A 55,988-nucleotide genomic window follows, 5' to 3' on the forward strand; every position below is an offset into this window, starting at 1 on the left:
ACCTGCACCCGTTCACGGCGGGAGCGGTCTACCGCCCCGCCAGCGCCCCCGCCGCACTGGGCGGGGACTGGTACGACGCCATGCTGCTGCCCGACGGCGCCTGCGCGGCGCTGATCGGGGATGTGGTCGGGCACGACCTGCAGGCCGCGGCCAACATGTCGCAGATCCGCAGCATGCTGCGGGCCCTGTGCTACGACGGGCGCACCCCGCCCAACACCGTCCTCACCCAGCTCGACCGCATCATGGACGCCTGGGACGAGGCCCCCATCACCACCGCCCTGGTAGCCCGCCTGGAGCCCGCCGACGGCGGCTGGCGGCTGCACTGGACCAGCGCCGGACACCTGCCGCCGCTGTTGTTGCTACCCGACGGCCGCGTGCGCTACCTGGACACCGATCCCGGGGTCCCCCTCGGGGTTGCGGCCGAGCTGCCCCGTCCCGATCACTGCCAGGTGCTGCCGGTCGACAGCACCGTCATCCTCTACACCGACGGCCTGGTGGAATTCCCCGGCCAGCCGCTCGACCAGGGCCTGGACGCGCTCGCGGTCACCGCCTCCCAGCACGCAGGCCTGCCCCCGGAGGAGCTGTGCCGGGCACTGGCCGACCACCACCCCAGCGACGGCCACGACGACATAGCGGTTATCGCCCTGCGCACCCCACCCCTCACGGGCTACGCCCGCTCCTGACACCTCAAGACTCGGGGTAACGCCGTCCGGGAGGGGCCAATTCTCCTGCGCCCCTGGTCTCAGTGGTGGCGCCCGATCAAGGGCAGGCCGATCACAGTGCAGCGCGGTATGCCTCCAGACGGTCGGCCAACTCCTTCGGGTGGCCGAGCATGGGGCAGTGATCGCCTGGCATCTCGTCCGGCTGGAAGCCAAGGCGTTCGGCGACCGTCCTCCGCATGAACTCGGGAGGGAAGAAGCGGTCGTCGGACGACATGAGGAACCTGGTCGGCACCTTCGGCCACGTGTCCAGCGGCCACGGCTCTCCGAACGGAGTCGGCGCCTGGTTCCGCTGGTGCTCCGCCATGAACTCGGCGGCCAGATCGGCCGGAGTGTCCTGCAGCACGAGGGAGAGCGCGCCTTCGTCCGTGTCCTCTGCCACGCCCCTGCGCCGGTCGGCCTCCTGCCGTGCCGGGCCATAGCCGGTGTTGTCCCACCACTGCCCCGGTGACTCGCCCGGCACCGGTACCTGAGCCTGGAGCATCACCAGCAGATCCACTGACACCCGGTCGCACACCAGCGGACCGGTGAAACCGCCGAACGAGTGGGCGACGACGACGAGACCGGTGCGTTCGCTGATCGCCTCGACCACCGTGTCCGTGTACTCCGTGAGCCCGGCTGACTCGTCATCGCACGGCAGGTCCGGTGCGACTACCTCGTGGCCCCGGTCGCGCAGTTCGGCAGCCAGCGGCCCCCAGTACCACGAATCGACAGCCGCGGCATGGATCAAAACGTACGTCGTCATGAACGGGCCCCTCCACCACCAGTAGCTCACTGCGCTGCGGGCGAGTCTACGTACCGCTTCCCTTCCCGGTGGCGAAGTGCGCATGTGAGGAGACCTCGGTGCGGTGAGCGAGAGCTGACGACGGCGCCAATGACAATGGCCGGCGTGGCCCGCGCATGTCACCCACGCCGAGTACGGCGGCACCCGCAGCAGCACCCGCAACGCCTGATCCACCCCGGCCGCATCCCTAACGACCCCCGGCCCGGTCACCCGAGCACCCCGGCACCGGTCGAAGAAAGTCGTCATCATGCGCGGAGCCGTCATCCACGCTCCCGGGACATGCGCTTCGGGGAGCGCGCAGACCCGAAGATCGTCAACCCCAGCGACGTGAAGAACATCAAGCCCGGCCCGTTCGTCGTCGGCAAGCTGGACAGCCTGGCCGCCGCCATGCTCACGATGGGCCAACTGCTGCCAGCCGGCGCCTGACCACCCCGCATTCCGCACCGCTTTGCGCTCGTCGAGCTCCATCACTCCCCGGGGCGCGCATCATCAAAGGAGGAGAGACCATCGACGAGGAGTGGCGATGAGGTTGTCGTTCCTTGATCCCCTCTACGCGGAGCCGGGCCCGTTCGCCTCCGTGTACCTGGACACCTCCCGAGACGTCGAGCATCCCGAGCGGGCGATCGCGCTGCGCTGGCGGCGGCTGCGCGAGAGTCTGTCCCGTCAGGGCACGGACCGGGCGCTGCTGAACGTACTGGAGGAGGTGGTCGGCGCGGACACAGAGGTGCCGGGGTTGCACGGTCAGGCCATCTTCGCCGCCCACGGCACACTCGTCCTGGACGGGGAGCTGCCCAGGCCGCCCGAGCACGACTCCGCGCGCTACAGCACCCTGCCGGACGCGATGCCCCTGGTCACCCAGCACGTTCCGGAGATCCCCTACTTGGCCGTGGTCGTCCACTACGGCGGCCTTCCGACCGCCGAGACCCACGGCTGGGTAACTCTGGAGGCGGAGACCGGTATCTGGCCCGCGTCCACCGTCGCCCCGGGTGAGCGGCTGCACCGCAGGGTCGCGGTGGCGACCTGGCACCGCACCTCCCTCCGGCTCGGCCACCGGCTGGACGAACGGGCGCGGCGCGCCCATGCCGACGCCGTCGTCGTGGGCGGCGACGAGTGGGCGTGCAACGTACTGATCCGCCGCCTGCCACACACCCTGCGGGACAAGGTCGTACGCGTGGGCGGCCGGACCCCCACCGACACCGGACGCGCCCTGTTGGAGCCGCAGCTCGACGGCGTCTTCCGCGGCCGCATGGCCGCGCACGACCGGGAACTCGTGGACATCTTCATCGGCCGGCGTGCCCTGGACGGACCCATGACGCAAGGGCTGGCCACCACCGTCGCCGCCCTCCAGCGCGGCCAGGTCGCGGCACTGCTGCTGAACCGGCCGCCAGGGTCTTCGCTGCGGCTCTGGGCGGGCTCCCAGCCCACTCAGCTCGCCCTCACCGAGGCGGAGCTGATGTCCTTCGGCGTGCGGGCACCCCGCGAGGAACGCGCCGACGAGGCCCTCGTCCGGGCCCTCGTCGGCACCGGTGCCGAGCTGGTCGTCGTACCGGAGAGCGAGCTGAGGCTGCGCGACGGCGTGGGCGCCCTGCTGCGGTATACCGACCCGGGGACCCGGTCCTGACGCCGGCGCACTGCGTCTCCCGGATCACGGGTCGCCCCTTGCGCCCGACCGCCCCGAATCGCGCCGCGCGCGCAACGTGCCGACACTGGGCTGGAGTGGCAGCGCGGCGGATGAGTGGTGGATGGGGCGCATGGACAGGAGCAGGAGCGGCGCGGTGGAGAGGGACGTCTCGATCACCCCGCCCGGACCGGAACGCACCACGACCGGGGCCGCCGGCGCCACCGCCACGACCCCGCGGTCCGATGGCGCATGAAGGGACCCCCGAGGACCTGGTCCGCGCGGCCCACGCCGTGGGCGTGACCGACGACCGTCTCCTGGCGGCCGTACGGAGCATCCCCCGGGCGGAATTCGTCCCCGCGGACGAGGTGGCATCCGCGTACCGGGACACGCCCGTTCCGCTTCCCCACGGGCAGGTGACCACCCAGCCCTCACTGATCGCCATGATGGTCTCCGCTCTCGGCCTCACCGGAGACGAACAGGTCCTGGAGGTCGGGACCGGATACGGCTGGCAGACCGCGCTGCTGGCCCGCTTGGCCGCGCACGTCGTCAGCATCGAGCGCTGGCCCGACCTGGTCGACGAGGCCCGCCTGCGGCTGGCCGGGCAGGGCGTCGGCAATGCCGACGTCGTACTGGGCGACGGGACCCTCGGGATGCCGACCCGTGCCCCGTACGACGCCGTCATCGTCTGCGCGGCCTTTCCGCGAGTGCCTGAGCCGCTCGTGGATCAGCTCTGCACCGGTGGCCGGCTCGTCCAGCCGATCGGGCAGGGCGGGCGGGAGCGCGTCGAGCTGTACGAGCGGCGGGCACGCGGCCTGGTGCGACGCCGGACGGTCACCGCGGCCCGGTTCGTCCGGCTGTACGGCGCCCATGGCTACGACCAGCGGTGACGCGCTCAGCGCTGATAGGTCCCGACCAGGGTGCCGGAGGCCAGCTCCCTGCCCTTCAGTGCACGGTGCACGTCCTCGGCACCCGGGTGGTCGTGCAGCGGCAGCGGCTCGGACAGGGCGTACAGGCGGAAGAAATAGCGGTGCGGCCCGTGCCCCGGTGGAGGCATCGGCCCTCCCCAGCCCACGCGGCCGAAGCCGTTGGGCCACGGCAGGCCCCCCAGGGGCTTCTGGCCCTCCGGCGCCCCGGTGGTCCCCGGATCGATGCCGGTCACCAGCCAGTGCAGGAAGGTCGTCCCCGGCGCGTCCGGGTCCTCGCACAGGAGCACCAATTCCGTGGCCTCGTGGGGTACCCCCGACCAGGTCAGGGGCGGTGAGATGTTCTCACCCTCCCCGCTGTACCGACGGGGGATCACTGTTTTGTCGTCGAACGCGGTGCTGCTGAGTTCAATTCCGCTCATGTGCGCCGCCATACCCGCAACGGCGGCACCGGCACCGGTCCGCACCCCAAAACCCCCGTTCGGCCGAGCCCAGCCGGGCCGCCGCCGGAAGCGGGGGTGAAGATGGCCGTGTGCCGACAAGGATCCTGCTCGAGAGCCGCCCTGGCGCGGGCAAGACGACCGCCCTCCGTCGACTGGCCGCGCTGCTGCCCACCCACGCGGCCACCGGCTTCACCACCGAGGAGATCCGGCAATCCGGCGCCCGCGTCGGATTCGCCCTGGAGACTCTGGCAGGCCGGCGGGCGGTACTCGCCCATGTCGACCTGCCCGGTCCGCCACGGGTAGGGAAGTACGGCGTCGACCTGGGCGTCATGGAACGGCTGGCGCTGCCGTCGCTTCGGCCGGCAGCAACCGAGGAGGCCACCGGGCGGCTGGTGCTCATCGACGAGCTGGGGCGGATGGAACTGGCGTGCACGGCGTTTCGGCACGCGGTCGACGCGCTGTTCGTAGCAGAGGTCGACGTCGTCGCCACGGTCCACACGCACCGCGATCCGTTCACCGATGCCCTCAAGCGGCGCGCCGACATCGAGGTCGTCCAGCTCACTCCGGCAAACCGGGACGTCCTGCCGGGGGAGCTCGCGGCCCGGCTGCAGCAGCCCCGGACGCACGGAAGGCCCCTCTCTCACGAATGAGAGACCGGCCCAGCACCTGATGCAGGCTGCCGTGGAGGCCGAGATGGCTGTGTCCGGCCGGCGAGGCCGGCCGGTGGCCGAGCGAGGGTGCCGCTCGGGCACGGCAAGGAAAGAGGCCGACGTCCGGTGCCGCCCGGGTCAGCCCGACTTCGGCGGCTTCTGCGCGTCGAAGGCGAAGAGGGTGTTCTTGGCCGCGGCCACGATCACCGCACGCCCCGCAACGGTCACGCGCGGGCTTGCGCCCTGCTCGCCCGTCAAACCATCGGCCTGCGGGTCTGTTGTCCACAGGGGTTTGCCGTCGTACGGCGACAGCGCGACCACCCGGCCGGTGGCCGAGCTGAAATACAGCGCCTCGGCTCCCGCAACGGGACCCGACGCACCCTCCACGCTGGTCTGCCGCGACCACTTCTTCCGGCCGGTCGCGGGGTCGAGCGCTGTGACGAGACCGGTCTGCCCGCTCACGTAGACGGTGCCATCCGCCATGCCGGGCGTCCCCGCGTATGTCTTGGCCAGTGGGGAGTACGTGACCTTCCGCGAGGCCGGGTCGACCCGCGCCACCCCGTCGTAGCCGGCCGGCGCCGTCCCCTCCATGTGTACCTGAAGGAGTACGAGCCTGCCGTTGGTGACGCCCATCGGCACGGCGGGGCCGTTGACCGCGATGGGCCTGCCCAGTTTCCCCGAGGCGCGATCGACCGCGTACAGGGTGGGGTGGCGCACCTCCAAGGCATCCACCTCCGTATCCGTCGCGCACATCGCGAAGAGCTGTGGGCCCACCGGGACGGGAGCGCACTGCGTACCCGCGGGGAACGACGTCGTCCAGGTGACCTCACCGCTGTGCGCGTCCCGGTTCTCGAAGCGGGAGTTGGAAGCGTCGACGGTCACGACGGCGGAGCCGACCACAAGGGCGTCCTGAGTCCGGCCCGTGACGGCCTTCGACTGGGCGCCGGACGGCACGGACCACAGCTCCCGGCCGTTGCCGGCGTCGATGGCCACCACCTCGCTGGGAGGGTCCTGCGGGGCGTCCTGGGCGGCGAAGCGGTAGCCGAGCACCGTGTCGTCGGTGGCGCCCACCAGGTGCATGCCCTGGACGGGGATGCCCGGGCTCTTCGCCGTCCACACCCGCGAGCCGTCCAGGGCCCTGATACGGGTCGCGACAACACCGCCGCCCCCGCAGAACAGCGCGTCGCCCCGCGCGACGCAACGCAGCTCGTCGGGGGTGTCCTCGCGACCGCCCAGCACGGTCTTGTGCCACGGCTCGAAACCGTCCGGGAGTACGGCACCCGGCGCCGCAACACTGTTGCCCTTGTCGCCACCGCTGTTCCCCCCGGAGCCGCCCGCGTTCAGTGCGGCGACTCCCCCACCGATCGCTGCCACCGCGACCGCGGCCGCGAGCGCAGGCCGCCATCGGCGACGCAGACGGCGGCCGTTGGGGGTGCCGGTGCTCCCTGTATCGGGACCGGCCGGGGTGGTGGTCGGGGCAGTCGGCGCCGGGGTGGCCCGCGTCGCGAAGTGATGCTGGGTGATCATGTCGCGGGTGCGGCCCGCGCCAACCCCGTTCGCGTCGGTCCCGCCGAGGTCGGCCGGCAGGTCCCGCAGCAGCACGAGGAGTTCGTCCGCAGAGGGGCGCCCCTTGGGCTCCTTGTCCAGGCACGACTCGACCACCGCGCGCAAAGCCACCGGCACGGCACCCAGCGACGGCTCCTCGTGCACCACCTGATACGCCGTCATGTACGGGCTGTCCGCGTCGAAGGGTCCGTGGCCCGTCGCTGCGTACACCAGCAGCGTTCCCAGCGAGAAGACATCGGACCGCGACCCCACACCACGCGGCGCCTGCAACTGCTCCGGCGACATGAAGGGCGGCGTACCGATGACCCGCCCTGTCATCGTCAGCGTCTGCTGGTCCACGGCGCGCGAAATGCCGAAGTCGATGACGCGCGGTCCCTCGGGCGAGAGCACGACGTTCGAGGGCTTCAGGTCACGGTGGACGACCCCCACCCGGTGGATGTCGCGCAGCGCCTCCGCCAGCCCGATGGCGAGCCTCCTCAGCTCCGCTCCGTTCAGCGGGCCCTTCGTGGCGATGCGCTGGGCGAGCGTGTGCCCCTCGATATAGGTCGTCGCCATCCATGGCTGCTCGGCCTCAGGGGCAGCGTCGACCACGGCGGCGGTGAACGCGCCGCTCACCCGCCTCGCCGCCGCCACCTCCTGCCGGAAACGGATGCGGAATTCGTCGTCCCCCGCGAACTGCTGGTGGATCAGTTTGATCGCGACAGGTCGCCCCGAACTCGTACGGGCCAGAAAGACCGTGCCCATGCCCCCCGAACCGAGCCGCGCCTCAAGCGCATAGCCGCCGATCTCGACTGGATCGCCTCCGCGCAGCGACACTCTTCCCGACCTCCCGTCCCCCGTGCACCTCTGTCACCACGGGCCTGCGTACCTGTCCTGCACACAAACTAGCCGCAGGGCAGTACGGCAGAGCAAAGCGGGTGACGAACAGGGAGCCCGGGGCTGCTCCCTAAGAGGAGCTCACAAAATGGGAGTCCGATCAACTCGCGCCGTCTGGTGCGTGCGATCGCAAGGCGCCGGAAGGTCCTCGGATGGGGTCTCCCCTGCTCTTCAAGAGCTTGGGGAAGGAGCTACCAGGGCATTTCGGCAACGCAGCGAGCGTGCGTGCCAGGCGTCGCGAGCCGGGCGCCCATTTTGCGAGCTCCTCTGAGGGCCGCACGGTGCGGGGCCCATCGCCACACGCATAACCCCGTCGGCACGAGCCGACGGGGTTCGTGACAGACAAAAGACCTGCTGGCCGCCTTCGCTCACCATGCAGCAGCAACGCGCACTGCTCGTTCGGTGCGGCTCGTTCGGTGCGGCCGGACTTCCCCTCCACAGCCCCACCGAAGCGATCGACTGACCAACGAAGCTCAGACGCACCTGACGGTCCGCATTATCGACGTTCGTGGCCACCAACCTCCGTTAGGGCAACCGTCACGGTATCTCGCGAGGTGCGAGCTGCGTTGGGGCGTAGCCATGAAGGTCAAGTACAAGGCGAGGCCCGCAGCGCCCAGCACCTGCATCTCTCCCCCCGACCCGCACGACTTCGTCGCCCACGACATCAGCGGGATCGTCGTCCGGCCCAGGCGGGTGGGCGTCGCTCCGCCTGTCCTTGGAAGAACGTCCTGGCCGGCTCCCGGTCATGTGCCGGCGCTGAACACGACCGCGCTTCCGTCCAGACGTTGTCGCCGGGCGGGAGCGCGGTCGGGTGGGTGGGTCAGGACCTCTGCGCCTTGTCGGTTACCCGCTCGCCGAGGTCCGGATTCCCGTCCGCGGGCGGCCCCGCGTCGGCATCGGCGGTGTCGGTGCCCGCGACCCGCTGTGGCAGCTTCGCCGCGATCGCGATCGTCACCACGGCGAGAGCGGCCGCGACGCCGAAACCCAGTTTCATCCCGCTCACCTGGGCGGGCACGGCGGCGACACCATCGGCGATCTGGCTGGTGGTGCGCGATGACATCACGGTCACCATCAGCGCGGTGCCGAACGCCGCGGCGACCTGCTGCAGCGTTCCCAGAATCGAGCTGCCATGGGAGTACAAGTGCGGTGGCAGCGCGCCCATGCCGAGGGCGAAGACCGGAGTGAACGTCGCCGCCAGGCTCACCATCAGCAGCACGTGCAGACCCAGAATCTGCCAGTACGGCGTCGCCATCGCGATCTGCGTATATCCGGCGAGGGCGAGCGCGATGCCGATCGAGCCGGGCAGCACCAGCGTCCGGCTGCCGAACCGGTCGAATGCCTTTCCGACGGTCGGTCCCAGCACGCCCATGGCCAGACCACCCGGCATGACCAGCAGACCGGTTTCGAGCGGGCTGAGGCCGCGCACGTTCTGCAGATACAGCGGCAGCAGCATCATCGAGCCGAGCATCGTCAGGAAGCCGATGGCCATCAGGGCCAGGGACAGGGTGAAGGTGCCGTACCGGAGGGTGCGCAGGTCCATCAGCGGCGTACCATCACGCTGCAGCCTGAGCTGGCGGAGCGCGAAGACCGCGATGGCCGCGATGCCGGCGGCGGCGATGCCGATGCCGAACGTCCTGCGGTCACTCTCACCGACCAGGCTCAGGCCGTACACCAGGCCGCCGAAGCCGAGCGCCGCGACGCAGACACTGAACCAGTCGATGGAACTCGCCTGCTGCTCACCGATGTTCTCCAGCTTGCGCAGCCCGAAGAGGGTCACCCCGGCCGCGATGGGCAGCACGACCACGAACAGCAGCCGCCAGGAGCCGGCCTGCAGGATGACCCCGGACACGGCGGGCCCTAGCGCGGGCGCCACCGACATCGCCAGGGTGACGTTGCCCATCACCTTGCCACGGTTCTGCTCGGGCACCACAGTCATCAACGTGGTCATCAGCAGCGGCATCATCACGGCCGTGCCCGCGGCCTGCACGATACGGCCCGCCAGCAGCACCTCGAAGGCCTGGGCGACGGCCGACACGACGGTACCCACGAGGAAGGTGCCCATCGCGAGCGCGTAGGCCTGGCGGGTGGTGACCCGCTGCAGGAGCCATCCGGTGACCGGAATCACCGCGGCCATGGCGAGCATGAACGCGGTGGACACCCACTGCGCCGACTGCTCGGTGATGTGCAAGGACTCCATCAGCCGCGGGATCGCGTTGATCATGACGGTCTCGTTGAGGATCACCACGAACGTGGCCAGCACCAGCAGCCGCACCACAATAGGTGTGCCGCCGCTTGCCTCCGCGGCGGTCGGTCGTTCCGGTGTCGCAGCTGACATGACAGCACCTCACTGGGGTTCCTGGTCGCAGTCGTCCCGTAGCCGAGGGTCGCCGGACTGGATGGTCGGTCATTGCACCGATACAGACCGGCGGGCACGCCAGAACTCATCGGCCGCCTGAGTGTGCCTCATCGCCGAGAGGATCGCCCCCGAATAGGCGTGGTGCACATCGTGTCCTGGGAGGGTGGTCCGTGATTGTTTGAGTGGTTCTGTGGCCGCCTGATGACCGCTGTGGCCGACCAGCAGGGCGATGGTCTCCAGCGGGATGCCGTGGTCGCAAACTGCTACCAGTGGCGGCACGGCGCGGCCGTCTCCGTGGGAATGGTCTTCGCCGCCGAGCTGGGGCGGCTCGCCGGACGGCTGGACGACGCGATCGCCGCGGACCTGGTGCCCGACCGATTGCACGGCACACCGCGGGGTTGGCACGGCGAGCAGCCGCCAGTCGTGGCGCACGTCAACATCCGCGGTATAGCGAGCATCGAGGCCGCTGCCCATCCCGGCCTGGAGGCGCTGTCCATGTGGTACGGCGGAACATCGCCCTACAGTCGCGGCAACCTCGGATCTACCCCCGAGGAACGACAACCGCACCTGACGGTTGTGATTCGAGATGTTGGTATCAACCTCCGTTAAGAGGTCGCGCGGATAGGCCCGGTTGGGGAGGTCGGCAACAGAACGGGCACAGGTCCCGGTGATCATGGAGTTGCGACGCTCTGTGATCACTGGGGAGACCTGTGCCCGCGCTTCCATCTTGGCTGACCGAACCGCTCTGGGACCAATTCGCGGTCCTCCTGCCCGAGCGGCCGGAGTACCACCCGGACCATCCACTGGGCTGCCACCGCCGACGTATCAGCGATCGGATCATCTTCGACAAGATGCTGCAACTGCTGCGCTTCGGCTGTTCTTACGAGGCGATCGCCGACACAACCTGCTCGGCCACCACGATCCGCAGCCGCCGCGACGAATGGATACGACAGGGCGTCTTCGCTCGGGTCAAGCAGATCGCGCTCGACTCCTACGACCGGATCGTCGGTCTCGTCCTGGACCAGATCGCCGTAGACGGCTCCATCACCAAGGCTCCCGGAGGCGGCGAGGTGGCCGGGCGTTCCCCGGTCGACCGCGGCAAACAGGGACTGAAACGCTCGGGCATGACGGACGGATACGGCATTCCACTGGGTCGTGTCCTGGCCGGCGCCAACCGCCACGACTCCCCGCTGCTCGCCCCGACCCTGGACCGTCTGAACGACCTGGGTCCGTTGCCCGACGACGTCACCGTGCACCTGGACGCCGGCTACGACTCGGACAAGACCCGCACTTGCTCAACGAACGCGGCCTCCACGGCCGCATCGCGCACAAAGGCGAGAAAGCGCCCATCCAGGCCAGTCAGCGCTGGCACGTCGAACGCACCCACGCCTGGCAGAACGCCTTCCACCGACTCACCCGCCGCTACGAGCGGCGCGCCACCGTCATCGACGCATTCTTCGACCTCACCGACACGATCATCACCATGCGCAGCCTGATCCGGCGGGCATGGATGACTCACCGCTGGGACGAACGCCCGAACCGCCGACCACGACCGCCCCTTATCCGCGCCACCTCTCATGACGACGGTACGGCGACCGGGCGACGGCGGGACAGGTCAGCGCGGCCCCGTACGTGCTCAGGTACTACGGCGACCCGGCCCGCGCCGCCCATGAGCCGCTCGGTCGTCCCGTGCGACGGACCGCAAGAGGGCGCCGTCTGCACGGACTTGCCCGTATTGTCGTGAGCGCGATCGCTGTCCTCCGTTCCATGAATGTTCAAGTCGCCGTTCAGGCCTGTGTCATATGCCGTCCCTACGGTCCTTGAGGCTTTCGAAAGTAGGGACTCATGGACGCACTACTCGCGATCCGGGCTCGCGGGATCACCAAATGTTTCGGCGATGTCGTCGCACTCGACGGCATCGATCTGGATGTGACGCAGGGACAGATCCACGGCCTGGTCGGACCGAACGGCGCCGGCAAGACGACACTGCTCGGTCTCCTGCTGGGCCTGGCCGTCGCCGACGGCGGCTCCCTCGAGATCCTGGGTACGCCGGTCGGGCGGGGGCTCGCCGCTCCCGGCGGGGTCGCCGGCTTCGTGGACGGGCCCGGTCTCTACCCCTCGCTCACCGCCAGGCAGAACCTCGCCGCGCTGGCGGCTCTGCGCGGCCTCGACGCGCGGACCACGGGGATCGACGACGTGCTCGAGCAGGTCGGGCTCACCGACGTCGCCGACGACCGGGCCCGCGGCTTCTCCCTCGGGATGCGTCAACGGCTCGGGCTCGCCGCCGCATTGCTCACCAAGCCTCGGCTGCTCGTGCTCGACGAACCTTCCAACGGCCTCGACCCGGTCGGCAAAAGACACGTACACGGTGTCCTCACCCGGCTCGCGGCGGACGGAACCAGCGTCGTGCTCTCCAGCCACCGCATGGACGACCTCGAAGCACTGTGCTCCGACGTCGCCATCCTTGCCACCGGACGGGTCGTCTTCTCCGGCCCGCTGAGCAAGCTGGCCGCCGAGGACCGTGAACTCGACTACCGGCTGCGCACCTCCGAACCGCAGGCCGCCCGCCAACTGGCTGCCGACACGGCCGGGGTCCAGGTGGTCGACGACGCCGGCGCACGCCACGACGCCGAAGTGCTCGTCGTACGCGCGCTGGTGCCCGCCCTGGACGAACTGGTGGTGCGGCTCGTGGACACGGGCATCGCGTTGCGTGAGCTCGCCCCCGTGGTGTCGCCGCTCGAAGCCGCGTTCCTCGCCCTCACCGAGCAGCAGGAGGCCGGCCGATGAACGCGACCATCGCCGACAACAACGTTGCCAGTGCCCACCGCGTGCCGGTTCCGCGCGTCTACCGCTTCGAGTTGGTCAAGTTGGTCTCGCAATGGCGGATCCGTCTGCTGGTCCTTGCCTGCTGGATCGCGCCAGGGCTCTTTGTCGCCGGGGTGAGTCTGCAGAGCACGCTCCCCTCCGACACTCTCTTTGGGCGTTGGATGCTCGCCACGGGGTGGGCCGGGCCGCTGGTGGTGCTCGGTTTCGCGGGCATCTGGGCGCTGCCGCTGTTGGTCTCGGTGGTTGCCGGTGATGTGTTCGCCTGCGAGGACCGGCTCGGCACCTGGCGTCACCTGCTCGTGGCGGTCCGGTCGCCCAGGCGGATCTTCGCGGCGAAGGCACTGGCCGGCCTCACCGTCATCGGGCTGCTTGTGGCCGGGCTGGCCTGTTCCAGCGCGGTCGGCGGGGCCGTGGCGGTCGGCAACCAGCCGCTGGTCGGCCTCGACGGCCACCTGCTGACGCCGTCAGACGCCGCCGTCAAGGTCCTGCTCGCCTGGGTCTGCGTACTCGCCCCGACCCTGGCCCTCGCCGCGATCGGACTACTCGGGTCGGTCGCGTTGGGGCGGTCCCCGATGGGACTGCTGCTGCCCGCGCTCGTCGCGCTCGCGATGCAGCTCGCCCAGATGCTGCCGCTGCCCGTGGCCGTACGCCTCGCGCTGCCCGGCTACGCCTTCATCGCCTGGAACGGCCTGTTCACCAGCCCGGCGCAGCTCGGCCCGCTCCTGATCGGCATCGTGGTCAGCCTGGTCTGGGCGGTGGTCGCGACGGCCCTGGCGTACCGGCTCTTCCTGCGGCGCGACTTCACCAACCCGGCCTACGACGGCTCCGGGCGCCGCGCGATCACCACCGGACTCCTGCCGCTGGCCGCACTGACCGCCCTCACGGTCGGGGTCGTCGCCGTGGCGACACCGTCGACGGGCTCCGGGATCGAGCAGGACAAGGTGCAGCGGTCGGTCGCCACAGCATTCGCGCACCTCTACCGCATGCAGACCCAGCAGCTCCACCGCCCGGACGTCACCGAGGCGCAGCTGCGGGTCACGGCGGCGTGCAACAAGGGCGGCGGCAAGGTCGCCGCACAGGGGGCGGGCAACGACTGGCGTTGCGTCGTCTCCTGGCATCTCCCCGGCGTCGAGGCCACAGGGACGGCCATCTACCAGCTCGACGTCACCGCAGATGGGCGGTTCGTGGCCGATGGCGACGGACCGAAGGAAGTGAACGGCTACTTCCTGGTGCGGACCCCGACCGGGGACGCACCGAACCCGCTCTGGCAGTTCGACGGCAATGTCGAACTGCTCAACACCACCCCGAAGGGATAGTTCCATGCAGGTCACACGGCAGCGTCGGATTGACGAGAAGAAGCAGATCAGCCTTTTCGGTAGACGCGTCGGCCGCCAGACCTTGCTGGTAACGGCGGGCATCACTGTCGCCCTCGCCGTCACGGGCACCGCTGTTGCCCAGACACACCAGTTCGGCACCGACCAGGTCGGCCAGGTCACCGCCAAGGGCCAGGTCGTCTCCGACAACCAGTACATCGCCCCAATCGGCGAGCGCCTGGTCATCAACAACGGCAAGATCATGTCGTCCTCGGTCAGCCCGGACGGCACTCACGTCGCGGCCTCGCTCGCCGACGGTGGAATGGCGCTTGCCATCGTGGACCTGAAGACCTGGAAGGTGCAGCAGCGCGTCGGCAACAACGCGTCGGCGGATCTGCGCATCAGCGGCAACGACGTGGGCCAGGAAGGCCCCACGTACTCGCCCGATGGCAAGCAGCTGTGGCTGGGCCAGGTCGGAGGCTACACCAGGTTCACCGTGAACCCGGACGGCACCCTCGCCAACCCGACGTCCGTCAAGATCCCGGCGGACGGGTCCAAGCAAGCACTGGCGAGTGCGGCGGTGTTCTCGGCCGATGGCTCCACCGTGTACTCCGCGGTCAACGGCCAGAACCGCGTGGTCGCCATCAACGCGGCGACCGGGGCCATCGAGCAGAGCTGGGCCGTGGGCAACGCCCCGCGCGGCATGGTCCAGGTCGACAGCAAGCTCTACGTCAGCAACGAGGGCGGCCGCCCGGCCAAGCCCATGCCCGGCAGCCTGCTCGACCAGGTCAGCACGGTCACCGCGAGCGGTGAGAACCCGCCGAACGAAGTCGCTGTGAACCTCAAGGACCACGATCCGTCGACCAAGTGGCTGGCGAGGAACCCGACCGGCTGGGTGACCTATCAGCTGGCCAAGCCCAAGGCGGTGGTGCAGTACTCGCTCACCTCGGCAAACGACTATCCGGGACGCGACCCCAAGGACTTCACCCTGCAGGGGTCGAACGACGGCAGCACCTGGACCGATCTGGACAAGCACACAGGGCAGCGCTTCAACTCGCGGTACCTCACCAAGAGCTACACCTTCACCAATACCACCGCGTACAGCTACTACCGGCTGAACGTCACCGCGAACTATGGCGACCCCCTCCTGCAGCTCAGCGGCTGGGACATCAGCGACTCGACCGCCCCGGCTGAGCCCACGCAGGATTCCTACGGCACCGCGGTGCCGGCCGATCCGAACGCGGGCACCACTACCGGCACGGTCAGCGTGATCGACCTGGCGAACCCGACCGCCGCTCCCTCGAGCATCGACGTCGGTCTGCACCCGACCGCCATGTACGCCAAGAAGGGGGCGGTGTTCGTCACCAACACCGCCACCAACGACGTGTCGGTCATCGACGCCGCCAAGGACAAGGTCGTGCAGACCATCGCGACGCAGCCGTGGCCTGAGGCGTCGGTGGGCTACCACCCCAACGCGGTGACGCTCACCGACGACGGTCACCTGCTGGTGACGCTCGGCGGCGCCAACGCGGTCGCTGTCTACCGGTACACGTCCCCGCAGGAGCCGGTCAGCTATGTCGGCCTGCTCCCGACGGACTACTTCCCCGCGGAGATCGCCACCGTGGGCAACGACGTGGTGGTCTCCAACACCCGCGGTATCGACGCCCGCCGCCCCAACAACCCCGCCGGACACAACTCCCACGACACCACCTCGAGCCTGCAGCGGTTCACGCTGCCGGACGACAGCGTCATCAAGTCCGAGACCGACAAGGTCTTCAGCCAGAACGGCTGGAACGGCAGCTCGGTCAAACAGGGCACGGGCGACGCGAAGCCGGTGCCGGTCCCGGTGAAGCTCGGCGACCCCTCGACGATCAAGCACGTCTTCCTGCTCATCAAGGAGAACCGGACCTACGACCAGGTCTTCGGTGACATGCCCCAGGGCAACGGCGACCCGAAGCTGGCGCAGTTCGGCGAGAACGTGACGCCGAACCAGCACGCGTTGGCCGAGCAGTTCGGGCTGTACGACAACACGTACGACATCGGCACGAACTCCGCCGAGGGTCACAACTGGATGATGCAGGCCGACGACCCGGAGTACACCGAGTCCATGGCCGGTGAGTACGTTCGCAGCTACGACACCTTCAACGACGCTCTCGGCCACCAGAAGTCCGGCTTCATCTTTACCGGTGCACAGGCGGCGGGCAAGACCGTCAAGAACTTCGGTGAATACACGCTGCAGTCCAACAACAAGCCGTCCGGCGCGAGCTGGCAGAACTTGTACTGCGACACCAAGAACATGGAGGCGAACCCCGAGCAGGACACCGCCTACCCCATGCACTCGAACGTGGCGATCCCGTCGCTCGACAAGGTCACAGTGCACAGCTTCCCGGGGGGCGACCTCAATATCCCGGAAATCTACCGGTACGAGATCTGGAAGCGTGACTTCGAGAAGAACGGGCCGGCGAACCTGAACATGTTCTCGCTCCCCAACAACCACACCGGTGGCGCGCCGAGCGGAGCCGCTCAGGTCGCGGACAACGACCTCGCGGTCGGCAAGATGGTCGACACGATCTCGCACAGCAAGTACTGGAAGGACTCGGCGATCTTCGTTGTCGAGGACGACACCCAGGCCGGCATCGACCACGTCGACGGCCACCGTGGCCCGATCCAGATCATCAGCCCCTGGGCGCAGCACGGCAAGGTCGACAGCCACTACTACACGCAGATCACGATGATCCGGACCATCGAGCAGATCCTCGGGATCCAGCCGATGAACCAGAAGGACAGCGCGGCCAGCCCGATGCGTGGGGCGTTCACCCAGAACCCGGACTTCACGCCGTTCACCGCGCTGCCCAACCGGGTCCCGCTGACCGATGGCCTGAAGACCCCGCCGTCCTGCGGCCTGGACACCCCGGCGGCGCAGAACCCCAAGGCAGAGGTCGTGCCGGCGGCGACGGTGCCGGCGGACAAGCAGGAGCTCGCGGCGAAGTGGGAGAACTGGAAGTCGAAGCAGCGGCTGACCGGGCCCAAGGCCAAGGTCGACTCCGTGAACCCCGCGCAGATGAACCACTTCACGTGGTACGAGACGCACAACTGGAAGACGCCGTACCCCGGCGAGAAGAAGATCTTCGCGCCGCAGGACGTGCCGGGCGCCTACATCCCGGCGCCGGAGTCCGACGGCTGACGCAGGCGGATCGCGTCAAGAGCCCCTGACCGGCATGGCGCTTCCAGGGGGCGTTGCAACACGTGGTCGTGTTGATCAGGCCGCGAGCAGTTCAGGCAGGCGCTCGGCTGGGGATTCCCAGCCGAGCGTCAGGCTGCGCATGGTGATGATCGTGTCGGTGAGGTCGAAGAATGCGTCGACGACGGTGGCGCGCCGCTCGTAGCAGCGGGTGAGCCGGTGGAAGGCGTTCTGCCAGGCGTGGGTGCGTTCGACGTGCCAGCGCTGACTGGCCTGGATGGGCGCTTTCTCGCCTTTGTGCGCGATGCGGCCGTGGAGGCCGCGTTCGTTGAGCAGAGTGCGGGTCTTGTCCGAGTCGTAGCCGGCGTCCAGGTGCACGGTGACGTCGTCGGGCAACGGACCCAGGTCGTTCAGACGGTCCAGGGTCGGGGCGAGCAGCGGGGAGTCGTGGCGGTTGGCGCCGGCCAGGACACGACCCAGTGGAATGCCGTATCCGTCCGTCATGCCCGAGCGTTTCAGTCCCTGTTTGCCGCGGTCGACCGGGGAACGCCCGGCCACCTCGCCGCCTCCGGGAGCCTTGGTGATGGAGCCGTCTACGGCGATCTGGTCCAGGACGAGACCGACGATCCGGTCGTAGGAGTCGAGCGCGACCATCCGCTCGGACGTGAGGGGCAGTTTCGCCTTGCCCCCGGCCATCGTGTCGCCGGGGGTGACGGTGAGCAGGTTGGTGCCGAGCGCAGCGAGGGTGCGGTCGAGGTCGGCGCGGGAGGAGGTGGAGATGCCGACGACAGCGACCATGGCGGCGATGCCGATGGCGATACCGAGCGCGGAGAGGAAGGCGCGCAGCGGTCGGGTGCGCAGGCCGACGGCGCCGACCTTGATCACGTCGGCGGGCCACATGCGGGCCGGGTGCAGGGTGTCGGTGGCCATCAGCGCGCTCCCGTCATCGCGGTGGCATCACGGGAGGTGTCGGCGACGATGCGGCCGTCGCGCATGCTGACCTGGCGGGGCAGCTGCCCGGCGAGGTCCCGCTCGTGGGTGATGATGACGACGGTGGTGCCGGCAGTGTGCAACTCGCGCAGCAACTGCAGCACCCCGGCGCCGGAAACGGAGTCCAGGGCGCCGGTCGGCTCGTCGGCGAGCAGCAGTGCGGGCGCGCCGGCGACGGCGCGGGCGATGGCGACGCGCTGGCGTTCGCCGCCGGACAGTTCGTGCGGCTCGTGGTCCAGGCGGTGACCGAGGCCGACGCGGTGCAGCACGGCGGTGGCACGGCGACGGCGCTCTGGTGCCCTCAGGCCGGTGTAAAGCAGGCCGTCGGCGAGGTTGTCCACCGCCGGGGTGCCGGCGGCGAGGTGGAAGTGCTGGAAGACGAAGCCGATGCGGGTGGCGCGCAGCGCGGACAGCTTGGCGTCGGACAGGGCGCCGACGTCGTGGCCGTCGATGTGCACCTGGCCGGCGGTGGGGCGGTCCAGGGTGCCGAGGATGTTGAGCATGGTGGACTTTCCGGAGCCGGAGGGGCCGACGATGGCGACGAGTTCCCCTTGGCGGATGGTCAGCGAAACTCCAGCGAGGGCGGTGACGCCGCCGGGATAGGACTTGGTGACGTCCGTGAGGGTGATCACTTGGGCATCCCCACTTCGGTGCCCTCGGTGATGCCGGCGCCGGATATCTCTACGCGGCCGCCGGCGAACAGGCCCGTGTCGACCGGCACGTACTTCGTACGGGAGCCGCCTACGACCTCGATGCCATAGCCGCCCTCGGCCAGGGCGAGGAGCGAGGCCACCGGCACGGTCAGGACGTTCTTGCGTTCGCCGGCGGTGAAGTCGACGTGCACGCCGGCCTGGTCGTATCCGGCGGCCGCCTTGCGAGCCTTGGCGTCGGCCGGGGAGACGACGACCTTGAGTTTCGTCTGGGCGTTCTTGCCCTGCTCGGCGGGCTTGAGGAAGCTGGTGACTGAGCTGACGGTGCCATCCACCCTGGTGCCGTCGGGCAGCCGGATGCCGACCTTGCGGCCCTTCTTGGCCAACTGCTGGTCGCCGCTGTCGAGCTCGACGGTGACGGCCTTGGCGGTGCCGGTGTAGGCCAGCACCTTCTGCCCGGGGGCGGCCTGATCGCCCTTGTCGGCGTTGGTGCTGTCGATGCGTACGGAGCCGGGGGCGAAGGCGAGTCGGCCAAGTTCGACCGTGCCGGTCTTCTTCAGCCCCAGGTCCTCCTGCCACTGCTTGACCGCCTTCGCGGTCAAGTCGCTGTACTCCTCGTCGACGTTGAAGCCGGTGTGACCGAGCGCGGCGAGGTTGGCCTCCAGCTGCTTCACGTCCGGTCCCTCGGCGCCCTTCATCAGCATGCGGTAGGCGGGCAGCGCGCCGTACATCAGCACCACCGGCTGGTTGTCGAACCGCGTACAGCACCTGGCCGCGGGAGATCCTCGCCCCGGCAGCGGGGATCTTGGTGATGGTGCCGGGCAGCCGGCCGGACAGAGTCTTGGTCGGGCCGTAGCCGAGTTCGCCGTCCTCGCTCTGAGTGTCCTTCAGCGTCTGCCGCAGCACCTTGGCCGTGCTCGGCGGCAGCTCGCTCGCGGTAGCGCCGCCGTCACCGTCGTCGCCACCCAGGCCGAGCGTGGCGACGGTGACCGCGCCTACGGTGGCCAGTACGAACACGGTGGCGGTGATCTTCGCGGCGCGCCGCTTGCGCCGCCCTGCGGGCGGCGCTTGGTCTTCCTGGGCATCCAGGAAGTGCTGCCCAGTCACTGGCCAACCCTCTTACTGTTCGTGTCCCCGACGCCGCCGCACTTTTCTCGGCCTTCTTGTAGTCCGGGTCCTCGCCCTGCTGGGGGCCGATGTCAATGCCCTCGCCAGGCTTGGGGTCCTTGAAGCTCTCCACCCCGTTCTTGCGCATGCAGCGGGCGAACTCCAGCATCTCCTTGCGCTCCTTGGCGTTGTCCTCATCGGACGGCGCCGGCGGCGCGTACCTGCGGCAGGCCTCCATGGCCTTGTCCGCCTTCGCCTTGTTGTCGCCGTCGACGGACAGCGCCAGGCCCTCGCCGGGTTTGGGGTCCTCGACGTCCAGCCCGTGCTGGCGCAAGCACCGGGCGAACTTGAGGTTCATCTCGTTGATCTCATCCCGGCTCAGACTCGGCGCGTCACTCGGGTTGTTGTCCTTCTTGCCGCCGCTGACCGATGCCACCCCGTCGCCGCCGCCGTCCGATCCGCAGGCGGTCAACGCCAGGGTGAACATCACGCACCCGCTCCACCGCCGCGCCGGTGCTGCGCCGCTCCGGCATCACCCTCGACCCCACCAGCCGGGAGGTAACCCGCGACGACCGGGCCGTCGCGCTGACGAACAAGGAATTCGCGGTGCTGGCCGAACTGCTGGCCGCCGACGGCGCCACCGTCTCCGCCGAGCACCTGCTGGAGAAGGCCTGGGACGAAAACATCGACCCCTTCACCGGCGTCGTCCGCGTCACCATCCTCAAGCTGCGCCGCAAGCTCGGTCACCCGCCCGTCATCGACACCGTCACCGTCACCGTCACCGTCACCGTCACCGTCACCGGAGTGGGGTATCGGATCCCATGACTTCCGCCATGCCCCGCGGTCTGCGCGGCGCCCTGGGGCGCCTGCGGCCGCGCCGCCTCACCCTGCGCGCCCGGCTCAGCCTGGTCTACGGCGGCCTGTTCCTGGCCGCCGGCATGGTGTTCCTCGGCGCCGCCTACGTACTGTTCAACCAGCAGCTGACCAACGGCAGCTCCGGCCTCAGCATCCACAGCGAGGGCATCGAGACCCCACCCCCGGACGTTAGCCCCGGGCCCACCGACTCGTCCTGGGTAGACATGGAACAGCAGCGACTCAACGACGCAGCCGTCACCTCACTGATCACCCAGGGCGGCATCGCCTTGGCCGTCGTCGGCGCCGCCGCCGGCGGCCTCGGCTGGCTCATCGCCGGCCGTGTCCTGGCCCCCTGCTCGGCGATCCGATGCTCCTGGAACGCATCGTGCAGAACCTGCTGGACAACGCCGTCCGACACAACACCGACGCCGACGGCAGCTGGGCCCGCATCGTCAGCCGCACCCGCGCCGACCACACCGTCGAAATCGAGGTGAGCAACACCGGCCCCGACGTACCCGCGTATGAGATCCCCAGGCTCTTCGAGCCCTTCCGCCGCCTGGACACCGAACGCCTCGCCACCGCCAAGGGCAGCGGCCTCGGCCTGTCCATCGTCCGCGCCCACCACGGCGACGTCACCGCCCACCGCAACAAGACCGGCCGCCTGACCGTCACCGTCACCCTGCCTCATCACCCCGGCCGAGCACCGAGGCAGCCAGGACAGCAGTCAGGAACCAGGTCAGACGTCGAGCTGTGAGCCGCAGTTCCACAGCTTCTCGGGCGTGCTCGGGCGCCGCGCCGATCCACGAACCTGCGGGCCGGCCGCCTGTGGAGACGGCGACGGCGAGAACGGAGGCGATGCCGTGCTGGGCAGCCATCCCTGGCTCCTCGTCCAAGTCGACCTGGACGACGTCCAGGTTGCCGGACTGTTCGGCGGCCAACTGCTCCACGATGGGGGTGACCATCCGGCACGGGTGGCACCAGGTGGCCCAGAACTGAACCAGTGACGCTGCTGTGAGAAAGCGAGGTACGCCTCGCCAGCACCCTGTCGCTTGACGTCCACGATCTCGCCCTGAAGCTCCTCGCGCCCCGCACCGGATGCGGGCTCTCTTGATACTCGCGGGCGCAGCCCGGGAGAGCACAACCACGCACCACGGGAACCCAGCGGGACGCACGGCAGGATAGGGCCCGGCGTACCGGCGCTGCTGCCGTTCGTGAACATCCCGTCTCCGGGCGGTGCCACCACTTGCCCGCCGAGGGCCCCTGCGTCGCCCCGCACCCAGTCATTTGGTACGGCCGAACATCGGCCCTACAGTCGTGGCTGCCTCGGTTCTACCCGAGGAACGACAACCGCACCTGACGGTTGGGATTATCCCTGTTTGTATCGACCAGGCATACCGACTGCCACGTCCCCAGTTCCAGCCGGCCGCCGATCACCGGCAGCGTGGCGTGCGGTGGGACGAGGGCGGGGAGTACGTGGTCGCGGCCGTGGCCGGGGCTGCCGTGGCGGTGCTGCCAGCGGTCGTCGGCGGGGAGCAGGGTGTGGAGGGCGGCCAGGAGGTCGTCGTCGCTGCCCGCGCCGGTTTCGAGGACGGCGATGCCGGCGGTCGCGTGCGGTACGAAGATGTTGAGCAGGCCGTCGCCGGTGGGGGCCGTCCGGGCGAGGAATTGTTCGCAGTCGTGCGTCAGGTCGGTGACGGTCTCCGTCGCTCCGGTGGTGATGCGCAGGATGCTGGTGGTGAAGGCACGGGGCATGGACCCATCCTCTCGTGCGTGCCGAGAGATCGCGCGTCCACCTGCCGAGACACCATTGACCGTTTCAGTTCTGGATCGCTACGTCAGCGCCATGTTCCGCCCAGCTCTGCTCACTTCGCGCGGTCACATCGACTTGCTGCGCATGGCTTCCGCCGCATGCTGCCGCGGCTGCTGACGCCCGCTCAGCGCATCTGCCGACGGTGACCGGGTGATCCGGTCGGCCGTTCCCGCTGCCGCACATGCCTGTCGGCGTGTGCCTCGGCACACCCACCTCGTCGACCGCGTGTCGTAGCCCGTGCCGCAATGACGGCAGCTGTTCGCGTGCCCGTGCCTCCGAGGTGCACCTCCCGCTGTTCGGGATCGGCGACGCGCCGAAAGTGGCGCTCATCGCGCTCCGCTGACTCGCCCCCTCGACGGCAGGGCCGTCGGCGACGGGCTCGATCTCACCCTGAACGCCGGGGAGTTCACCGCACTCCACTGGCCGGCCCGCGTCCGCGCCGGCCGGGGCTCCGCTGCTCGTCACAGGCGGCCGCTGACGCCTGTGCGCGAGCATCACGGCCGGTCGCGGGAAGATCCTCACCCTCGAGGAAGTTAGTAGAAGTGTGAACAACTTTGGGGTGGTGGGCGCCGCGCACACGGTCGATGTCGTCGTGGTAGGCGCCGGACAGGCGGGACTGTCCGGCGCCTACCATCTGCGGCGCGCCGGTCTGGAGCCCGACCGTGACTTCGTCGTGCTCGACCACGCCCCTGGCCCCGGCGGCGCCTGGCAGTTCCGTTGGCCCTCGCTGACATACGGCAAGGTGCACGGCATGCACGCGCTGCCCGGCATGGAACTCACCGGAGCCGACGACAGCCGGCCCTCCTCCGAGGTGATCGGTGCGTACTTCGACACGTACGAGCGCACCTTCGACCTCCGGGTTCACCGGCCGGTCGAGGTGAATGCCGTGCGCGAGGGCGATGGCGGACGGCTGTTCGTCGAAACATCCGAGGGCACGTACGCCACCCGCGCCCTGATCAACGCCACCGGCACCTGGGACAGGCCGTTCTGGCCGCGCTACCCGGGTCAGGAGAGTTTCCGGGGGCGGCAACTGCACACCGCGAACTACCCGGGACCGGCGGAGTTCGCCGGGCAGCGCGTGGTGGTGGTCGGTGGCGGTGCCTCCGGTACGCAGCATCTGATGGAGATCGCCGAGGTGGCGGCCGAGACGTACTGGGTGACCCGTCGGCCGCCGGTCTTCCGGGAGGGCCCGTTCGATGCGGACCGGGGGCGGGCCGCCGTGGCGATGGTGGAGGAGCGGGTACGGCGCGGGCTGCCGCCACAAAGCGTGGTGAGCGTGACGGGTCTGCCGCTCACCGACGCGGTCCGGCTCGCCCGCGAAGAAGGGGTGCTCGACCGGCTACCGATGTTCGAGCGGATCACGCCGACCGGGGTCGCCTGGGACGACGGCCGGACGGTCGAGGCGGACGTCATCCTCTGGGCGACCGGATTCCGAGCCGCCATCGATCATCTCGCCCCACTGAAACTGCGCGAGCCCGGCGGCGGCATCCGCGTCGACGGCACCCGGGCCGTACGGGACGGACGCATCCATCTCGTCGGGTACGGGCCGTCCGCGAGCACGATCGGCGCCAACCGGGCCGGGCGGACCGCAGTGCGTGCGATCACACGACTGCTGCACGAGACCGGGAGGTGTGCAGGGTGCGGCGATTCAGCGAGTAGTTGAGCGTGGGGTCCATCTGGAGCGGCATGCCCCGGTCGAGCCGGTTGTAGATGGCTCGGGCGACCTTGCCCATGTCGCGCTCGGTGTCCGCATCGGCCTGCACGACGCTCGCGGAGGACGAAGCCGATGAGCAGCACCAGGCGACCGCGCCGGGTCGGGCGAAGAATGCGGCGGGGCGAGGTGTCCGGGGGCTGGGCCACCATGCGGGGCACGCTGTCCCGCTGTCCGGAACACCCACCCGGACGACGCGGCCCCACACCCACGAGCAGAACACACGAACAGGGGATCGGATGTTCGCTGGAACGCGTGATCGTTTCGCCATTCGTTGCTCAACTCCCCCGCGGCGGCTGATGATTACAGGGCGCAAGCGACGGGCTGCAGACCGCGACTGCGCTGTCCCGCAGATGCACCATGTACAAGGAGAAACACCGAATGAACCTCATCACCAACCTGCTCGCCGGCATCGTCCACTTCGTGGGTTGGCTCATCTGACCATCGCTTCGCCCGGCGCCGTCGCTCCCCGTCCCACGGGAGCGGCGGCGTCGCCGCGTGTACGGCCTCGGCGGGCACGCCCGAAACCGCCGATCAGCCTGTCGCGGGCGCCAGTTGGGTGTCCCGCCGTACCAGGGCGGCGTAGCGCCCGTCCTGGTGGAGGAGTTCGTCATGACTGCCGCGCTCCGTGGTTCGGCCGCTGTCCAGGACGACGATCTGGTCGGCGTCGCGGACGGTGGAGAGACGGTGCGCGATGGTGATGGTGGTGCGTCCTGCGGAGAGCGCGTCGATCGCTTCCTGCACGGCGAATTCCGTACGGGTGTCGAGGGCGCTCGTCGCTTCGTCGAGCACGAGGACGGGCGGGTCCCGCAGGATCGTACGGGCGATGGCCAGGCGCTGTTTCTCGCCGCCCGAGAAGCGGTAGCCGCGTTCACCGACCAGGGTGTCGTAACCGTCGGGCAGTGAGGCTATGTGGTCGTGGATCTGCGCCGCACGCGCAGCCGCCTCTATTTCGGCGTCGGTCGCGTCCGGCTTGGCGAAGCGGAGGTTGTCGGCGACGGAGGCGTGGAAGAGGTAGGTCTCCTGGGAAACCACGCCCACGGCCCGGGCCAGGGTGTCGAAGTCCAGATCGCGTACGTCGACACCGTCGAGCGTGACCCGGCCGCCGGTGACGTCGTAGAGCCTGGGCACCAGATAGCTGAGCGTGGACTTGCCGGACCCGGTGGGGCCGACGACGGCCAGGCTGCCGCCGGCCGGAACGGTCACATCGATGCCGCTCAGGGTCGGACCACTCTTCTCGTCGTAGCTGAAGTCGACGTCCTCGAAGCGGATCTCGCCGCGGATCCTGTCCAGTCGGACGGGGCTCTCGGGCTCGGTGATGTCCACTTCGAGGTCGAGGTACTCGAAGATCCGCTGGAAGAGTGCGAGGGACGTCTGCATCTGAACGCCGGTGGAGAGCAGGCTCACGGCGGGCCGGAAGAGGCCCTGCTGGAGGGAGACGAAGGCGACCAGCGTGCCGATGGAGACAGCGGGGCCGCCGGACTGCAGGGCGAGGCCCGCTGCCCAGTAGATGACGGCGGGCATGGCGGCCATGACGATGCCGATCGTCGACATCCGCCACCGCCCGGCCATGCTGGAGCGCACTTCGAGATCGACCAGCTTCTCCGACTCCTCGGCGAAACCCTGGGTGAGGGAGTCCGCCCGGCCCATCGTCCGGCCCAGCAGAATGCCGCTGACGGAGAGCGATTCGGTGACCGTGGCCGCCATGGCCGCCATCTGCTTCTGCCGCCGGGTGGTGATCTTCTTGCGCTCACGGCCGACCCGGCGGCTGATCCAGACGAAGACCGGCAGCAGGAGGAGTGAGACGAGGGTGAGCCGCCAGTCGAGCGCCAGCATGGCGACGACCGTGGCGATGACCGCGGTGAGATTGGAGACCAGTGACGTCGCGGTGGAGGTGACGGTCGCCTGCATGCCGCCGATGTCATTGGCTATGCGGGACTGCACCTCGCCGGTGCGGGTCCTGGTGAAGAAGGCGAGCGGCATCCGCTGCAGTTGGGCGTAGACGGCAGTGCGCAGATCGTGCATGACGCGCTGGCCGACGGTGGTGGAGATCAGGGTCTGCAGGACGCCGAAAACACTGTTCATCACGGCCGTGAGGATCATGCCGAGGGCAAGCAGCGACAGCAGTCCCGTGCGCCCCTGCGGGATGGCGGTGTCCAGGATTTCGCGCAGCAGGAACGGCGAGGCGACCGACACCAGCGAAGAGGCGCCGACGAGCAGTCCGACCAGGGCGAGGCGCCCTCGGTAGGGGTGGAAGAGGCGCAGGATGCGGCGCAGCTCGGCGGGCGGGCGTCTTCCGTCCCGGGGCGGGGGTGTCCAGGTGATTTCGTCGGGTTTCATGGGCTCCTTCGTCAGGCGTGCGTCGGGCGTGCGACAACTCGTCTCAAATCCGGGGACTCGAAGCTTTCGAGAGCATAGCTCATTGTTACCTATGCTCACAATGCACAAGGTCCTGATACTGTTCGGCCATGGACTCCTCCGACGCCGATGGCGTGCTCCCCGAGCAGTTGCTGCGGGTGACCCGCAGACTCCAGCGGATTCAGAGCCGCCAGCTGGAGCCGATCAGTATCACTCCCGCACAGTTCCGGCTGCTCCGCACCGTTGCGCATTACGACGGCCCTCCCCGGATGGCCGATCTCGCGCAGCGGCTGGACGTCGTCCCGCGCGCCGTGACCAGCCTGGTCGACGGTCTGGAGGCCAGCGGCCGGGTGCGCCGCGCCCCCGATCCGGACAGTCGGCGGGTGGTCCGGATCGAGATCACCGAGGAGGGTCTCGCCACCCTCCGGTCGCTGCGCGACGCGCGCCGGGCCGCCGCGGAGGAGATCCTGGCTCCATTGACCGCGGATCAGCGCGAGGTGCTCGGCGGGCTGTTGTCCGCCCTGGTCAACGGAATGCCGGAGCGCCACTGCTGAACCGGCGCAGACGCGCGTTCACCGCTGGGTGCCGCGTAGGTGCCATCGCCGTACAGAACCGAACCGTACAAGCACACAAGTACAGAACCGCCGAGGAGAGCTCGACATGCCACTGCTGGAGCCGAAGCCGGAAGCACTCCGCCCCGCTGCGGTGCGCACCCCGTCCATGGACCGGGTCCCCGACCGGCAGGCCCCGGGGACGCCCGAACCGCTGCGCGGCGAGCTGATCGACCTGCTGGGCCCGGAGAAGGTGCTGTGGAAGGTCTCCGACCTGGTGAAGTACGCCTCCGACGCAAGTCCCTACCGGTTCGTCCCCCGGGTCGTCGTGGTCCCGGAGGACATCGACGACATCGCGGCGATCCTGTCGTACGCGCACAGCAAGGGCCGCGAGGTCGTCTTCCGCGCGGCCGGCACCAGCCTGAACGGCCAGGCCCAGGGCGAGGACATCCTCGTCGACGTACGCCACCACTGGGCGGGCATCGAGGTCCTGGAAGGCGGCGCGCGGGCCCGCATCCGGCCCGGGACGACGATCCTGCGCGCCAACGCCACCCTCGCCCGGCACGGCCGACTGCTGGGCCCCGACCCGGCCAGCGCCATCGCGTGCACGATCGGCGGAGTCGTCGCCAACAACGCCTCCGGAATGACCGCGGGAACGACCCGCAATTCGTACCGCACCGTCTCCTCGCTCACCTTCGTGCTGCCGAGCGGCACGGTCGTCGACACCGGGGACCCCGCGGCGGACGAGGACCTGGCCCGTGCCGAGCCGCGGCTGTGCGAGGGGCTGCTGGCGCTCAAGGCGGAGATCGAGGCGGATGCCGGGCTCACCGCCCGGATCCGTGCCAAGTACGAGATCAAGAACACCAACGGCTACCGGCTCGACGCCTTCCTGGACGGCTCGACGCCCGTGCAGATCCTGCGCGGTCTGATGGTCGGCTCCGAAGGCACCTTCGGCTTCATCTCCGAGGTCGTCTTCGACACCCTGCCGCTGGACCGCCGCATCTCCACCGCGCTGTTGTTCTTCCCCTCGCTGACCGCGGCGGCGGCCGCCGTGCCGGGCTTCAACGAGGCGGGGGCGATCGCCGTCGAGCTGATGGACGGCAATACGCTGCGCGCGTCGGTGAGCGTCCAGGGCGTGCCCGCCGACTGGGCCGAGCTGCCCAAGGAGACCACGGCGCTGCTGGTGGAGTTCCGGGCTCCGGACGAGGCCGGCCAGGCGGCCTACGAGCGGGCGGCGGCAGCGGTCGTCGAAGGACTCGACCTGGTGGCCCCCGTGGCGTCGGTGACCAATGAGTTCACCCGCGACGCCAAGGTCATCTCGGGCTACTGGAAGGCCCGCAAGGCCTTCGTCACCGCGGTCGGCGGCTCCCGGCCCTCGGGTACGACGCTGATCACCGAGGACTTCGCGGTGCCGCCCTCCCGGCTGGCCGACGCCTGCGAGGCCCTGCTCGGACTTCAGTCGGAGCACGGCTTCGACGCCGCAGTCGCCGGTCACGCGGCGCACGGCAATCTGCACTTTCTGCTCGCTTTCGACGCGGCGAAGCCGTCCGATGTCGACCGCTACGCCGCGTTCATGGACGACTTCTGCCGGCTGACGGTGGACCGCTTCGACGGCTCACTGAAGGCGGAGCACGCCACCGGCCGTAATATCGCGCCCTTCCTGGAGCTGGAGTGGGGTCCGAAGGCGACCGAGCTGATGTGGCGCACGAAGCAGATCATCGACCCCGACGGGGTGCTGGCGCCCCGCATCGTCCTCGACCGCGACCCGAAGGCCCATCTGCGCGGGCTGAAGACCATCCCGGAGGTCGAGCCGATCGCCGACCCCTGCATCGAGTGCGGCTTCTGCGAACCCACCTGTCCCAGCCACGACCTGACCACCTCGCCGCGCCAACGGATCGTGCTGCGCCGGGAGATGATGCGGCAGCCCGGCGGCTCCCCGGTGGAGGCGCAGTTGCTCGACGCGTACGGCTACGACGCCGTCGACACCTGCGCGGGCGATTCGACCTGCAAGCTGGCCTGTCCGGTCGGCATCGACACCGGCGCCATGATGAAGGACTTCCGCCACCAGCGGCACTCGCCGCGCGAGGAGCGCATCGCGGCACTCACGGCGAAGAACTTCAAGGCGGTGGAGGCGGCGGCCCGGGTCGCGGTCGCCGCGGCCGACCGGATCGGCGACCGGCTCGGCAACGGGCCGCTGGAGACCATCACCGGGCTCGCCCGCAAAGCCGTACGCCCCGATCTGGTGCCCGAGTGGCTGCCCGAGATCCCCGGTGCCGCCGCCCGGAAGCTGCCCCGTACCTCCCGTGTCGGGGCGAGCGCGGTCTACTACCCGGCGTGTGTGAACCGTATCTTCGGCGGGCCCGAGGGCCATCGCGGCCCGTCGCTGCCGCAGGCGGTCGTCGCCGTCTCCGCCCGCGCCGGAAAGCCGGTGTGGATCCCGGAGGACGTAGCGGGCACGTGCTGCGCGACGATCTGGCACTCCAAGGGGTACGACGAGGGCAATGCCGTGATGGCCAACCGCATCGTGGAGGCGGCCTGGGGCTGGACGGCGGGCGGAAGACTGCCGCTGGTCGTCGACGCCTCGTCGTGCACGCTGGGCATCGCCCATGAGGTGATCCCGTATCTCACAGATGACAACCGGGAGTTGCACCGGGAGCTGACCATTGTCGACTCCCTCGTCTGGGCGGCCGACGAACTGCTTCCCGAGCTGGCCGTCCTCCGGAAGATCAGCTCGGCGGTCCTGCATCCGACGTGTTCCATGCAGCATCTAGACGACGTGGCGCAGTTGCGCGCGGTCGCGGAGGCGTGTGCGGAGGAGGTCGTGATCCCCGACGACGCCGGGTGCTGCGCCTTCGCGGGCGACCGCGGCATGCTGCACAAGGAGTTGACGGCCTCCGCGACGGCGAAGGAGGCCGCCGAGGTGAATGCCCGGGAGTACGACGCGTATCTCTCGGCCAACCGGATGTGCGAGATCGGAATGGACCGGGCCACGGGTCACTCGTACTACTCGGTGCTGATGGAGCTGGAGCGTGCGACCCGGCCCGGGGCCGTCGTGCGCTGATCTCCGGGGCCGTCCGGTGACCGCCCCGTCCCCGGTCGCCCGACGGTCCCGATCGCCCTGCCCCGGACGCCGTCGGCCGCTGTGCCCGATCGCCGGGTGGGCTCGGATTCCGAGCCCACCCGGCTTTTGCAATGCCACGAAAGTCCATGGATTCGAAGCAGGAGTCCAATCACTCCCCTTGCGCATCGGCAGCACCAACTACCAAGGTCCTTACCGAGGTTCTTCAACAGCCGCGCACGTCAGACCCCCCTTCTGGAGGATCGATGAACGACGCAGCACAGCAGAACGACGACGGTACGCGGGACAGCGGCGACGGCTCGGTGAGTCGCCGCTCGGTCCTGTGGACTACCGCTGGAGTGGCCGGTGCCGGGCTCGGACTCGGCGGTCTCGGCAGCGGCACCGCGGCCGCCGCCGCCCCCGCCCGGAGCCCGGAAGCCGCTGCCACGGACCAGATGGATCAGGCGGCCGCCCCGAAGCGCCAGGGACGCACCATGGTGGGGGTGCCGTTCGACCGGCGTTCCACCGTACGGGTCGGCCTGGTCGGCCTCGGCAATCGCGGTGGCAGCATGATCGACCTCTTCCTGGCCGTCGGCGGCGTGCAGGTCGTCGCGGTCTGCGACCCGGTCAAGGCCAAGGCGGAACGGGTGGCCGCGAAGGTGACCGCGGCGGGTCAGCCGGCCCCCGCCGTCTACACCAACGGCGAGGACGACTACGAGAATCTTTGCAAGCGCGGGGACATCGACTTCGTCTATGTGGCGACGCCCTGGGACTTCCACTTCCAGATGGCGAAGACCGCCCTGCTGAACGGCAAGCATGTCGGAGTGGAATGTCCCATCGCTCTCCAGCTAGACCAGCTGTGGGAGTTGGTCGATCTTTCGGAGCGCACCAGACGCCACTGCATGCAGCTGGAGAACTGCTGTTACGGGCGTAATGAGATGCGGGTACTGCGCATGGCGCATGCCGGGCTCTTCGGTGATCTGCTGCACGGCGCGGGCGCGTACAACCACGATCTGCGCGGCCTGATGTTCGATCCGGGGTACTACGAAGGGCCCTGGCGCAGGCTGTGGCACACCAGGTTGCGTGGCGATCTCTACCCCAACCACGGCTTCGGTCCGGTCGCCAACTACATGGACATCAACCGTGGCGACCGCGCGGTGAGCATCACCAGTGTCGGTTCTCCGTCCCTCGGGCTCGCCGAGTATCGCGAGAAGCACATGCCGGCCGGTGATCCGAGCTGGAAGGAGACCTATATCGAGAGCGACCGGACGATCAGTCTCGTCCAGACCGCCAAGGGACGGGTCATCCGGCTGGAGCACGACGTGTCCACTCCGCATCCGTACTCGCGGATCAACAGCCTCGGCGGTACGAAGGGTGTCTTCGAGGACTATCCCGAACGTATCTACATCGAACCCGACCACACCAACGACAGCTGGGGCGACTTCTCGAAGTACGCGCAGTGGGACCACTGGCTGTGGAAGGAGCATGCCAACCCGCCCGGCGGTCATGGCGGCATGGACTACATGCTGGTGTTCCGGCTGATGCAGTGCATGCGGCTCGGTCTCGTCCCCGACTTCGATGTGTACGACGCGGCGACGTGGACGTCGCCCGTGCCGCTCAGCCATCTGTCCATCAAGGCGAAGGGCGCGCCGCAGCAGATCCCGGACTTCACTCGCGGTGAGTGGAAGAAGGCCCGCTCCGGCATGGATTCGAAGGATCCGGAGGGTCCGGGGAAGGCCTGACCAACCGAGGCGAGGGCTGAGAGGGATTGCGGGGCCCGGCCCGGCTCTGTTGAGCCGGGCCGGGCCCCGCAGTGCTTTCCCGCCGCCTGCCCGCTCGCGACCATGGCGCAATACGTGCCGTTCGTGGAGAAAATCGATTGCTCCGACGGACCTTCCGGGGTGAACCTTGCACGGTTTGAGGCATTCACCGAACAATCCGGCACACCGAACCATGGGACGTCATGCAGATTCGCGATCTTCCGTACAAGGATCCTGGCGATCCCGATGTCCGGTCGGGCCCACGCTTCCTGCTCTGGCTCGGCCGCAATCAGCTCCGCGGCCAGCTCAAGTCCATGTCCTGGGGCCTGTTGCACCAGTGCTCCCTGGCCGGGCTGCCACCTGCCGTCGGTTTCGCCGTGCAGGCCGTCGTCGACCGGTCCGGCACTCGGCTCGCGTGGGCGGGTGGATTGATCGCGGTCCTGGGTGTGCTGATCGCGCTGGGCGACACCATGCTCCACCGGACCGCCATCACCAACTGGATCACCGCCGCCGCGCGCGTACAGCAGTTGCTGGCCCGTAAGACCGCGGAGCTCGGCTCGGCGCTGACCCGCCGGGTCGCCGCGGGCGAGGTCGTCGCTGTCTCCACCGGTGACGTGGAAAAGATCGGCTGGTTCGTCGAGGCACTCTCCCGCTTCGCCGCCGCCGCTGCCGCCCTGGTGCTGATCTGCGCGGGACTCATCCTCTATCTGCCGTCGCTGGGCGTCCTGGTGACACTCGCCATGCCGTTCCTTGCCCTGGCCGTGCTGCCGCTGCTCCCCCGGGCCACCCGGCGCGCCGACCTCCAGCGCGAGAAGGCGGGCAAGGCCACCGAGCTGGCCTCGGACACCGTCGCCGGGCTGCGGGTACTGCGCGGGATCGGCGGCGAGGAGCTGTTCCTCGGCCGCTACCGGCGCGCCTCGCAGGAGGTCCGCAAGGCCGCGGTGCGCAGTGCGCGCATGTGGTCGCTGATCTCGGCGATCCAGGTGCTCCTGCCGGGCGTGCTGCTCATCTCGCTGGTCGTGTACGGGGCGACGCTGGCCCGCGACGGCCGGATCGAGGTCGGTCAGCTGGTCACGGTGTACAGCGCGGCAACGCTGTTGCTGTTCCCACTGCGCCACGTCGAGGAGATCGCGATGGCGTACTCCTTCTCACGGCCCTCCGCCAAACGCGCGGTCCGGGTGCTGTCGCTGCACCGCACGGACCGGCCTTCGACCATCGACGCCGCACCGACCGGCGATCTGTACGACCCGGTCACCGGGCTGATGGCCCCGGCGGGCCTGTTCACCGCGGTGGTCTGCGGCGATCCGGACGAGGCGGGCCGACTGGCCGAACGGCTCGGCGGACACGCGCACGAGGACGGCGACGCGACCGGTAACGCGGACGCGGACAGGAACGCGCCGAAGAACTCGACGCGCGGGGCGGACCACAACGGGCCGGAGAACGGCGGGCGCGCCTCCGCGGGCGGCGTCACGACGGAGCGGAAGACACCGTCCGTCCTGCTCGGTGGCGTACCACTGGACGAACTCCCGCTGGACTCGGCACGGACCGCGGTACTGGTCCAGGACAAGGATCCGGTCCTGCTCTCCGGCACGCTGCGCGACCTGCTCGACATGCCGTCGTCCGGCCGGGTGTCCGCCGAGGACGCACTGTCCGCCGCCCAGTGCGGTGACGTGCTGGACTCGTTGGCGCAGGCGTCCGTCGCCACGGACGGCGACCCGATGACGACACGCATCACCGAACGCGGGCGTTCGCTCTCCGGTGGTCAGCGCCAGCGGCTCGCCCTGGCCCGCTCCTTGGTGACCGACCCGGAGGCGCTGGTTCTCGACGAACCGACCTCCGCAGTGGACTCGCACACGGAGGCCCGGGTCGGCGCCGGAATCAAGGGTCTGCGTCAGGGCCGTACGACCGTGGCGTTCGCCTCGTCGCCGCTGCTGCTCGACCTGGCGGACCGAGTGGTGCTGGTACACGGCGGCACGGTCCTCGCGGTCGGCACACACCGCGAACTGCTGCACACGGAGCCCCGCTACCGAGCGGTCGTGACGCGCGAGACGGACGACGAGCTCGCTGTCCCGGCCGGTCAGGGCACACTCAGGACGATCGAGGAAATCGAGGAACGGGCATGATCGGCGTGGCAGTACCGGCGTACGACCCGGCCGCACCGGAGTCGGCGACGACCCTGCCGGTCGGCACCCCCACCACCGTACGAAGCTATGTACGGGAGCTGCTGCGGCGCCACCGCGGGCCGTTCGCCGTGCTGGTCACGTTCAACGCCATCGCGGTGATCGCCTCGATCACCGGCCCGTACCTGCTGGGCGGACTGGTCGAGGATCTCTCCGACGGCGTCACCGACCTCCATCTCGGGCGCACCGCCGGGGTGTTCGCGCTCGCGCTGATCGTGCAGACCGTGTTCACCCGGATGATGCGTCTGCGCAGCGCGATGCTCGGTGAGGAGATGCTGGCCGATCTGCGCGAGGACTTCCTCGTACGGTCGGTGGGGCTGCCGCCGGGCGTGCTGGAGCGCGCCGGGACGGGTGATCTGCTCTCCAGGATCACCACGGACATCGACCGGCTGGCCAACGCGATGCGCGAGGCCGTGCCGCAGCTGGCGATCGGTGTGGTGTGGGCGGGGCTGCTGCTGGCCGCTCTCACCGCGACGGCTCCGCCGCTGGCGCTCTCGGTGCTGATCGCCCTGCCGGTCCTGATCGTCGGCTGCCGCTGGTACTTCAAGCGAGCTCCGTCCGCGTACCGTTCGGAGGCCGCCGGATACGCCGCGGTCGCGGCGATGCTCGCGGAGACGGTGGATGCCGGGCGGACCGTGGAGGCGCACCGTCTGGGTGCGCGCCGGGTGGCGCTGTCGGACACGCGCATCCGGCAGTGGACTGCATGGGAACGGTACACACTCTTCCTGCGCTCCGTGCTGTTCCCCGTCATCAACGCCACCTACGTGACGATTCTCGGCGCGGTGCTGATGCTCGGCGGCTGGTTCGTCATCGAGGGCTGGCTGACCGTGGGGCAGTTGACGACGGGGGCGCTGCTGGCGCAGATGATGGTCGATCCGATCGGCCTGATCCTGCGCTGGTACGACGAGTTGCAGGTCGCTCAGGTGTCGCTGGCCCGGCTGGTCGGCGTACGGGACATCGAACCGGACGCGGGTGATGCGGAGGTCGTTCCGGACGGCCGTGGTGTCCGGGCGGACGAGGTGCACTTCGGCTACCGCGCCGGGGTGGACGTCCTGCACAAGGTGTCGTTGGACGTGGCACCGGGTACGCGCCTCGCACTGGTCGGCCCGTCCGGCGCAGGCAAGTCCACGCTGGGCCGGCTGCTGGCCGGGATCTACGCGCCGCGTACGGGTGAAGTGACGCTCGGCGGTGCGGAGTTGTCGCGGATGAAGGCGGAGCGCGTACGTACGCATGTGGCGCTGGTCAACCAGGAGCACCATGTGTTCGTGGGTTCGCTGCGGGACAACCTCCTGCTGGCCCGTGCCGGTGCCGAGGACGCCGAGCTGTGGGCGTCGCTGGCGGCGGTCGACGCGGACGGCTGGGCGAGGGCGCTGGAGGAGGGGCTGGACTCCGAGGTCGGCTCCGGCGGTCTTGCGCTGACACCGGCTCAGGCCCAGCAGATCGCACTGGCCCGGCTGGTCCTGGCCGATCCGCACACCTTGGTGCTGGACGAGGCGACGTCGCTGCTGGACCCGCGGGCAGCCAGGCACCTGGAGCGGTCGCTGGCCCGGGTGCTGGACGGCCGTACGGTCGTGGCGATCGCCCACCGGCTGCACACCGCGCACGACGCGGACGTGATCGCGGTCGTCGAGAGCGGCCGGATCAGTGAACTGGGCAGCCACGACGAGCTGGTGGCGGCGGACGGTGCCTATGCGGCGCTGTGGCGATCCTGGCACGGCTGAGGAGCCCGCGCCTTCTCGGATCCCGTGCTGCAACGTCGACGGGCAGCGGCCGACTCGCGTCCTCGGCCGCTCGCGCCCGGCTGCCTGTTCCGGTGGTTTCCTGCCGAACGCCTCCTGGTCGGCCGACCGGGAGGCGTTCGGCCGTGGCCGCCCCGAGGGTCTGTCGTCAAAGTGCCGCCGTCCGGCCGGAGGCAGGGCCGTTCCCGTGATCCCGATGGCCTTGCCGCCGGGAACGCGTATGGCGGCTCCTCAGCCGCGCCGGGAGGCCCGGACGATCCGGGCGACGATCTCCTCCGCGATGGCTTCCACATCGGCGTCCACGACGAGGTCCACCTTGCCGTCCGGGTCGGCCGTGAAGACGGTCAGCCCTTCGTCGGTGACCTCTACCGTGCCGCGTTCGGTGGTGTAGAGGTCGGGACGCAGCAGGGAAAGAGCGGTGATCGGGTCGTGCGGGACGCTCCACGGTTCGCCGGTGAAGCCGGTCCAGGCGTCGATCTCGCGGGCGAGCGCGGTGCCGTAGGCACCGGCTTCCCGGATCGCTTCGATGCCGGGCTGTTCGATGCGCAGTCGCGTGGTGATGTCCAGGCCGGTGACGACGGTGCGGATGCCGGAGCCGAAGACGGCACGGGCGGCCGTGATGTCGCTGACGATGTTGTGTTCCGCCTTGGCTCCGGGCCCGAAGCTGCCGCCCATCATGTAGAGCGTGCGCACGCCGGCGGCGAAGCGGTCGTCGAGCCGGATCGCGCGGGCGATGTTGGCGAGCGGGGCGATGGCGATGACATCGGTCGCACCGGGCCGGGCGAGGACGGAGTCCACGAGGAAGCGGTCGGCGGCGACGGTATCGCGTACCGGCTCGGTCTCCAGGTCGGTGAAGGCCCTGCCCTCGTGTCCGGCCCACCAGACCTCCTTGCCGGAGAGGGTGTCGGTGGCTCCGGGAACGACGGTGAGGTCGTGTCCGGCGAGGGCACCGAGCCGGTGCGCGAGGCGGGCCCGGAGCAGTGTGTCGCCGTAGACGGTGGTGATGCCGGTGATCCGGGCCTCGGGCGAGCCGAGCAGCACGCCGAGGGCGAGCGCGTCATCGACGTCGCTGCCGATGTCGGTGTCCAGGAGGATGTCGGCGAGGGGCTGAGTCATGGTGTTCCTCGGGTCGTTGGGACGGGTTTCGCCGGTCGGGCGGCCGGTTCGGCCGGCGGTCATTTCAGACCGCTGCCCGCGATCGACTGGGTGAAATACCGCTGCAGGCGCAGCAGGACGACGAGCGGGATGACGGTCAGGACGACGGCGGCGGCGAACACCTGGCCGTAGTCGACGACCATCTGGCCCTGGAGGGTGCCGAGCGCGATCGGGCCGAGTTGCTTGTCCGGTTCGGTGCCGACGAGCAGCGGCCACATGTAGGACTGCCACTGGAAGGTGAACAGGGTCAGTCCGGCGCCGATCAGCGCGGGCCGCGACAGGGGCACGTAGACCTTCCGGAAGATGCCCCACCAGCCGAGCCCGTCCATCCGGGCGGCCTCGACGAGTTCGCGCGGGATGGCCAGGAAGAACTGGCGCAGCAGGAAGATCGCCAGGCCGTTGCCGATGCCGGGCAGGATCAGTCCGGTGTAGGTGTTCTGCAGGCCCCAGTCGCGGAAGATGTCCGAGAGCGGAATCGCTATGGCGTCGAACGGAATCATGAAGCTGAGCAGGATCACCGCGAACACGAGCCCGCGGCCGCGGAAGGTGAACACCGAGAGCGCGAACGCGGCCATCGCGGAAAGCAGCAGTCCGAGCAGGACGGTGGCGGCCGCCACGCCGATGGAGTTGAGCACTGCGCGGCCGAAGTCGCCCTGGAAGAGGGTCACATAGTTGTGCAGTGTGGCGTCGGTCGGGATCAGGCTCCGCCAGGAGAGCCGGTCGAGTCCGGCCAGGACCTTGTCGCCGGGGCGGAGCGATCCGCTGAACACCCACAGGAGCGGGAGGGCGAAGAGCACGCCGATGACGACGGCGGTGGCGAGCGGCATATGCCTCAGTGCGGAGGGGCGGCGCCCCGTCGGCTGCTGGGAGGTGGTGGTTGTCTTCATCGGTTCACTCCTCGCCCTTGCCCCGCATCATCCGGAACTGGACGGCGACGACCGCGAGGGTGATGGCGACGAGCACCACCACTTCGGCCTGGGCGAAGTTGATGTCGCCGACGCTGTAGGCGCGGCGGAACACGTCGTACATCATGAGATTGGTCGAGCCGTCGGGGCCACCGCGGGTCAGCAGCTGCACGGGCGCGAACACCAGGAAGTTGGAGACGGTGTCGGCGACCAGCACGAAGGCGAGCGGGCGGCGCAGCAGCGGCAGCGTGACGTGGACGAACCGCTGCCAGGCGGAGGCGCCGTCGACGGCGGCCGCGTCGTAACACTCCTGCGGGATGTCCTGGAGCCCGGCGATGAGGAACATCATCCAGTAGCCGACGCCGACCCAGGACATCAGCACGATGAGGGCGAAGAGCGCCTGCTGCGGGCTGGTGAGGAAGGGCTGCGGCGGGATACCCATCGTGCCGAGGATGGCGTTGAGCGGTCCTTCGGGGCGGTAGAGGATGCCCCAGATGACCGCGGAGACGGCCGGCGGTACGGCGATGGGCGCGAACACCAGCGACCGCCAGAAGCGGACGCCCGCGAAGCGGCGGTTCAGCAGGACGGCGAGGCCGAGCGCGACGAGCACCTGGAGCGGGTTGATGACCAGGCTGAACAGCAGTGTCACGCGAACGCTCTGCCAGAACTGGCTGTCGGCGAAGAGGTCCGCGTAGTTGTCGAAGCCGACGAAGGTGGTGACGCCGTCGACGAGGCTGTGGTGGCGCAGGCTGCTGACGACCGCCATTGCCGCGGGCAGCAGTCGCAGCACGACGAGGGCGAGCAGCGCGGGGGCCAGGAAGTACAGGGCGGTCCTGCCCTGCGAGGCGGGGTGGCGGCGGGAGCGCTTCGGGGATCGGGTCGTGGTGGTCATCGCAGTCGCTCCCAGGTACGCACCAGTTCTCCGGAGGCTTTCGCCAGCCGGGGTTCCACCGCCGAGCCGTTGCGGATGTCGGAGAAGGCGGAGCCCATGACGGTTTCGAACTGGGTGTAGCCGATGCTGCGCGGCCGGCTGACGGCGGTGTGCGCGAGTTCGTACCGCATGATCGTGGCCACCCCGGCGGTGCTCCTGGTGGCCTTGTGCTCCAGGTCCGCCGCGTAGCGTTCGAAGGCCTTGCGGTTGGACGGGATGAGCGGGGACGCCTCGACGGTCTGGAGGCTGCCGCCGGTGGTGAGGGCGGCGTACTCCATGAACCGCAGTGCCGCGTCGGGGTGTTCGGCGTACGGGTTCACGCCCCAGGACCAGGAGTCGGTGGGGGTGACGGCGCGTCCGTGGGCGAACTTCGGCTGCGGCGCGGTGCCCCAGGTGAAGTCCTTCAGCCCGGCGAAGGCACCGAGGTTCCAGGGGCCGCCGACGAAGAACGGCACCCGTCCGGAGGTGAAGAGCGAGGAGAGCTGGTACGAGGGGATGCCGCGCGGCGACGAGCCGTCGGCGAAGAGCGTCCGGTACCAGTCGAGGGCGTCGATCCAGCCCCGGGTGGTGACGGCTGGGGTGAGCATGTCCCTGCCGGTGATGCCGGAGCCGCCGTGCAGGGACTCGACGAGTGGCTGGAGCCCGTAGTAGAGGTCGGTCTGTTCCAGCAGCAGGGCGTGGTCGGCACCGGCCCTGTCCATGGTGCGGCGGCCGACGCTCTTGGTCTGCTCCCAGCTCCAGCGATCGGCGGGGGCCGCTCCGGGCAGCGGTGCGCCGGCTTCGGTCAGCAGGTCCGCGTTGTAGAAGAGGTACTGGGTGGACGTCCAGATCGGCAGCGAGCGGAGCTTGCCCTGCCAGGAGCTGACCCCGTACTGCTCGGGGGTGACGGCGGCCCTGGCCCGGTCGGCGATCGGGGTGAGGTCGGTGAGGAAGCCGCGCGCGGTGAGCGCCGGTACGCGGGGCTGGTCGACGGCGTACACATCGATCGCGTCGTCCTTCGCGGAGAGCCGCAACTGGAGGACGTCACCGAGCTGGTCCGGCGGGACGGGGGTGTAGTCGATCCGCAGGTCGGGGTTGGCTCGCTCGAAACCGCGGATGACGGCCCGGAACGTCCCGGGGGTTTCCGGGCCGAGGAACCGTACCGCTGTTCTGCCGTCCGCCGGGCGGCCGCCCGAGCAGCCTGCCAGGGCCGCCGCGGACGCCACGCCGAGTGCGGCACCGAGCACGGTTCTGCGGCTTGGAGAGCGCGTCATACGGCTCTCCGGCCTGCGATGGACATCAAGTCTCCAAATCGTTTTGCATACCTGATTCGGCCCGTGTGCGGCTCGATCGCAAGCACCATACAAAACGTTTTGCACAATGGATAGAGTGACCTCGAACACCAGGACAACATTCCTGGACGACAGCGGGAGGCCGATGGTGCAGGACGGGAGCCGGGTCAAGATCGTGGATGTGGCGTCCGAGGCAGGCGTCAGCGTCACCACGGTCTCCCATGTGCTGAGCGGTCGCCGACCCGTCTCGGCCACCACCCGCGCCCGGGTCGAGGACGTCATACAGCGCCTCGGCTATCAGGCCGACCCGTCGGCACGCGGCCTGCGTACCCAGCGCACCCGCACCCTGGGACTGGTCGTCCCGGACATCACCAACCCGTTCAACACCTCGATCGCCGCGGGCATGCAGGAGATCGCCCTGGCCCATGAGTACCTGACGGTGGTCTGCGAGGCCCCCATGGACGGCCCGCATCTGCCCGCGGTGATCCGGCAGCTGGTGGCGCGCCGCATCGACGGCATCGTGATCGGCCGGTACGGCGCCACCCGGCGCGATCTGGACCGGATCGTGGCCTCGGGGTCGAAGCTGGTACGGCTCGGCGGGCGGCTGGAGCCGGCGCTCGGCGATGTGGTCAGGACCGCCGAGACCGAGGGAATGTACGACCTGGTCCGCCATCTGGTGGACCGCGGCTACCGGCGTATCGCGTTCATCGGCGGTACACCGGGGGTGGAGCCGGGCGAGGAACGGTTCGCGGGCTACCGCGAGGCCCTGGAGTCGGCCGGCCTGCCGGTCCCGGACGAGCTGGCCGTCTGGACCGGCTTCACCCGCGAGGGCGGACGGGCCGGTGCCACGGCCGTGCTGAACGCGGCGGAGCGCCCGGACGCCGTGGTGTGCGCCAACGACCTGATCGCGATCGGCGCACTGGACACGGCACGGGCCGCCGGGCTGCGCGTGCCGCACGACGTGGCGATCACCGGGTACGACGACATCGAGGCGGCCTCACTGGTCTCCCCCGCGCTCACCACCGTGCTCAACCCGGCCCGCGAGATCGGGCGTTCGGCCGCACAGCTGCTGGTCGACCGCCTCGACGGGGACGGCGCGGGGACGGCCAGGGAGATCGTCCTGGCCCACCGGCTGGTACCGCGCGAGTCCGCCTGAGCGCACCGGGTGCCGGACGCGGCGGTCAGATGAAGTTCAGCGCCGCCGCCCCGCCCAGTCCGCCGAGCACCATGAAGGCCGGCATCAGCACCTTCAGTTCCACCCAGCTGCCGGCCCGGAACCGCATGCCCTTCGGCGGCCCGATCGGGTACCAGCGCTTGCGGCCGATGGGGATGGGCCACAGTATCGGGCAGCCCGAGACGGTGAGCGCGTCGCCGATGTCGTGGACGAGGGCGCCGAGCACGATCGGCAGCCCCAGCCACAGGTACTCCTGGCCGGGGGCGGTGAACAGCCAGTCCGCGCCGTTGCCCGGCTTGTCCAGGACACCGGCCAGTATCCAGGCGCTGGTCGCGCCGAGCAGCCAGACCAGGACGTCGCTGGACATCCGGGCGGCCCGCCACAGCAGCCCTTCGACGGCGAGCACCAGGTGGACGAAGAGGATCGCCAGCACCGCCCACCGTCCGCCGGTGATCGCCGCTGCGGAGGCTCCGGCGCCGATCAGGACCGCCCAGAGCCAGGTGTGGGTCAGCGTCCGGTGGCCGCCGTTGCGGGTCGAGTCGCCGCGCATCCGGGTCGCCTTGTAGACGGCGTGCGAGAGCTTGTCGACGATCTCGCAGAGTCCCCGGGAGACCGGCCCGAAGGCGCGAGAAATGGTCGCGGACTTGTGGTCGAGGTCCGGGGCCAGCGCGGCTCCGGCGGTGATCAGCGCCCCGACGACCAGGACGGGCCACGGCATCGCGTGGCCGGCGGCCGCCGCCGCCGCGCCCACCCCCAGCCAGGCCGCCGCCCCTGACAGAGAGTGTGCCGGTCCCATCATGGTTCTTCCCGCCCCCAAAGTCGTCCTGCTGCCATTGCCGCCCAGGCACGGCCGAGTTGAGTGGGCAGCGTATCGTCCGTGATCTTCATACGGTCGTCCGGTTCCCTCATCCGGGCGGAAGGCAGGCAAGATGGGGGCGTGACCCTTATCGATCAGCTGCCCCCGACCGACGACCCCGACGCCCTCTTCGAGGCTTTCTCGTCATGGACCGAGACGCAGGGCATCACCCTCTATCCCGCTCAGGAGGAGGCGCTGATCGAGGTGGTCTCCGGCGCGAATGTGATCCTTTCCACCCCGACCGGCTCCGGAAAGAGCCTGGTCGCGGCGGCCGCGCACTTCACGGCGCTGGCCCAGGACAAGGTCACCTTCTACACCGCGCCGATCAAGGCACTGGTCTCGGAGAAGTTCTTCGACCTGTGCAAGCTGTTCGGTACGGAGAACGTAGGCATGCTCACCGGGGACGCCTCCGTCAACGCCGACGCCCCGGTGATCTGCTGCACGGCCGAGGTCCTGGCGTCCATCGCGCTGCGTGACGGGAAGTACGCCGACATCGGCCAGGTCGTGATGGACGAGTTCCACTTCTACGCCGAGCCGGACCGCGGCTGGGCCTGGCAGATCCCGCTCCTGGAGCTGCCGCAGGCCCAGTTCGTCCTGATGTCGGCCACGCTCGGTGACGTCAGGATGTTCGAGGATGACCTGACCCGCCGCACCGGCCGCCCCACGTCCGTGGTGCGCTCCGCGACCCGGCCGGTGCCGCTCAGTTACGAGTACCGACTGACACCGATTACCGAGACCCTCACCGAGCTCCTGGAGACCAGGCAGTCGCCGGTGTACATCGTGCACTTCACCCAGGCCGCGGCCGTCGAGCGGGCGCAGTCGCTGATGAGCATCAACATGTGCACCAAGGAGGAGAAGGAGAAGATCGCCGATCTGATCGGCAACTTCCGCTTCACCACCAAGTTCGGCCAGAACCTCTCGCGCTATGTGCGCCACGGCATCGGGGTGCACCACGCGGGCATGCTGCCCAAGTACCGGCGTCTGGTGGAGAAGCTCGCCCAGGCAGGTCTGCTGAAGGTGATCTGCGGTACGGACACCCTCGGCGTCGGTGTCAACGTACCCATCCGCACCGTGCTGTTCACGGCGCTCACCAAGTACGACGGCAATCGCGTCCGTACGCTGCGCGCCCGGGAGTTCCACCAGATCGCGGGCCGCGCGGGCCGGGCCGGGTTCGACACGGCGGGCTTCGTCGTGGCGCAGGCGCCCGAGCATGTGATCGAGAACGAGAAGGCCGTCAAGAAGGCGGGCGACGACCCCAAGAAGAAGCGAAAGGTGGTCCGCAAGAAGGCCCCCGAGGGCTTCGTCGCCTGGTCGGAGACCACCTTCGACAAGCTGATCCAGTCCGATCCGGAGCCACTGACCTCCCGCTTCCGCGTCACGCACACGATGCTGTTGTCCGTGATCGCGCGTCCCGGCAACGCCTTCGAGGCGATGCGGCGCCTGCTGGAGGACAGCCACGAACCGCGCAGGGCGCAGCTGCGGCACATCCGCCGGGCCATCGCGATCTACCGTTCGCTGCTGGACGGCGGTGTCGTGGAGCAGCTCGACAAGCCGGACGTGGAGGGCCGCATCGTCCGGCTCACCGTCGATCTCCAGCAGGACTTCGCGCTCAACCAGCCGCTGTCCACCTTCGCGTTGGCCGCGTTCGACCTGCTGGACCCCGACTCCCCCTCGTACGCGCTGGACATGGTCTCCGTCGTCGAGTCGACGCTCGACGACCCGCGGCAGATCCTCGCCGCCCAACAGAACAAGGCGCGCGGCGAAGCGGTCGGGCAGATGAAGGCCGACGGCATCGAGTACGAGGAGCGCATGGAGCTGCTCCAGGACGTCACGTATCCGAAGCCGCTCAGCGAGCTGCTGTGGCACGCGTACGACGTGTACCGCAGGAGCCACCCGTGGGTGGGCGACCACCCGGTGTCGCCCAAGTCCGTGATCCGTGACATGTACGAACGCGCCATGACGTTCACGGAGTTCACCTCGAACTACGAGCTGGCCCGTACCGAGGGCATCGTGCTGCGCTACCTGGCGAGCGCGTACAAGGCGCTCGAGCACACCATCCCGGACGACATCAAGTCCGAGGACCTTCAGGACCTGATCGCCTGGCTCGGCGAGCTGGTCCGCCAGGTGGACTCCAGCCTTCTTGACGAGTGGGAGCAGCTCGCCAACCCGGAGGTGGAGACCGCCGAGGAGGCGCAGGAGCGGGCCGACGAGGTGAAGCCGGTCACGGCCAACGCCCGGGCGTTCCGGGTGCTGGTCCGCAACGCGTTGTTCCGCCGGGTGGAGCTGGCCGCGCTGGACAAGGTCCACGAGCTCGGTGAGCTGGACCGCGACGCGGGCTGGGACGAGGACGCGTGGGGCGACGCCATGGACGCCTACTGGGACGAGTACGAGGATCTGGGCACCGGTCCGGACGCCCGCGGGCCGAAGCTGCTGAAGATCGACGAGGACGCCGCACACGGTCTGTGGCGGGTGCGGCAGACCTTCGCCGACCCGAACGGCGACCACGACTGGGGCATCAGCGCGGAGATCGACCTGGCCGCCTCCGACGAGGAGGGCCGGGCCGTCGTCCGCGTCACCTCCGTGGGTCAGCTGTGAAGGCATACGCGGTAGTGGCGGCGCCGCTGCGAGAGTGGAGACGAACCCCATGACGAACCCGGCCGAGCGCCTGGTCGATCTGCTCGACCTGGAGCGGATCGAGGTCAACATCTTCCGTGGGCGCAGCCCCCAGGAGTCCCTGCAGCGGGTCTTCGGCGGGCAGGTCGCCGGACAGGCCCTGGTGGCGGCCGGCCGTACCACCGACGGGGACCGGCCGGTGCATTCGCTGCACGCCTACTTCCTGCGTCCGGGCCGGCCGGGTGTACCGATCGTCTACGAGGTCGAGCGCATCCGGGACGGCCGGTCGTTCACCACCCGCCGGGTCACGGCCGTCCAGCAGGGCCGGACGATCTTCAATCTGACGGCGTCGTTCCACCGGCCGGAGGAGGCGGGCTTCGAACACCAGCTGCCGCCCGCCCGTGAGGTCCCCGACCCCGAGGAGCTGCCGACCGTCGCCGATGAGGTGCGCGAGCACCTCGGGGCGCTCCCGGAGGCGCTGGAGAGGATGGCCCGGCGGCAGCCCTTCGACATCCGGTACGCCGACCGGCTGCGCTGGACGGAGGAGGAGGTCAAGGGCGCGGACCCGCGCAGCGCCGTCTGGATGCGCGCGGTCGGCCCGCTGGGCGACGACCCGCTCGTGCACACCTGCGCGCTGACGTACGCCAGCGACATGACGCTGCTCGACGCGGTCCGGATCCCGGTGGAGCCGCTCTGGGGTCCGCGCGGCTTCGACATGGCCTCGCTGGACCACGCGATGTGGTTCCACCGGCCGTTCCGGGCGGACGAATGGTTCCTCTACGACCAGGAGTCACCCATCGCCACCGGCGGACGGGGACTGGCACGCGGCCGGATCTACGACCGCGCGGGCAACCTGCTGGTGTCCGTGGTGCAGGAGGGACTGTTCCGCAGCCTGGGGGCGTAGCCGTCCGGCTCAGAGGCCCGGCAGCGGGTCCTGATCGACCTCGTGACGGCGGGTGCGGATGTCCGGGGGCGCCGGGTGCAGTTTGGCGTCGCAGGCGGGGCCGAGGCCGGTGCGGCGGGACTCCGTACCGGTGAGCGGGCGACCGCACATGCGGCAGCGCACCACCCGTCGACGGGCAGACGGGCCTGCCGGACCGTCCTCGGGCAGCGGCTCGGGGCGGGGTTCGCGGAGCGGTTCGGCGGAGTCCACGAATCGATCGTCTCAGGGCGCCCGTCTACTCTGCGACTTCGCATGTCGAACGGCACACGACGGAGGAGTTCGCGGGTGAGCAGCGTGCTGGCATTGGAGCCTGTCCCCCGGCCGAAGAAGGACAAGAAGGCGGAAGGGGACGCCGCGCCGGGGCGGTCGTGCCCATCGGTCATGTCGTCAGGCTCGCCGGCGAACCCCGCGGCGAGTCCCGGGTGGTCGCGCATGTGGAGCGCGAACTGCCGTCCGGCGGGATACCGGCGTACCTGGAGGCCCGCAAGACGGGTGTGCGTTCCCTCGTCCTGTGGGCCGACCCCGAACGCCGGGCCCGGCTGGCCGCCCTGTCCACCGCGTCGGCGGTCGACGGTGTCGCCACGTACCAGGTGTGGGGCGCGCAGGGTGAGCTCATCGGCACGTTCGTCCGCGAGAAGGCCCTTTCCGGCAGGGGGCTGCGGACCCGCTGGACGGTCGCTCAGACCGGTTGCCCGGAGGCGGTCGGTCTGAAGGGCCGGATCTTCTGGTGGTACGTGTGGTGGCTGCTGCTCCCCGTCCAGGTGGCCATCGGCGTGGGCAGCCTCCTGAGCGGCAGCGGCGACGCGGCGCGCGGGCCGAGGCGCATCATCTGGCGGGCCGGCCGGGAGGTTCCACTGGAGTTCCGGTCGGACGACGACGAGATCCATGTCCACGCCGCCTGGGTCGACTGGCGGCTCGCGGCCGCGCTGTCGGCGCTGATCCGTACCTTCGACAGCTGGATGGGCACCCCCTGGGACGACAAGCGCCACTGAGGTGGACGCGGACCCGGGTACGGCCCCGGACGCGTTTCCCGACCGGTCAGGAAGTGAGGATTCTGGCCTTCTGCGCCTGGAACTCGCTGTCGCTCAGCACTCCTTGGCTCTTGAGGTCACCGAGCTCCTTGAGCTGGGCGATCTTGTTGCTCATCTCTTCCTCCGGCGCCATGGAGGTGGGAGCGGGAGGCGGCGGAGCCGGCTGGGCCCGGGTGGCGTCCTGCTGTGCCCAGCGGCCTGCCTGCCGCCGGGAGACCCGGTTGGAGACCGAGGTGGCGGTTCCGGCGATCACCGCCGTACGGGCGACGCCGCGAAGAAGGCCTGGCATGGTGCATCTCCTTTGACTGGCTCTGCGGGAACGGGCGGCCCGACGGGACCGCGAACGGATTCGGACCGTGGCCCCGGCCGCGTCTTCAGACCCTGGACTCGGCCACGTCGAGCGAGGCCAGGACCTCGTGGATCGGGATCCGCCCGTTGGCGACGAGGCGTCCGCCGGAGCGGCGCAGGGCTGCCGCGAATGGTGCCGCCCACACGTTCTCGTAGATGAGGACTGCGGCAGCGCTGCCGGGTTCGAGGATCGCGCTCGCCTCGTCGATGTCGTCCTGGCCGATCAGGCCCGAGGACACTCCCTCGAACACGGCGAGGTCGGCACCGCCGTCCCCGGTCAGCTCGGAGAGTTCCACGCCGTCGATGGTGCCGTCCCGGTTCTTCCTGACGAAGGTCAGATCCAGGATACGGATGATGCCCCGGTCCACCAGGTCGACCAGCAGGGGTAGTCCTTCTCCCGTCATCCGGCTTCCCGCCGGAAACTCGACCACCAGGTAGTCGATCGGTCCTGTCTCGTCGCTCTCGCCGCTCACGTCAGCTCCTTCAGACATCTCGACTGCCCCGGTTCCGCCGGAGGCCACGTCCTCCGCCATTGCAGCAGCGGTGGGACGGGAACGCATCTCGGCCACGGACCCGGGAGGACCCGGTGGCGGAGCGTGCCGCTGCCTGCCCCCATCGGCGAGCTTCAGGCCTGCTCCTCCTGCTGCGGACCCGCGCAGAGCGCCCAGAGGATGACGACGTTGGTGGCGATGAGCACGGTGGACCAGAACGGATAGAAGGGCAGCCACAGGAAGTTGGCGAGTGCGCCCAGGCCCGCGAGCAGGATGCCCACGACGCGCGCCCAAGTGGCTCCGTTGAGCAGCAGCGCAGAGCCGGCGAGGACGATGACGATGCCCAGAATGAGGTGGATCGAGCCCCAGCCCGTGAGGCTGAACCGGAACAAGTAGTTGCCGGTTGCGACGAACAGGTTGTTCCTGGTGATGGCCGCGATCCCCTCGAAGATCGCCATCGCACCGCCGAAGATCATCAGAACTGCGGCGAAGGTGGTCCACCCGTACCGGAAGGGATGACGCGAAGCCAGGGTGGTGTCACGCGCCACGCTCGGCCCGCTGCTGGCACTGGCACTGGCCATGTCGGCCTCCTCGGGTAGCAGAGCAACCCGGCGGACCCGAGTGGGCTCGCCGGGGCTTCCCCGAACCAGCGTGGCACGACAACTCCCGGTCAGCAGAAGAACCACGTCCCGGCCGCGGCTCCCGAGATTTTCTCACATCAGGGATATCATCTCCGGCGTGAGAGACTTCGAACGGGCGGAGCCAGGCTCCGTCGATGCCCGGCTCGCCGCACGGCTGGGCGAACTGCGTACCGGACGCGGCTGGTCGCTGGACGAACTGTCCCGGCGCAGCGGAGTGAGCCGCTCCACACTGTCCCGGCTGGAGCGGGGCGAACTGAGCCCGACCGCCGCCCTGCTCGGCACGTTGTGCGCGGTCTACGGGCGGACGATGTCGCGGCTGCTGATGGAGGTCGAGGCGGAAGCACCGCAACTGGTTCCCGCCGCGCGGCAATCGGTGTGGCGGGACGAGGCGTCGGGCTTCGTACGCCGCTCGGTGTCGCCGCCCCACACCGGCCTGCGCGCGGAGGTCATCGAGGGCACCCTCGACGCGGGGGCCGCCATCGCGTACGAGAGTGCGCCGGTGTCCGGCGTGGAGCAGCATGTCTGGGTGCTGGAGGGGACGGTCGAGATCACCGTCGAGGGCACCGTGCACACCGTGCGCAGCGGCGACTGTCTGCGCTTCCTGCTGCGCGGCCCCTCGCGCTTCCACTGTCCGGGGCCGGAGCAGCTCCGCTACGCACTGGTGATCGTCCTGCCGTGAAAGCCGTAAAGGCCGCGAAAACCGTGGCAGCCGTGGCAGCCGTGGCAGCCATGAGAGGACCTGCCTCATGACCGAGATCGTTGCGGTCTCCGGACCCGAACTGGTCACCTACGCAGACGAGCTTGCCGCGCTCCTCGGGTCTGGATCGCCCGGGACGCGGAACGGGTGGCCGGGACCATCGGCCTGGTCCGGGCTCTGCTCCCGAACGCCCGTCACCGCGCGGAGATCGCCAAGCTGATGGTCCGTCCGTCGGCCCGCGGCCACGGGCTCGGCCGGTCGCTGCCGGCCGCCGCCGACCCGGCCGGGACCCTGAAACCGACGACGTGCTACTACAAGGCGGTCGGCGCCGCGCGGAGGACGTCGGATCGGGCGGCGAGCCCGTCCGAGTCCTCGTAGGGCACGCCGTCGACGCAGCCGTCGATCCCGGCGTTCGGGCGTTCGGTTCGTGATGATCGACCAGTGGGCACGACAATGGCGGTGGAAGCCACCCTCACAAGGAGAGCCTCATGACGCTGTACGACATCCCCCTGCGCACGCTCACCGGCGAGCCCGCGTCCCTGGCCGACTACCGCGGCCGGGCGGTCCTGTTGGTGAACGTCGCGTCGAAGTGCGGGCTCACCCCGCAGTACGCGGGCCTGGAACGGCTCCAGAACGCCTACGCGGACCGCGGCTTCACCGTGCTCGGTGTGCCGTGCAACCAGTTCGCCGGCCAGGAGCCGGGGAACGCGGAGGAGATCCAGACCTTCTGCTCGACGACGTACGGTGTCAGCTTCCCGCTGCTGGAGAAGACCGATGTGAACGGCGAAGGCCGCCACCCGCTCTACGCCGAGCTGACCGCTCTCGCGGACGAGGACGGCGAGGCCGGTGACGTCCAGTGGAACTTCGAGAAGTTCCTCATCTCGCCGGCGGGCGAGCCGGTCGCACGCCTCCGCCCGCGCACGGAGCCGGAGGCCCCGGAGCTCATCGCCGCCATCGAGTCCCAGTTGCCCGCCTGACCGGCTCCGTCCTCGATACCGGACAGCCGAAGCTGGGCCGCACGAGCGTGAACCGTGCACGCCACCACCCCCGCCTCGCGCCAGGGCCTCTCGTTCGGATCATGCCGGGCTCGCGTGCCCCGGACCGACCCGAACGAAAGGCCTTGGGCCGACCGGCAAATGGGGCGTGCCCAGCCCCGCGACGCCGCCCCCCCCCCATTTGCCGGTCGGCCTCAGCGGATCGGCATGCCCGAGAGGGTGCGGGCGATCACCAGGCGCTGGATCTCGCTCGTGCCCTCGAAGATCGTGTAGATCGCCGCGTCCCGGTGCATCCGCTCCACCGGGTACTCGCGGGTGAAGCCGTTGCCGCCGAGGATCTGGACGGCCTGTGCGGTGACCTTCTTGGCCGTCTCGCTCGCGTACAGCTTGGACATGGAGCCCTCGGCCGAGGTGAAGGGCTTGCCGGTGGCCGCCATCCAGGAGGCGCGCCAGACCAGCAGCCGGGCCGCGTCGATCTGCGTACGCATGTCGGCGAGTTGGAAGGCGATGCCCTGGTTGTCGATGATCGGCCGGCCGAACTGGGTGCGGGTCTTCGCGTACTCCAGCGCGACCTCGTACGCGGCACGGGCGGTGCCGACCGCCATGGCGCCGACCGCGGGGCGGGAGGCCTCGAAGGTCGCCATCGCCGCGTTCTTCACCCGCTCGCCACCGGACGCGGCGCGCTCGCGGGCCCGGGCCAGGCGCTGATCGAGCTTCTCCTTGCCGCCGAGCAGGCAGTGGCCGGGGACGCGGACGTCCTCCAGGACGACCTCGGCGGTGTGCGAGGCGCGGATGCCGTGCTTCTTGAACTTCTGGCCCTGAGAAAGACCAGGGGTGCCCGGCGGCACGATGAACGAGGCGTGCCCCTTGGAGCCGAGCTCCGGGTCGACCACGGCGACGACGACATGGACGCCCGCGATGCCTCCGTTGGTCGCCCAGGTCTTGGTGCCGTTCAGCACCCACTCGTCCTTGGCCTGGTCGTACACCGCGCGGGTGCGCATCGAGGCGACGTCGGAACCCGCGTCCGGCTCGGAGGAACAGAAGGCCGCGACCTTGACGTCGTCGGCGTCGCCGTACATCTGGGGGATCCAGGTGCCGATCTGCTCCTCGGTGCCGTTGGCGAGGACGCCCACGGCCGCCAGGCCCGTACCGACGATCGAGAGGGCTATGCCCGCGTCCCCCCAGAAGAGCTCCTCCATCGCCATCGGGATGCCGAGGCCCGTCGGGTCGAAGAACTGCTGGGCGTAGAAGTCGAGGGAGTAGATGCCGACCTTGGCCGCCTCCTGAATGACGGGCCAGGGCGTTTCCTCACGCTCATCCCATTCGGAAGCCGCCGGACGGATCACGTCCGCGGCGAAGCCGTGAAGCCAGTCACGGACCTGCTTCTGGTCATCGTTGAGTTCGAGCGTGAACTCCGCCATGTTCCCCTCCACGTACTGCCCTGAAAAGACCACTCGTTACTTGCGGTAACCGCAGTCTGTTACCGACAAGTAGCCTCTGTCAACCGCCCGGGTGCCGATCCACACGCCGCGGGCCAGGGTGTTACGTTGCGCAGGCAGGACGCAATGTGCATGGCCAGGGCGGGGAGACGCGACATGGAGACCACACGACAGGCCGAGCGGCAGCGGACAGCGGCCGAGAGCCGCCGCCGCGAGCTGCTCGAAGCCGCCGACCGCGTGGTGCTCAGGGACGGGCCGGGCGCCTCGATGAACGCCATCGCCGCGGAGGCCGGAATCACCAAGCCCATCCTCTACCGGCACTTCGGCGACAAGGGCGGCCTCTACCGCGCCCTCGCCAAGCGCCACACCGATGCCCTGCTGATCGCTCTGCGGGCGGCGCTCGACGCACCGGCCGAGCGCCGTCGGCGCGTGGAGTCGACGCTCGACACCTATCTCGCGGCGATCGAGGCCCGCCCGCAGGTCTACCGCTTCCTGATGCACCCGTCCGACGACTCCGCGCCTTCGACGGAGCAGGGTTTCGACGTCGGACGGCACTCCGCGCCACTGCTGCGCAGGCTCGGCGAGGAACTCGCTCTGGTCATCGCCGAACGGGTGGACCTGGGCCCGGACAGCGATGCCATGGCCCGCATCTGGGGCCACGGCATCGTCGGCATGATGCATGCCGCGGGCGACTGGTGGCTCGGTGAACGCCCTTGCTCCCGCGAGCAGTTGGTGCGCAGCCTGGCAGATCTGCTGTGGGGCAGGCTGGCCGACGTGGGCGACCGGCCCGGCGGCCCGGGATTCTGAGAGGCGGGCGGTCAGCCGCCCCGCGCCCAGGGCGCCCGGCGGGCCGCGCGCAGCGCCCTCGACCGGCGCAGCCCGGTCAGCCGGTCCGTGTAGACCGTGCCCTCGAGGTGGTCGCACTCGTGCTGCAGGCAACGGGCGAAGAAGCCGGTCCCGGTGACCCGTACCGGCTCGCCCCCGACGGTCACGCCCTCGACGACGGCCCGGTCGAAGCGCGGGGTGCCGGCCTCGATGCCAGGGAGCGAGAGGCAGCCCTCGGGGCCGCGTACGGTGATGCCGTCCGCCTCGACCAGCTTCGGGTTGACGAGATGTCCGAGGTGCCGGACATCGTCGTCGTCCGGACAGTCGTAGACGAACACCCGCAGCGGAACGCCGACCTGATTGGCCGCGAGCCCGACGCCGTGGGCCGCGTACATGGTGGCGTACATGTCCTCGACGAGGCGGGCGAGCGAGGGGCCGAAGTCCGTGACGGGTTCACAGGCGCCGTGCAGCACCGGATCGCCGAGCAGACTCATGGCACGAATCAGTCCGGAACTGCCGGGGATCGGGCGGTTTCGCATGGCGGCAATCGTACGTTCCACGTGACCTCCGCCTCCCCGGCGGTGCCGCGGTGCGGTCGCCGCGCCGGACATCGATAGGCTGGGCGCGGACCGATGCAAGGAGGATCTAGGACGATGGCAGGCAACACGGAGCCGCTGTCGCCGCGGGCCAAGCTGGCCGTGACGGCGGGTAAGGCCGCGGCGGCGGTGTCGCGCGCTGCGGGGCGTGGCAGCGGATCGGTGATCGGCGGCCGGGTGGCACTCAAGCTCGACCCCGACCTGCTGGGGCGGCTGGCGCAGCACCTGGACGTGATCCTCGTGTCGGCGACGAACGGCAAGACGACGACGACCCGGCTGATCGCCGAGGCGCTGCGGGCCGCGGGCCCGGTCGTGTCCAACGCTCTCGGCGCGAACATGCCGGCGGGCATCACCTCGGCACTGGCGGGCGGCTCGGACGCGAAGTACGGCGTCATAGAGGTCGACGAGAAGTACCTCGCCGGGGTCGCGCGCGATACGACGCCCAAGGTGATCGCACTCCTCAACCTCTCCCGCGACCAGTTGGACCGCGCCGCGGAGACCCGGATGCTCGCGGAGAAGTGGCGTGAGGGGCTGTCCGGTTCGAAGGCTGTGATCGTCGCGAACGCCGACGATCCGCTGATCGTCTGGGCGGCGTCCTCCTCCCCCAATGTGGTGTGGGTCGCGGCCGGTCAGGCGTGGAAGGACGATGCCTGGTCCTGCCCGTCCTGCGGCGGTGTGATGCAACGCCCCGGCGACGACTGGTTCTGCGGCGAGTGCGGTTTCCGCCGCCCCGCGCCGAGCTGGGTGCTGCACGGCGACTACGTCCTGGACCCGCACGGTTCGGCGTGGCCGATCCACCTCCAGCTGCCCGGCCGCGCCAACAAGGCCAACGCCACCAGCTCCGCCGCCGTGGCCGCCGTCTTCGGTGTGCCGCCGCAGGTCGCACTGGAGCGCATGTATCAGGTGCAGGCCGTCGCCGGCCGCTACGACGTGGTCGGCTTCCTCGGCCGTGAGCTGCGGCTGCTGCTGGCGAAGAACCCCGCGGGCTGGCTGGAGACGTTCTCCCTGATCGACCCGCCGCCCACCCCGGTGATCCTCTCCGTCAACGCCCGGGGCGCGGACGGCACGGACACCTCCTGGCTGTGGGACGTCGACTACACCCAGCTCGCCGGTCACCCGATCTTCGTGCTCGGCGACCGCAAGCTGGACCTCGCGGTCCGTCTCGAAGTGGCCGGTCTCGACTTCCGGGTCTGCGAGAACCTCGACGAGGCCGTGCAGCAGGCTCCGCCCGGCCGCATCGAGGTCATCGCCAACTACACCGCCTTCCAGGACCTGCGCCGTCGTGTCGGCAACTGACCCCGGCCCCGGCCACCTCCGGAGAGGACGAAGCATGAGCAACAACGGTCTGCGTCTGGTCTGGGTCTACCCCGACCTCCTCAGCACCTACGGCGACCAGGGCAACGCGCTCGTGGTGGAGCGCCGGGCCCGGCAGCGCGGTCTCGACGTGCAGCGCGTCGACGTCCGCAGTGACCAGCCGGTCCCGACGTCCGGCGACATCTATCTGATCGGCGGCGGTGAGGACCGGCCGCAGCGGCTCGCCGCGGAGCGGCTGCGCCGCGATGGCGGGCTCAGCCGGGCCGCGTCCAACGGCGCGATCATCTTCTCGGTCTGCGCCGGGTACCAGATCCTCGGCCATGAATTCATCAACGACCTCGGTGAGCGCGAGGCCGGTCTCGGGCTGCTCGACGTGGTATCCACCCGCGGCGAGGGGGCCCGGTGCGTCGGAGACGTACTGGCCGACATCGACCCGCACCTCGGCCTGCCGCCGCTGACCGGTTTCGAGAACCACCAGGGCGTGACCCATCTCGGCCCGACGGCACGGCCGTTCGCCCGGGTGCAGTTCGGCCGGGGCAACGGCACCGGCGACGGCACGGAGGGCGCGTACAACGACACCGTCTTCGGTACGTACATGCACGGCCCCGTCATGGCGCGCAACCCGCTGATCGCGGATCTGCTGCTGAAGCTGGCCCTCGATGTCAACGCCCTGCCGCCGACGGACGACCGCTGGTACGAGGCGCTGCGCGCCGAGCGCATCGCCTCGGCGACCCAGCCCGCCTGATGAGGCACATCCGGCTCAGCTGAGCGGCGTCCAGCAGGCGGACGCCCGGTTCGGTCCCGCCACCCTGCGCCGGTAGGGTGGCGAGGATCCAACCGGACGACGTGGTCCGGTCGTCGGCCCACGTTGCAAAGGTTTCCCGGGCAATGCGAATTGGTGTGCTCACCTCCGGCGGCGACTGCCCCGGCCTGAACGCCGTCATCCGTTCCGTCGTTCATCGCGCGGTGGCCGACCACGGCGACGAGGTCATCGGCTTCCACGACGGGTGGAAGGGTCTCCTCGAGGGCGACTACCGCAAGCTCGACCTCGACGCGGTCGGCGGCATTCTCGCCCGCGGCGGTACGATCCTCGGCTCCTCCCGGGTCCAGCCCGCCCATCTGCGGGGCGGCGTCGAGCAGGCCAGGGGCCATGTCGCCGAGCTCGGTCTCGACGTGATCATCCCGATCGGCGGCGAGGGCACGCTGAAGGCGGCCCATCTGCTCTCCGAGGCGGGTCTGCCGATCGTCGGTGTCCCGAAGACGATCGACAACGACATCGCCTCCACCGATGTGACCTTCGGCTTCGACACCGCCGTCGGCGTCGCCACGGAGGCACTGGACCGGCTGAAGACCACCGCCGAATCGCACCAGCGGGTGCTGATCGTCGAGGTCATGGGCCGCCACACCGGCTGGATCGCCCTGCACTCGGGCATGGCGGCCGGTGCGCACGCCATTGTCGTGCCGGAGCGCCCCTTCGACATCGACGAGCTGACCGAGCTGGTCGGCGAGCGCTTCTCGGCCGGCAAGAAGTTCGCGATCGTCGTGGTCGCCGAGGGCGCCAAGCCGCGCCAGGGCTCCTCCATGGAGATCGAGCAGGGCACCAAGGACATCTACGGGCACGAGCGGTTCGCCGGTATGGCGACGCGGCTCTCCGTCGAGCTGGAGCAGCGCCTCGGCAAGGAGGCCCGCCCGGTGATCCTCGGCCATGTGCAGCGCGGCGGAACCCCGACCGCGTA

Annotated in this window: 49 protein-coding genes and 6 pseudogenes (2 of these 55 only partly in view); 31 read left to right on the plus strand and 24 right to left on the minus strand. The window is 69.8% G+C overall.

Translation table 11 applies throughout. The features are described from left to right. Window positions 1-683, plus strand: the 3' portion of a protein-coding gene (locus tag ACZ7L9_RS32080) for a PP2C family protein-serine/threonine phosphatase (protein WP_471420861.1). 628 nt of this gene lie to the left of the window's left edge; the window shows 683 of its 1,311 coding nt (coding positions 629-1,311); its start codon lies beyond the left edge, outside the window; its stop codon occupies window positions 681-683. Between the two features lie 91 nt (window positions 684-774). Here the strand turns inward: ACZ7L9_RS32080 and ACZ7L9_RS32085 are convergent, their stop codons facing one another. Beyond that, window positions 775-1,464 carry an alpha/beta fold hydrolase gene (locus ACZ7L9_RS32085; protein ID WP_471420768.1) on the minus strand — a complete coding sequence of 230 codons (690 nt, stop codon included), beginning with the start codon at window positions 1,462-1,464 and terminating at the stop codon, window positions 775-777. Between the two features lie 318 nt (window positions 1,465-1,782). Between ACZ7L9_RS32085 and ACZ7L9_RS32090 the strand changes: the two genes are divergently transcribed. The 4 genes from ACZ7L9_RS32090 (at window position 1,783) to ACZ7L9_RS32105 (ending at window position 4,011) form a co-directional block, all read left to right on the plus strand. Next, a complete protein-coding gene (locus ACZ7L9_RS32090; RefSeq protein WP_471420770.1) occupies window positions 1,783-1,929 on the plus strand; it encodes a hypothetical protein in 147 nt (48 codons plus the stop codon). Between the two features lie 97 nt (window positions 1,930-2,026). Further along, a complete protein-coding gene (locus tag ACZ7L9_RS32095; protein ID WP_471420771.1) occupies window positions 2,027-3,124 on the plus strand; it encodes a baeRF2 domain-containing protein in 1,098 nt (365 codons plus the stop codon). Between the two features lie 130 nt (window positions 3,125-3,254). After that, window positions 3,255-3,377 (plus strand): hypothetical protein, encoded by a 123-nt coding sequence (locus tag ACZ7L9_RS32100; protein ID WP_471420773.1) that lies wholly within the window; start codon window positions 3,255-3,257, stop codon window positions 3,375-3,377. Next, complete coding sequence (locus ACZ7L9_RS32105) at window positions 3,367-4,011, plus strand: protein-L-isoaspartate(D-aspartate) O-methyltransferase (RefSeq protein ID WP_471420775.1); 645 nt, start codon at window positions 3,367-3,369, stop codon at window positions 4,009-4,011. Before ACZ7L9_RS32100 ends, ACZ7L9_RS32105 begins: the two co-directional genes overlap by 11 nt. A gap of 5 nt (window positions 4,012-4,016) precedes the next feature. Here the strand turns inward: ACZ7L9_RS32105 and ACZ7L9_RS32110 are convergent, their stop codons facing one another. After that, window positions 4,017-4,469, minus strand: a complete 453-nt coding sequence (locus ACZ7L9_RS32110; RefSeq protein WP_471420777.1) for a YbhB/YbcL family Raf kinase inhibitor-like protein — start codon at window positions 4,467-4,469, stop codon at window positions 4,017-4,019. A gap of 110 nt (window positions 4,470-4,579) precedes the next feature. Between ACZ7L9_RS32110 and ACZ7L9_RS32115 the strand changes: the two genes are divergently transcribed. Continuing rightward, on the plus strand, window positions 4,580-5,140 hold the full coding sequence (locus ACZ7L9_RS32115) for a nucleoside-triphosphatase (RefSeq protein ID WP_471420778.1): 561 nt from the start codon (window positions 4,580-4,582) through the stop codon (window positions 5,138-5,140). Between the two features lie 138 nt (window positions 5,141-5,278). Here the strand turns inward: ACZ7L9_RS32115 and ACZ7L9_RS32120 are convergent, their stop codons facing one another. Both ACZ7L9_RS32120 and ACZ7L9_RS32125 read right to left on the minus strand, forming a co-directional pair. Further along, the gene (locus ACZ7L9_RS32120; protein ID WP_471420780.1) at window positions 5,279-7,522 is read right to left on the minus strand and encodes a serine/threonine-protein kinase; all 2,244 of its coding nucleotides are present in this window, start codon (window positions 7,520-7,522) and stop codon (window positions 5,279-5,281) included. 880 nt (window positions 7,523-8,402) lie between these two features. Then, window positions 8,403-9,917: an MDR family MFS transporter gene (locus ACZ7L9_RS32125; protein ID WP_471420781.1), complete on the minus strand. Its 1,515-nt coding sequence runs from the start codon at window positions 9,915-9,917 to the stop codon at window positions 8,403-8,405. Window positions 9,918-10,139: 222 nt separating this feature from the next. On the opposite strand from ACZ7L9_RS32125, the gene ACZ7L9_RS32130 reads away from it, so the two are divergent. From ACZ7L9_RS32130 to ACZ7L9_RS32150, 5 genes and pseudogenes are all read left to right on the plus strand, one after another. Then, window positions 10,140-10,547: a hypothetical protein gene (locus ACZ7L9_RS32130; protein WP_471420864.1), complete on the plus strand. Its 408-nt coding sequence runs from the start codon at window positions 10,140-10,142 to the stop codon at window positions 10,545-10,547. Window positions 10,548-10,648: 101 nt separating this feature from the next. After that, window positions 10,649-11,487 (plus strand): annotated as a pseudogene (locus ACZ7L9_RS32135) (IS5 family transposase); the annotation flags it as partial. A 296-nt stretch (window positions 11,488-11,783) separates the two neighbouring features. Next, a complete protein-coding gene (locus tag ACZ7L9_RS32140) occupies window positions 11,784-12,725 on the plus strand; it encodes an ABC transporter ATP-binding protein (RefSeq protein ID WP_471420782.1) in 942 nt (313 codons plus the stop codon). Continuing rightward, the gene (locus ACZ7L9_RS32145; RefSeq protein ID WP_471420784.1) at window positions 12,722-14,080 is read left to right on the plus strand and encodes an ABC transporter permease; all 1,359 of its coding nucleotides are present in this window, start codon (window positions 12,722-12,724) and stop codon (window positions 14,078-14,080) included. Before ACZ7L9_RS32140 ends, ACZ7L9_RS32145 begins: the two co-directional genes overlap by 4 nt. Before the next feature lie 4 nt (window positions 14,081-14,084). Further along, on the plus strand, window positions 14,085-17,261 hold the full coding sequence (locus ACZ7L9_RS32150) for an alkaline phosphatase family protein (protein ID WP_471420785.1): 3,177 nt from the start codon (window positions 14,085-14,087) through the stop codon (window positions 17,259-17,261). A gap of 75 nt (window positions 17,262-17,336) precedes the next feature. On the opposite strand, the pseudogene ACZ7L9_RS32155 reads toward ACZ7L9_RS32150, so the two are convergent. The 5 genes and pseudogenes from ACZ7L9_RS32155 to ACZ7L9_RS32175 form a co-directional block, all read right to left on the minus strand. Beyond that, window positions 17,337-17,909, minus strand: a pseudogene (locus ACZ7L9_RS32155) (transposase); the annotation flags it as partial. Next, window positions 17,904-18,188 (minus strand): annotated as a pseudogene (locus tag ACZ7L9_RS32160) (ABC transporter permease); the annotation flags it as partial. The pseudogenes ACZ7L9_RS32160 and ACZ7L9_RS32155, both read right to left, overlap by 6 nt. Further along, window positions 18,188-18,880, minus strand: a complete 693-nt coding sequence (locus tag ACZ7L9_RS32165; protein ID WP_471420788.1) for an ABC transporter ATP-binding protein — start codon at window positions 18,878-18,880, stop codon at window positions 18,188-18,190. The pseudogene ACZ7L9_RS32160 and the gene ACZ7L9_RS32165, both read right to left, overlap by 1 nt. After that, window positions 18,877-19,629 carry a peptidoglycan-binding protein gene (locus ACZ7L9_RS32170; protein ID WP_471420862.1) on the minus strand — a complete coding sequence of 251 codons (753 nt, stop codon included), beginning with the start codon at window positions 19,627-19,629 and terminating at the stop codon, window positions 18,877-18,879. Before ACZ7L9_RS32170 ends, ACZ7L9_RS32165 begins: the two co-directional genes overlap by 4 nt. A gap of 218 nt (window positions 19,630-19,847) precedes the next feature. Continuing rightward, window positions 19,848-20,495, minus strand: coding sequence for a hypothetical protein (locus ACZ7L9_RS32175; protein ID WP_471420790.1), 648 nt, complete (start codon window positions 20,493-20,495; stop codon window positions 19,848-19,850). Between ACZ7L9_RS32175 and ACZ7L9_RS32180 the strand changes: the two are divergent. From ACZ7L9_RS32180 to ACZ7L9_RS32190, 3 genes and pseudogenes are all read left to right on the plus strand, one after another. Beyond that, window positions 20,495-20,830 (plus strand): annotated as a pseudogene (locus tag ACZ7L9_RS32180) (winged helix-turn-helix domain-containing protein); the annotation flags it as partial. The gene ACZ7L9_RS32175 and the pseudogene ACZ7L9_RS32180 sit on opposite strands and share 1 nt — an antisense overlap. Next, window positions 20,827-21,354, plus strand: a complete 528-nt coding sequence (locus tag ACZ7L9_RS32185) for a hypothetical protein (protein ID WP_471420791.1) — start codon at window positions 20,827-20,829, stop codon at window positions 21,352-21,354. The pseudogene ACZ7L9_RS32180 and the gene ACZ7L9_RS32185, both read left to right, overlap by 4 nt. Next, window positions 21,246-21,614 carry a sensor histidine kinase gene (locus ACZ7L9_RS32190; RefSeq protein ID WP_471420793.1) on the plus strand — a complete coding sequence of 123 codons (369 nt, stop codon included), beginning with the start codon at window positions 21,246-21,248 and terminating at the stop codon, window positions 21,612-21,614. The genes ACZ7L9_RS32185 and ACZ7L9_RS32190 overlap by 109 nt, the downstream gene beginning before the upstream one ends. Here ACZ7L9_RS32190 and ACZ7L9_RS32195 read toward each other — a convergent pair. Together ACZ7L9_RS32195 and ACZ7L9_RS32200 are read right to left on the minus strand one after the other, a co-directional pair. Further along, window positions 21,535-22,032: a thioredoxin family protein gene (locus tag ACZ7L9_RS32195; protein WP_471420795.1), complete on the minus strand. Its 498-nt coding sequence runs from the start codon at window positions 22,030-22,032 to the stop codon at window positions 21,535-21,537. The two genes, ACZ7L9_RS32190 and ACZ7L9_RS32195, sit on opposite strands and share 80 nt — an antisense overlap. A 157-nt stretch (window positions 22,033-22,189) precedes the next feature. Then, complete coding sequence (locus ACZ7L9_RS32200; protein WP_471420797.1) at window positions 22,190-22,612, minus strand: YjbQ family protein; 423 nt, start codon at window positions 22,610-22,612, stop codon at window positions 22,190-22,192. Window positions 22,613-23,214: 602 nt separating this feature from the next. Between ACZ7L9_RS32200 and ACZ7L9_RS32205 the strand changes: the two genes are divergently transcribed. Then, on the plus strand, window positions 23,215-24,333 hold the full coding sequence (locus ACZ7L9_RS32205) for an NAD(P)-binding domain-containing protein (RefSeq protein WP_471420798.1): 1,119 nt from the start codon (window positions 23,215-23,217) through the stop codon (window positions 24,331-24,333). On the opposite strand, the pseudogene ACZ7L9_RS32210 reads toward ACZ7L9_RS32205, so the two are convergent. Together ACZ7L9_RS32210 and ACZ7L9_RS32215 are read right to left on the minus strand one after the other, a co-directional pair. Further along, window positions 24,296-24,442, minus strand: a pseudogene (locus ACZ7L9_RS32210) (endolytic transglycosylase MltG); the annotation flags it as partial. The gene ACZ7L9_RS32205 and the pseudogene ACZ7L9_RS32210 overlap by 38 nt on opposite strands. Window positions 24,443-24,915: 473 nt before the next feature. Then, window positions 24,916-26,721 carry an ABC transporter ATP-binding protein gene (locus tag ACZ7L9_RS32215; protein WP_471420800.1) on the minus strand — a complete coding sequence of 602 codons (1,806 nt, stop codon included), beginning with the start codon at window positions 26,719-26,721 and terminating at the stop codon, window positions 24,916-24,918. A gap of 128 nt (window positions 26,722-26,849) precedes the next feature. Here ACZ7L9_RS32215 and ACZ7L9_RS32220 point away from each other — a divergent pair, with 128 nt between their 5' ends. From ACZ7L9_RS32220 to ACZ7L9_RS32240, 5 genes are all read left to right on the plus strand, one after another. Continuing rightward, window positions 26,850-27,293 carry a MarR family winged helix-turn-helix transcriptional regulator gene (locus tag ACZ7L9_RS32220; protein ID WP_471420803.1) on the plus strand — a complete coding sequence of 148 codons (444 nt, stop codon included), beginning with the start codon at window positions 26,850-26,852 and terminating at the stop codon, window positions 27,291-27,293. Window positions 27,294-27,399: 106 nt separating this feature from the next. After that, window positions 27,400-30,351, plus strand: coding sequence for an FAD-binding and (Fe-S)-binding domain-containing protein (locus tag ACZ7L9_RS32225; RefSeq protein ID WP_471420805.1), 2,952 nt, complete (start codon window positions 27,400-27,402; stop codon window positions 30,349-30,351). Window positions 30,352-30,614: 263 nt separating this feature from the next. Beyond that, window positions 30,615-32,090 (plus strand): Gfo/Idh/MocA family protein, encoded by a 1,476-nt coding sequence (locus ACZ7L9_RS32230; protein WP_471420807.1) that lies wholly within the window; start codon window positions 30,615-30,617, stop codon window positions 32,088-32,090. Window positions 32,091-32,311: 221 nt separating this feature from the next. Next, window positions 32,312-34,231 (plus strand): ABC transporter transmembrane domain-containing protein, encoded by a 1,920-nt coding sequence (locus ACZ7L9_RS32235; protein WP_471420809.1) that lies wholly within the window; start codon window positions 32,312-32,314, stop codon window positions 34,229-34,231. Continuing rightward, window positions 34,228-36,009 carry an ABC transporter ATP-binding protein gene (locus tag ACZ7L9_RS32240; RefSeq protein WP_471420811.1) on the plus strand — a complete coding sequence of 594 codons (1,782 nt, stop codon included), beginning with the start codon at window positions 34,228-34,230 and terminating at the stop codon, window positions 36,007-36,009. The genes ACZ7L9_RS32235 and ACZ7L9_RS32240 overlap by 4 nt, the downstream gene beginning before the upstream one ends. Window positions 36,010-36,258: 249 nt before the next feature. Here the strand turns inward: ACZ7L9_RS32240 and ACZ7L9_RS32245 are convergent, their stop codons facing one another. Genes ACZ7L9_RS32245 through ACZ7L9_RS32260 form a run of 4 tightly spaced genes read right to left on the minus strand, consistent with a single transcriptional unit; the run spans window position 36,259 to window position 40,271 of the window. Continuing rightward, on the minus strand, window positions 36,259-37,143 hold the full coding sequence (locus ACZ7L9_RS32245) for a nucleoside hydrolase (RefSeq protein WP_471420813.1): 885 nt from the start codon (window positions 37,141-37,143) through the stop codon (window positions 36,259-36,261). A 59-nt stretch (window positions 37,144-37,202) separates the two neighbouring features. Continuing rightward, window positions 37,203-38,069 carry a carbohydrate ABC transporter permease gene (locus ACZ7L9_RS32250; protein ID WP_471420815.1) on the minus strand — a complete coding sequence of 289 codons (867 nt, stop codon included), beginning with the start codon at window positions 38,067-38,069 and terminating at the stop codon, window positions 37,203-37,205. Between the two features lie 4 nt (window positions 38,070-38,073). After that, window positions 38,074-38,979: a carbohydrate ABC transporter permease gene (locus ACZ7L9_RS32255; RefSeq protein ID WP_471420817.1), complete on the minus strand. Its 906-nt coding sequence runs from the start codon at window positions 38,977-38,979 to the stop codon at window positions 38,074-38,076. After that, on the minus strand, window positions 38,976-40,271 hold the full coding sequence (locus ACZ7L9_RS32260; protein WP_471420819.1) for an extracellular solute-binding protein: 1,296 nt from the start codon (window positions 40,269-40,271) through the stop codon (window positions 38,976-38,978). The genes ACZ7L9_RS32255 and ACZ7L9_RS32260 overlap by 4 nt, the downstream gene beginning before the upstream one ends. A 115-nt stretch (window positions 40,272-40,386) precedes the next feature. On the opposite strand from ACZ7L9_RS32260, the gene ACZ7L9_RS32265 reads away from it, so the two are divergent. Continuing rightward, window positions 40,387-41,445 carry a LacI family DNA-binding transcriptional regulator gene (locus tag ACZ7L9_RS32265; RefSeq protein ID WP_471420821.1) on the plus strand — a complete coding sequence of 353 codons (1,059 nt, stop codon included), beginning with the start codon at window positions 40,387-40,389 and terminating at the stop codon, window positions 41,443-41,445. A 25-nt stretch (window positions 41,446-41,470) separates the two neighbouring features. Here the strand turns inward: ACZ7L9_RS32265 and ACZ7L9_RS32270 are convergent, their stop codons facing one another. Then, window positions 41,471-42,262: a metal-dependent hydrolase gene (locus ACZ7L9_RS32270; RefSeq protein ID WP_471420823.1), complete on the minus strand. Its 792-nt coding sequence runs from the start codon at window positions 42,260-42,262 to the stop codon at window positions 41,471-41,473. Window positions 42,263-42,400: 138 nt separating this feature from the next. Between ACZ7L9_RS32270 and ACZ7L9_RS32275 the strand changes: the two genes are divergently transcribed. Then, window positions 42,401-44,914: a DEAD/DEAH box helicase gene (locus tag ACZ7L9_RS32275; RefSeq protein ID WP_471420825.1), complete on the plus strand. Its 2,514-nt coding sequence runs from the start codon at window positions 42,401-42,403 to the stop codon at window positions 44,912-44,914. Window positions 44,915-44,963: 49 nt separating this feature from the next. Next, window positions 44,964-45,836, plus strand: coding sequence for an acyl-CoA thioesterase (locus ACZ7L9_RS32280; RefSeq protein ID WP_471420827.1), 873 nt, complete (start codon window positions 44,964-44,966; stop codon window positions 45,834-45,836). Between the two features lie 9 nt (window positions 45,837-45,845). Here the strand turns inward: ACZ7L9_RS32280 and ACZ7L9_RS32285 are convergent, their stop codons facing one another. Further along, a complete protein-coding gene (locus ACZ7L9_RS32285; RefSeq protein WP_471420829.1) occupies window positions 45,846-46,085 on the minus strand; it encodes a DUF6011 domain-containing protein in 240 nt (79 codons plus the stop codon). 158 nt (window positions 46,086-46,243) lie between these two features. Here ACZ7L9_RS32285 and ACZ7L9_RS32290 point away from each other — a divergent pair, with 158 nt between their 5' ends. Beyond that, entirely contained in the window at window positions 46,244-46,867 is a 624-nt protein-coding gene (locus ACZ7L9_RS32290) for a hypothetical protein (protein ID WP_471420831.1), read from the plus strand. 46 nt (window positions 46,868-46,913) lie between these two features. Here the strand turns inward: ACZ7L9_RS32290 and ACZ7L9_RS32295 are convergent, their stop codons facing one another. The 3 genes from ACZ7L9_RS32295 to ACZ7L9_RS32305 all read right to left on the minus strand — a co-directional run bounded on the left by ACZ7L9_RS32295 (window position 46,914) and on the right by ACZ7L9_RS32305 (window position 48,326). Then, window positions 46,914-47,195 (minus strand): SHOCT domain-containing protein, encoded by a 282-nt coding sequence (locus tag ACZ7L9_RS32295; protein WP_471420833.1) that lies wholly within the window; start codon window positions 47,193-47,195, stop codon window positions 46,914-46,916. Between the two features lie 85 nt (window positions 47,196-47,280). Then, a complete protein-coding gene (locus ACZ7L9_RS32300; RefSeq protein ID WP_471420835.1) occupies window positions 47,281-47,727 on the minus strand; it encodes a DUF6325 family protein in 447 nt (148 codons plus the stop codon). 152 nt (window positions 47,728-47,879) lie between these two features. Beyond that, window positions 47,880-48,326, minus strand: a complete 447-nt coding sequence (locus tag ACZ7L9_RS32305) for a DUF7144 family membrane protein (RefSeq protein WP_471420837.1) — start codon at window positions 48,324-48,326, stop codon at window positions 47,880-47,882. Between the two features lie 157 nt (window positions 48,327-48,483). On the opposite strand from ACZ7L9_RS32305, the gene ACZ7L9_RS32310 reads away from it, so the two are divergent. From ACZ7L9_RS32310 to ACZ7L9_RS32320, 3 genes and pseudogenes are all read left to right on the plus strand, one after another. Beyond that, window positions 48,484-49,065, plus strand: coding sequence for a helix-turn-helix domain-containing protein (locus ACZ7L9_RS32310; RefSeq protein ID WP_471420839.1), 582 nt, complete (start codon window positions 48,484-48,486; stop codon window positions 49,063-49,065). Between the two features lie 67 nt (window positions 49,066-49,132). Continuing rightward, window positions 49,133-49,461, plus strand: a pseudogene (locus tag ACZ7L9_RS32315) (GNAT family N-acetyltransferase). Window positions 49,462-49,571: 110 nt separating this feature from the next. Beyond that, the gene (locus tag ACZ7L9_RS32320; RefSeq protein ID WP_471420841.1) at window positions 49,572-50,060 is read left to right on the plus strand and encodes a glutathione peroxidase; all 489 of its coding nucleotides are present in this window, start codon (window positions 49,572-49,574) and stop codon (window positions 50,058-50,060) included. Window positions 50,061-50,272: 212 nt separating this feature from the next. On the opposite strand, the gene ACZ7L9_RS32325 is transcribed toward ACZ7L9_RS32320, so the two are convergent. Further along, window positions 50,273-51,499 carry an acyl-CoA dehydrogenase family protein gene (locus ACZ7L9_RS32325; protein ID WP_471420843.1) on the minus strand — a complete coding sequence of 409 codons (1,227 nt, stop codon included), beginning with the start codon at window positions 51,497-51,499 and terminating at the stop codon, window positions 50,273-50,275. Between the two features lie 174 nt (window positions 51,500-51,673). On the opposite strand from ACZ7L9_RS32325, the gene ACZ7L9_RS32330 reads away from it, so the two are divergent. After that, complete coding sequence (locus ACZ7L9_RS32330) at window positions 51,674-52,324, plus strand: TetR/AcrR family transcriptional regulator (protein ID WP_471420845.1); 651 nt, start codon at window positions 51,674-51,676, stop codon at window positions 52,322-52,324. Window positions 52,325-52,335: 11 nt separating this feature from the next. Here ACZ7L9_RS32330 and def read toward each other — a convergent pair whose 3' ends face one another. Next, complete coding sequence (gene def, locus ACZ7L9_RS32335) at window positions 52,336-52,881, minus strand: peptide deformylase (protein ID WP_471420847.1); 546 nt, start codon at window positions 52,879-52,881, stop codon at window positions 52,336-52,338. 114 nt (window positions 52,882-52,995) lie between these two features. Between def and ACZ7L9_RS32340 the strand changes: the two genes are divergently transcribed. The 3 genes from ACZ7L9_RS32340 to ACZ7L9_RS32350 form a co-directional block, all read left to right on the plus strand. Beyond that, on the plus strand, window positions 52,996-54,234 hold the full coding sequence (locus ACZ7L9_RS32340; RefSeq protein WP_351084807.1) for a Mur ligase family protein: 1,239 nt from the start codon (window positions 52,996-52,998) through the stop codon (window positions 54,232-54,234). Window positions 54,235-54,268: 34 nt separating this feature from the next. After that, on the plus strand, window positions 54,269-54,997 hold the full coding sequence (locus tag ACZ7L9_RS32345; protein WP_471420849.1) for a type 1 glutamine amidotransferase: 729 nt from the start codon (window positions 54,269-54,271) through the stop codon (window positions 54,995-54,997). 143 nt (window positions 54,998-55,140) lie between these two features. Beyond that, window positions 55,141-55,988, plus strand: partial view of a 6-phosphofructokinase gene (locus ACZ7L9_RS32350; RefSeq protein ID WP_471420850.1) — the 5' portion only. The gene runs 181 nt beyond the window's last position; the window shows 848 of its 1,029 coding nt (coding positions 1-848); it begins with the start codon at window positions 55,141-55,143; its stop codon lies beyond the right edge, outside the window.

It is taken from the genome of Streptomyces sp. NPDC111516 (assembly GCF_055635345.1).

Bases quoted from the DNA above. Each gene is read 5' to 3' on its own strand.
- ACZ7L9_RS32085 (WP_471420768.1), bottom strand. From the start codon at position 1,464: ATGACGACGTACGTTTTGATCCATGCCGCGGCTGTCGATTCGTGGTAC.
- ACZ7L9_RS32090 (WP_471420770.1), top strand. From the start codon at position 1,783: ATGCGCTTCGGGGAGCGCGCAGACCCGAAGATCGTCAACCCCAGCGAC.
- ACZ7L9_RS32095 (WP_471420771.1), top strand. From the start codon at position 2,027: ATGAGGTTGTCGTTCCTTGATCCCCTCTACGCGGAGCCGGGCCCGTTC.
- ACZ7L9_RS32100 (WP_471420773.1), top strand. From the start codon at position 3,255: ATGGACAGGAGCAGGAGCGGCGCGGTGGAGAGGGACGTCTCGATCACC.
- ACZ7L9_RS32105 (WP_471420775.1), top strand. From the start codon at position 3,367: ATGGCGCATGAAGGGACCCCCGAGGACCTGGTCCGCGCGGCCCACGCC.
- ACZ7L9_RS32110 (WP_471420777.1), bottom strand. From the start codon at position 4,469: ATGAGCGGAATTGAACTCAGCAGCACCGCGTTCGACGACAAAACAGTG.
- ACZ7L9_RS32125 (WP_471420781.1), bottom strand. From the start codon at position 9,917: ATGTCAGCTGCGACACCGGAACGACCGACCGCCGCGGAGGCAAGCGGC.
- ACZ7L9_RS32130 (WP_471420864.1), top strand. From the start codon at position 10,140: ATGACCGCTGTGGCCGACCAGCAGGGCGATGGTCTCCAGCGGGATGCC.
- ACZ7L9_RS32140 (WP_471420782.1), top strand. From the start codon at position 11,784: ATGGACGCACTACTCGCGATCCGGGCTCGCGGGATCACCAAATGTTTC.
- ACZ7L9_RS32145 (WP_471420784.1), top strand. From the start codon at position 12,722: ATGAACGCGACCATCGCCGACAACAACGTTGCCAGTGCCCACCGCGTG.
- ACZ7L9_RS32150 (WP_471420785.1), top strand. From the start codon at position 14,085: ATGCAGGTCACACGGCAGCGTCGGATTGACGAGAAGAAGCAGATCAGC.
- ACZ7L9_RS32170 (WP_471420862.1), bottom strand. From the start codon at position 19,629: ATGTACGGCGCGCTGCCCGCCTACCGCATGCTGATGAAGGGCGCCGAG.
- ACZ7L9_RS32185 (WP_471420791.1), top strand. From the start codon at position 20,827: ATGACTTCCGCCATGCCCCGCGGTCTGCGCGGCGCCCTGGGGCGCCTG.
- ACZ7L9_RS32200 (WP_471420797.1), bottom strand. From the start codon at position 22,612: ATGCCCCGTGCCTTCACCACCAGCATCCTGCGCATCACCACCGGAGCG.
- ACZ7L9_RS32215 (WP_471420800.1), bottom strand. From the start codon at position 26,721: ATGAAACCCGACGAAATCACCTGGACACCCCCGCCCCGGGACGGAAGA.
- ACZ7L9_RS32220 (WP_471420803.1), top strand. From the start codon at position 26,850: ATGGACTCCTCCGACGCCGATGGCGTGCTCCCCGAGCAGTTGCTGCGG.
- ACZ7L9_RS32225 (WP_471420805.1), top strand. From the start codon at position 27,400: ATGCCACTGCTGGAGCCGAAGCCGGAAGCACTCCGCCCCGCTGCGGTG.
- ACZ7L9_RS32230 (WP_471420807.1), top strand. From the start codon at position 30,615: ATGAACGACGCAGCACAGCAGAACGACGACGGTACGCGGGACAGCGGC.
- ACZ7L9_RS32235 (WP_471420809.1), top strand. From the start codon at position 32,312: ATGCAGATTCGCGATCTTCCGTACAAGGATCCTGGCGATCCCGATGTC.
- ACZ7L9_RS32240 (WP_471420811.1), top strand. From the start codon at position 34,228: ATGATCGGCGTGGCAGTACCGGCGTACGACCCGGCCGCACCGGAGTCG.
- ACZ7L9_RS32245 (WP_471420813.1), bottom strand. From the start codon at position 37,143: ATGACTCAGCCCCTCGCCGACATCCTCCTGGACACCGACATCGGCAGC.
- ACZ7L9_RS32250 (WP_471420815.1), bottom strand. From the start codon at position 38,069: ATGAAGACAACCACCACCTCCCAGCAGCCGACGGGGCGCCGCCCCTCC.
- ACZ7L9_RS32255 (WP_471420817.1), bottom strand. From the start codon at position 38,979: ATGACCACCACGACCCGATCCCCGAAGCGCTCCCGCCGCCACCCCGCC.
- ACZ7L9_RS32260 (WP_471420819.1), bottom strand. From the start codon at position 40,271: ATGACGCGCTCTCCAAGCCGCAGAACCGTGCTCGGTGCCGCACTCGGC.
- ACZ7L9_RS32270 (WP_471420823.1), bottom strand. From the start codon at position 42,262: ATGATGGGACCGGCACACTCTCTGTCAGGGGCGGCGGCCTGGCTGGGG.
- ACZ7L9_RS32280 (WP_471420827.1), top strand. From the start codon at position 44,964: ATGACGAACCCGGCCGAGCGCCTGGTCGATCTGCTCGACCTGGAGCGG.
- ACZ7L9_RS32295 (WP_471420833.1), bottom strand. From the start codon at position 47,195: ATGCCAGGCCTTCTTCGCGGCGTCGCCCGTACGGCGGTGATCGCCGGA.
- ACZ7L9_RS32305 (WP_471420837.1), bottom strand. From the start codon at position 48,326: ATGGCCAGTGCCAGTGCCAGCAGCGGGCCGAGCGTGGCGCGTGACACC.
- ACZ7L9_RS32320 (WP_471420841.1), top strand. From the start codon at position 49,572: ATGACGCTGTACGACATCCCCCTGCGCACGCTCACCGGCGAGCCCGCG.
- ACZ7L9_RS32325 (WP_471420843.1), bottom strand. From the start codon at position 51,499: ATGGCGGAGTTCACGCTCGAACTCAACGATGACCAGAAGCAGGTCCGT.
- ACZ7L9_RS32330 (WP_471420845.1), top strand. From the start codon at position 51,674: ATGGAGACCACACGACAGGCCGAGCGGCAGCGGACAGCGGCCGAGAGC.
- def (WP_471420847.1), bottom strand. From the start codon at position 52,881: ATGCGAAACCGCCCGATCCCCGGCAGTTCCGGACTGATTCGTGCCATG.
- ACZ7L9_RS32340 (WP_351084807.1), top strand. From the start codon at position 52,996: ATGGCAGGCAACACGGAGCCGCTGTCGCCGCGGGCCAAGCTGGCCGTG.
- ACZ7L9_RS32345 (WP_471420849.1), top strand. From the start codon at position 54,269: ATGAGCAACAACGGTCTGCGTCTGGTCTGGGTCTACCCCGACCTCCTC.